Below are 44,165 nucleotides of genomic sequence, written 5' to 3' on the forward strand. Positions count from 1 at the left end.
GAACCAAGTGTGCGGCGGTACGCGTGATTCGCAGACGGTGCGAGGCAGGAACATGCGGGGAAAGTCGCAGGATGCGGACTTCCCTATTGACGGAGACGGCTAATGGGTGACTTCCAATGGCAGGTCCCCTGTAGCGGCGGACCGAGATCGCGTTGAACGGCAGGTTCGGCATGACGCGAACTGGCGTTCGGGGCCCAATGCGGGCCTTGGCAATCAACAGGAGCTGACGTTCGTGAAGGAGCACTAAGGCACGCGTGCTTCCCTTCGCGTTACCACCATTTTGTGAAGCACTCTCCGCAGGGCTCACAATGCATCAAGAAGGTAATGAATGACAGTGCTGCTTACGAGCGAAGACGTTGAACGGTTAGCCAGGGCTCATGGGGCGGCGCAGGCTTGTGGTGACTGCAATGCCTTCGCGTCCAAGGGTTGGGAAGCTTTTCCATCGACCGTTTCCGACAAGGCTCTCGTCCTGCTCGGCTCGACCTGGGACCCGGAACACGCGGAGCCGACGGTTGAAGAGTTTCATGAAGCCGGCTCTTCCCTGTGGTCTCCTAATGCGCCGATCGCATTGCAGTTTCACCCTTACAACCGATGCGAGCTTTGGCAATGCCGAAGCTGCAAGAAACCGTACCTACGGTACACCGAGTACGGTGGGTACTACGTGGAAAAGCGCATTCGCGAGTTGCGCCCCGAGCTGATCACGCACGTGCAACCGTAGGCACTGGACTTCGACACGGCCTGGCGGCCTCCGTGGTCCGCTCAGGCGAAGTCAGAAGCACCGCACCACCTCAGTCCGCCTGCCGGCGCGCCTTCGCATACTCGCTTCTGTGCTGCATGAATCGATGGTAGGACATGCGTAGATGCAACTGCATCACCTGACGTGCGAGCTCCCCGTCCTTGGCCGCTACAGCCAACGTCAGGTCTCGGTGGTGGTGAAGGCTCTGCTCCAGTTCAGCGGACGTGTAGAGGTAAAACGATCTCACGACGATTGGCATGTCGATGATGGTGTCGAGCATGGAACGCAACCGTGAAGAGCCTGCTGCATCAAGCAGCGCTCGATGGAACTTGCGATTCGCCTCCTGCACACCTTCTGTTCCCGCGTTGCCTCCCATGTGAATGGCGGCTTCCATCTCAAGATTGCTGGCCTGGAGGCGCGCCAGCAGGTCCGCGCCGCCTCGCGTTGCTGCGAGGTAGGAAGCGTAGGGCTCCAAGAGCATGCGGAGCTGAAACGTTTCTTCGACATCCCATTCAGTCCACTTGGCCACGTGGATGCCTTGACCGACTGCATCCGTTGCAAGGCCTTCCTCCACCAGTCGCCTGAGCGCAGTTCGGACGGGCGTGCGGCTCAAGCCTAGTTCGCGCGCAATGGGCTCCTCTTTCAGCTGGGCGCCTGGGTTGTAGTGGCCGCCAATCAGGCGTTCCCTGAGCACTTCATAGGCGTTATCGCTTCCGTTACGCATCAAATCTTCCGCCTTCGTTGGTTGCCGAGATTGTATTCACATGCATTTTGAGCTCGACCGCTACGTACAAAATTAAAGCATTTATGTCCTTCATTCTCGCCTCGGCTTCGCGAGATACAAGGCAAACACGGTGTTTACCCTTGTCTATGTTGCTTGTTTTGTATTTAGTTTGTATTCTCGCGGCATGGAGCCTCATTCATGAACACGCGTATCGCCGTCATCGGGCTGGGAGAAGTGGGGCGTTGCTACGCTCCGCCTTTGCACGCAGCGGCGTTCACGCTCAGCGCTTGCGAGATACGCATGACGCCTGCCGCCACGACCCTGGCAAAGAACCTTCATGTGGTGGTGCACGAGAAGCCTGGCACCTGGCTCGCCGATGCAGATTGGGTGTTGTCGTGCGTCACAGGCGATGTCGCACTTGCGGTGGTGCAGGACCTGGTGCCGTTCATGAAAAAGGGGGCTCGATATGCCGACCTGACGACGGCCAGCCCGGAGAGCAAACGCAACGCCGAGAGGACGGCCCACGCGCGCGGCGTTTCCTATGTCGACACCGCCATCATGGGCGGGATCTCGCTCACCGGCGTGCGGACGACCTTGCTCGCCGCCGGCAAAGACGCCAGCGAACTGAAGGAGATCATCGAGCGCGCAGGTGGGCGATTGCAAGTCATCCCCGACGGGGTGGTCGGGGACGCCATCTCGCTCAAGTTCCTGCGCAGTGTTCTTACCAAGGGCATGGAAGCGTTGAGCGTCGAACTGCTCATGAGCGCCGAAAAGCAGGGCGTGCGCGAGAAGCTGTACGCCCAGCTAAGCGACATCGACCAGATCCCCTTGCGGTCCTTCATCGACTCGATGGTCCGCACGCATGTGATCCATGCGAAGCGGCGCGTGCACGAGGTGCAAGACGCGCAAAGGGAACTGACGTCGCTGGGGCTGCGCTCCACCGTCTTGCCCGGTGTCGAAGAGCGCTTCCACAAGACCGCTGAATCGCTCGCAACCCATCCGCTCCCAGTAGCCGAGCCCAGCGTCGAGCAGGCCCTCGACTGGCTGCTGTCCACCCACACCAACTCACCCCCTCTTGCGGCCTGAAGCCGCTTTCTTACTACCTCAGGAGACACACATGCGCACTCTGATGCGAATTTCGACCGCCGCCCTGCTCTGCATCGGTGCTGCCAATGCCGTCGCGCAAAGCTATCCGGAACGGCCCATCCGGATGGTCGTCCCATTCCCAGCTGGCGGGGGCACGGATAGCCTTTCACGCCTGCTGGCGACGGCACTGACAAGCAAGCTGAACTGGGTCATCACCGTCGACAACAAGCCTGGCGCCGGCGGCAACCTGGCTCTGGACACGGTGGCCAAGGCGAAGCCGGACGGCTACACACTCGTCATGGCCCAGACAGATAACGTCGTGCTGAACCCGCTTCTGTACAGCAAGATGACGTACGACCCGGTCAAGGACCTGGAGGCGGTGTCCTCCGTCGCCAGCGGTGCGGTGGTGCTCGTCGTGCGGGCCGACTCTCCCTACAAGACACTCGCCGACGTCGTGGCTGCGGCCAAGGCGAAGCCCGGTAGTTTGACGGTGGCGACACCCGGCACCGGGACCATCGCGCACTTGGTCACCCAACTGTGGCAGAACGCTTCCGGCGTCAAGTTCACCCATGTGCCCTACCGCGGTATGTCCCAGGCCCTGCCCGACCTCATTGGTGGCCAGGTCGACATCTACATGGGTTCCATTCCGACGCTCCTGAGCCAGATCGAGGGCGGCAAGGTCCGTCCCATCGCCGTGACCGCCGCTAAACGCTCGCCCGTGCTTCCCAATGTGCCGACGTTCACCGAAACCGGAATTCGAGGCGTGGAGCTCGCGAGCGTCTGGGGCGTGATGGCGCCGGCCGGTACCCCCAAGCCGATCATCGACAAGTGGAACGTCGCAATCAACGAACTGCTGAAGCAGCCCGACGTGCGCCAGAAGATTCTTGCGACGGGTGCGGAACTGCACGGCGGCACACCCCAATCCATGACCGACCTCTACAAGGCCGATCGCGAACGCTTAGCCCCCGTGGTCAAGGCGGCAGAAATCAAACTCGATTGAACATCGACGTAATCGGACGCTCATCATGAACAACGGACTTCGTATCCTTCAAAGACGCCGTGCCGTCGACCTCGACCTGGCTCGCCAATTCCTCGACGTGCCCGTCGCCAATGTCAGTGACTGCATGTCGCGAATGACCGCGGGCGGAGCTCGCCTGCGTCCGATGCACGCAGGGGGCCGCATGGCCGGTCCAGCGCTGACGATCAAGACCCGGCCAGGTGACAACCTGATGATTCACAAGGCGCTCCAGCTCGCCAAACCAGGCGACGTCATCGTCGTTGATGCGGGCGGCGATCTGACGAACGCCCTGGTGGGTGAAATCATGGTGGGCGACGCCATCAAGCAAGGTCTGGGCGGGTTCGTGATGAACGGCGCGATTCGGGACGCCGGTGCGCTGCGCGCCGGCTCCTTCCCCGTGTTCGCCGCCGGCGTGACGCATCGCGGACCCTACAAGGATGGCCCCGGCGAAATCAACGTTCCGATCGCCATCGATGGCATGGTCATCGAGCCGGGCGACCTTGTGATAGGCGACGAGGATGGACTGCTGTGCGTTCCATTTGATGACGTCGAGCGGCTACTGGCCGCGGCGCGGCAGAAGCAGGTGGTTGAAGACAAGATGGTGGCAGACATCGAGGCGGGTTGCTTCGACCGGGCGTGGGTAGACGAGACCCTGGCTCGACTGAACTGCTTCATCGAAAAGTGATTCGCGGCTCGTTTCCCGGGCGCACCCCGGGGTACGTGCAAGAGAACCGGCCTCTCCCGGTTCCAGTGGCCGCTTGACACAGCGGACGGACCGGAGGCAAGCGCCCCGACGATTTAACAAAGGAATTCGATATGTCTACCAAAGTGAAATCCAAGCGCGTGGTGCGCTTGAACCAGTGGCTCAATCCCGTCTTCGATGAACGGCTCTCGCAAGAAGACGATGTTCAACTTACTGTCGCCCCGATGCGAGGGGATGATGCGTCGACCTGGGCGGCGTTGACGCAAGCTCACGTCTACCAGATCTCCGCTGCCAAAGACGAGTTGCCCAAGCAGTTCTGGGCCAAGGAAGAGTTGCTGTCACGGTGCCCCGACCTGCTGTGCGTCTCGGCAGGTGGCGCGGGTTACGACACCGTCGATGTTGACGCCTGTACGCGCGCTGGCGTGGCGGTCGTCTGCCAGATCGGCGGGAATTCAGCCGCGGTCGCTGAGATGGCCATCGGCCTCATGCTGGCCGTATCGCGCCGCATTGTGGAGTCGGACCGCTTACTGCGTTCGGCCACTCGGGGCTTTTCGCGCGAGTCGGTGATGGGCCACGACCTGGGGGGGAAGACGCTGGGGATTGTGGGCCTGGGATACGCTGGAACCAAGACGGCTGCGCTGGCCAAGGCATTCGGTATGCGAGTCCTCGCGTATGACCCGCTGCTTGTAGAGGCCGACTTCGAGGCCAGAGGGGCGGAGTGTGTCGAACTCGATACGCTGGTTCGCGAGGCGGACATCGTGTCCTTGCACTGCCCGCGTGACGCGTCTACCTTGAAGATGTTCAACGCCGATCGCTTCGCGGCAATGAAAAAAGGCGCGCTCTTCGTCAGCACCGCCCGCGGCGGCGTGCACGACGAGGGCGCACTGCATCGGGCCCTGCAATCCGGCCACCTCGCCGGCGCGGGACTTGATGTCTGGGAGCAGGAGCCGCCCTCCAAGGACAATCCACTGCTCGCTTTGGACAATGTGGTCGCGACCTTTCACACGGCAGGCGTTTCCCACGAAGGCCGCGCCAACATCGCGGCCATGAGCGCGGAGCAGATCATTCAAGTGCTTGCTGGACACAGGGCACCGCGCCTGGTCAATCCGGAAGTATGGGAGCGCTTCGAGAAGCGGCGTGACGCGGTTCTTGCAAGAGCGAACGAGCGGAGCATCGCATGAGCTTCATCGCGAAGCTCTCGGACATCGTCGGAACGAGCAATGTGTTGACTGGCGCCGAGGCGGCGCCATTCCTGACCGACTGGCGCAACCGATTCACAGGCCAAGCCATCGCGGTGGTGCGGCCGGGCACCACCCAACAGGTGGCCGATGTAGTCCGGGCGTGTGCCGATCATGGAGTTCCCCTGGTTCCGCAAGGTGGCAACACCGGTCTGTGCGGCGGAGCCACACCCGACGACTCGGGACGGGCAGTGGTATTGCTGACGTCCAGGCTTAACCGTGTCCGAGCCGTCGACACGGTCAACGACACGATGACCGTGGAGGCAGGCTGCATTCTTCAGGCAGTCCAGGAACGCGCCGCCGCCGAAGGTCGCTTCTTTCCGCTCTCTCTCGGCGCGGAGGGAAGTTGCACCATCGGGGGCAACCTCGCGACCAATGCCGGCGGCACCGGCGTGCTCCGGTACGGCAACATGCGCGATCTGACACTGGGCCTGGAAGTGGTGGACGCAGATGGGGAAATCTGGGACGGGCTGCGCGGACTACGGAAAGACAACACCGGTTACGACCTGCGCGACCTGTATGTCGGTAGCGAGGGCACCCTTGGCATCATCACCGCCGCAACCATCAAACTGTTCCCCCAACCTGCAGCGCGTTGCACGGCCTTGCTTGCGCTCTCCAGCCCAGATCAGGCCGTCGCGCTGCTCGCCAGGGCCCGTTCCGGCTTCGCCGCGTCGTTGACGGGGTTCGAACTGATGGCAGGGGTTTGTCTTCAAATGGTGACGCGCACCTATCCCGCCCAACGCCTGCCTTTTGAAGGCCCGTCGGCCGCCGCGCCTTGGTATGCGTTACTCGAAATCTCGGACGCCGAGAGCGAAGCGCACGCACGTGAGCGCTTCGAAGTCGTGCTCGGAGAAGCCATCGAAGCTGGCGAAGCCGACGATGCAGTGGTGGCCGAGAACATCGCGCAAAGCAAGGCGCTTTGGCACCTGCGAGAAAGCATCACCTTGGCTCAGGCAGAAGCCGGCAAGAGCATCAAGCACGATGTGTCGCTGCCGATCTCCCAGATACCGCATTTCGTCCAGGAGACCGATGCGCTACTACAGCTGCGCTTCCCGGGTCTGATCAACATGACGTTCGGCCATCTGGGCGACGGCAATCTTCACTACAACGTTGGCACCTCGCCAACGTTCGGGGATACAGAAATGCTGGCGAACCAAGACGCGATCTACGCACTGGTGCACGATCGCGTGCACGCCCTCGGGGGCTCCATCAGCGCGGAGCATGGCGTCGGTCAACTGAAGGTCGAAGAGTTGGCACGCTACAAGAGCTCTCAGGAACTCAAGATCATGTCGCTGCTCAAGCGTTCCCTGGATCCCCAGTGCATCTTGAATCCGGGCAAGGTTTTGCCCAGTTACTGGGGTTCACCGAACGCCTAACGCGCGCTCGGCAAGCCGAGAGGCAATGATCTCTGGATAGCCTGCAGAAATAGCGAAGTTGTGCACGGATGACTGCTTTCGGCATGCACCGCCGAAGACCGCTCCTGGCCGAGACTGCCTGTCCGCCAAACTCGCTGATAGCAGCCCTTGGCCAAGCGCGATCATGTTAAGGTCAGCTACCAAGCGCTGCCGCGAACTGGTACTCGCGGCCAGTACGGGTCATTCGCTCCTCGATCAGCAATGTCCGTTCAGGCCAAAAGCGGTCGTGCAGCGTGGGTACTCCGCTCCCCCTCAAGCCAGCATCAGAACGAGTGCCGCATACCGAAGTCATAGCCCGTCGAACTGCTCGGCGCGTAGCCCGACACGCCGTTTCCGGTGGACACGTACGTGGCCGATCCGGCGACGGTGGCTCCCATGATGGCGGGGTTGCTCTGTCCGTCCTTCACGCGGATGTACGCCGCGGTCGCGTAGAGCGCTGTGCGTTTCGACAGGTTGTACTCGTATCCAATGGCGACCTTTTGCGTCGTGCCATCCTGATTCGCCGCCGGTGACGTGCCCGCCCCGGGTTCGTTGTCAAACTTCATCCAGGCATAGGACGCCTTGATCTGGCCAGCACCGACCGGGATGGCCACACCGACGAGTGCACCCTTGTACGTGTCCTTCTCGCGAATGCTCACGCCGCTCGCCAGCACCGTCGAGTTCGACTCGTCCCGCAACTGGGTCAACTCTCCAAAAAGCTTCACCACATTGAAGTTGTAAGAGGCGCCGAGGCTCAGCGTCTTGATCTTTTCTTCAAGCCGGACGCCGGTGGGAGCGCCTGCCGCATTGGTAACGATTCCGTCGGCTGCGACGCTCTCGCCATAGGCCAACGCGACATCGAGCGGGCCGGCCGCGTAGCCCAAACGACCGCCGGCAAAGCGGCCCTTCGTCGAGGGGCTGCCAGGCACGTCGCTCTGGTCCACGTTCTCATGGAGCGCATATTGAAGCTGTCCGTAGATGCCGCCCAGGTTGGGGGGCAGGATGTAGCCAATGCTATTGCTCGTGCGCATGTAGTTGTCCGTCGGCGAAACCGAGGAGCCGGGGCCTTTCACGACTTGCAGGTTGCTGCCAACCGTTGACAGCAAATTGGTGCCGACACCCAAGGTGCCGAAGGGGCTGAAGATGAGGTCATTCCAGTAGGTGGGCGTGAAATCCCGGCCCAAGCGTACCTCGCCGAAGTTCCCCGACAAGCTCACGGTGGACCTGCGGTTGAACATGAAGATCCCGCCCGGCCCCGCTCCGGTGCCCGTGTCGTTATTGATCCCGGCCTCAAGCCAAAAGCCCGCCGACAGGCCACCGCCGAGGTCTTCGGTGCCGCGAAAACCAAGCCGGCTGGGCGTGGTGGCGCTGTTGGACAGCACCGTCTGGCTGCGCGTGACGGTCGGCAGCGTTGCGACCGGATTGCTGGTGTTGTTGTAGAAGGCGCTCTTGCTGCTGTAGTAGCTGACGCCGGCGTCCAGCGCGCCGAACAGCGTGACGGATGACTGTGCCGAAGCAACGCCGGCACAACCGAGGACGGAGGCCGCAAGGATGGTTCTTTTCATGGAAATTTCCGAGGATGTTGTTGTTCGTTATTCGGGCTTGAACCCGGCCCCCTTGAGAAGATCGGCACTCTGGGCGACATAGCTCGCGATGTATTGCCTGAACTGCTCAGGGTCTTGTGCCACGGGCTCGATGCCAAGGTTCACCAAGGCACCTGATTTCGCGAGCTCAGCCACAGCCGAGTTGATGGTGGTATTGAGGAACTTCACGCGATCGGGTGGCGTGTCCTTCGGCGCCCAAACGCCATACCACGACGCATATGTGAGCCCGGGGAACCCGCTCTCCTGCGCCGTAGGCACATCCGGCGCGAGCGGGCTGCGCTTGGAGGCAGTGATGGCGATCGGTCTCACCCTGCCCGACTTGGCCAGCGGGTGGACGGAGATGATCGAATCGAGCAGCAGTTGCACATGCCCGCCGGCCACGTCCACCAGGGCAGGCTGCGTGCCCTTGTAGGCGACGTAGGTGAGCTTGACGTTGCCCTGCTTGGCCAGCAGCAAGGTCGCCAGGTGGCTTGGTGCACCAGACGCGGGAATTGCGGCGGACCACTTGTCGGGCTGCTCTTTTGCCGCCTTCAGCACGTCGCCCAATTTGCGCGGCTCCAATTGCGGCGAGATGACGAGCATCAAAGGGGCTTCGCCCACTCGGGCCACTGGTGCGAAATCGGTCTGCGGGTCGTAGGACGCATTGCTCATCACCTGCTTGGCCAGCACGTGCGTTGCGGCCGAGAAAAGCAGTGTGTAGCCATCTGCTGGCGAAGTCTGCACAGCCTTGCCGCCGAGCATGCCGTTGGCACCGGCCCGGTTCTCGACGATCACTGCCACGCCGAACTGCGTCGTCAGCTGGTTGGCCAACAGCCGCGCCATGCTGTCCACGCCCCCTCCGGCGGCGAAGGGCACCACGATTCGTATCAGGCGGTCCGGGAATTTGCCCTTGGCTGCCTGTGCCCAGGCCGGCGCACTGGCAAGCGCGGCCAGGGCCGTGGCCGCAACGATGATTCTTCTTCGTGATTTCATGATGTCTCCTGTCTATGGAAGTGAACGGTCAGGGCGAGCTCCGCCAATGACGCCCATGCCCCGGCGCCTGCAATGGGGTGCGGTTTTTCAGGGCGAGATGTCTTCCAGCGCCCGGTTGGTGGTCTCGACCATGCGCATCGACGCAATGAGCCCGACGACATTGGCGGCCGCGAACATCAGGAACACCGTCGCGATGCCCTTCGTGGACAGCACCACGCCGACCAGCGCAGGCGCAACCGCAGATGCCAGCCGAAGCCAGGACGTGGCCAGCCCGGTGCCGATGGCGCGCATGCGGGTCGGGTAGATCTCGGGCGTATAGAGATACAGCAGTACCGTGGTGGTACCCATCACCGCATAGGCCGAGGACGCGAGGATCACGACCGACCAGGCACTGTTGGCGCCCAGCAGGGCCAGTACACCCAGGAGCGTGCCGCTGACGAGGAAGCTGGCCGTCGCCCAACGGCGGCGTCCGACGCGGTCCACCAACAGCGCGCAGGCAAGCACCGCGCAGGTGCTGAGCACATTGGTCAGCGAGGCCATCCTTAGCGCCTCTTGGAGTGGCATGTTGTAGACGGTCTTGTACAAGGTGGGTAGCCAGTTATTGATGCCGTTGGCGACGAAGTACGACGAGGCCCATAGCACCCACACGACCAGCGTGCGCGGCCGGTACAGCGGCGAGAACAGTTCTTTCCAGGAGCTCTTCTTGCGATCCACGAGGCCGGCGGTGAGTGCAGTGACCCGCGACTCCACTTCGAGCTTTTCCCTCTCGACATCGAGGCTGCGCTTGGTCGTGCTCGATTCGAGCCCCTTGATCACGCGATCGGCCGCCTGGAACCGGCCCTTCGATGTCAACCATCGCGGCGACTCCGGCAGGCGCGCCATGAAGAACAGGATCAGCAGGCCCGGGATGCCGCCGACCAGAAACATGTATTCCCAGCCAAAGCGCGGCACCACGAAGGCCCCCACCTGGGCGGCGCCGAGCAGGCCAAGAGGGAAGATCAGTTCGTAGAGCAGGAAGAAACGACCGCGCCCCTTGGCTTGGGAAAGCTCGTTGATGTAGGCCGCCGCGATGGGCACCTCGCCGCCGACGCCGATGCCCTGCAAGAAGCGAAGGGCGAACAGCATATGGAAGTTTCCTGCGAAGGCGCAGGCGATACTCATCACCGACATCACCCCGACGGTGGCGGTGACGCTGGGCACGCGCCCAAAGCGCTCGGCCGCCCAGCCAAATACCAGGGCTCCGATGACCTGGCCCACGTAGCCGGCGGCGATGAGCATGCCAACCTGCAGCGGGTCGAGATGCCAAAGGCTGATCAGCACCGGCAGCACGAAGGCTAAGGCCAGCGCGTCGAAGGCATCGAAGAAGGTCGCGCTGCCCATGATGATGCGCGCCTTGGTGTGCCAGCGGCTGAACGGCACGTTTTCGATACGGAACAGCAGTTGCGCCGCCTGCCTTGCGATGCCTTGGTCAGGCACCAATGCGAATGAATCGACTTTCATGATGTCTCCGGATTTCTCGGTGTTGTTGTCACGGATGTTCAGGGTTGACTGGATGTCGCGGCTGGCGGGGCTCGCCGCATGTGCCTACGCACCAGAACGTCCAGGGTCTCGTCCATCGCTTGCGCATCGACGCCACGGGTGATGAAGACGATGCGCGTGCGCCGGTCCGGCCCTGGCCACGCCTGCAGGAACTCGGGCGGATGGAACAGGTGCTGCACGCCATGGATCACCATCGGGCGGTCCGGCTCGTCGGCCAAGTGCACAAGACCCTTGACACGCAGCAGGTCCTCGCCGCGCATCGCGATCACCATGTCCAGCCATGCGAAGAACGCATCCCGGGGCAGCGGCACGTCGCGCTCCACGACGAACGACGAGATGCCGTCGCGGTGGACCGGCGCAGCATCTTTCCGCGCGTCGGCGGCAGCCTGAGATGGCCGGTAGTACGCCGCGCTTGCGGGCACATCGTTGTTGTCCTTCGACGACTGCACCAGTCCGCGCAGCACCTGTGCCTGTCCGTCGCGCTCCAAGTGCATTCGTGCGACCGCATTAATCTCGCGAAGACGCGCCAGCAACGCGGGCGATGGCGTGCCGTCTTCCAGCAGATCGGTCTTCGTCAGAAAGAGATGGTCGGCTACCGCCGCCTGCTGCACGGACTCGGCGTGGCGGTCCAGCGTGCCCATGCCCAACACCGAGTCCACCGTGCACGCAACGCCGGTCAGCGCAAAGCGACCGCGAATTGCCGGCTCGCCCATCAGCGTTCGCAAGATCGGACCCGGGTCGGCCAGGCCGCTCGTCTCGATAAGCACATGCCGCAGCGGCGGATCACTGCGCTCGCCAAGGCGATTCATCGCAGCGACCAGATCGCCGCGCACGGAGCAGCACATGCAGCCGTTGGCCAGCAGGATGGTGTCGTCGCTGGTCTGCGTGATCAGGTCGTGGTCGATTCCCACTTCACCGAACTCGTTGACGATCACCGCCATGCCATGCAGATCGGGCTGCTGCAGCAGGCGATTGAGAAGCGTCGTCTTTCCGCTGCCCAGAAACCCGGTGAGCACCGTCACCGGCACCCGATCGCGGGCCTGCGTGTCCGCCGTCAGGAGGGAGGAGAAATGGCCGGCCATGGTCAGCCTCGCTCCGCAGGCCCGTGCAGTTCGGCGAAGGAACGCAGGGTCCGCTCCACCTTCGGCATCAGCCATTCGCCGACCACTTCCGGCACGCGGCCTTCCATGGTGTCCTCCAGCAGGCTGCGCAGCGGCTGCGCCTGCGGACCGGCCTGCTGCAGCGCATTGAAGAAGTCAACGACCTCTTCCACACCGGAACGCTGGCCCGCATCCTCCAGATAGCCGGCGATGTCGAGCTCGAAGTCGTCGAGCCGTAAGCTGACGCCGCCAGTGCCGCAGGCGCAGGCCGAGCCCAGCGCGACGTGGCGCATCGACAGCGAGCTCCACAGACTCAACATCTCGTCGGCTCGCCGGGCGATGTCGTCGGCCATGACGGCGTCGGGGCTCATTGCCCGTCCCAGGCGACCGTGTCGGGCGTGCCGTTGCCGGCGGCCCGCGGGGAGCTGCGCAGCTGTCGCGTGGCTTCCTGCTCGACCTGCCCGTTCGCATTCAGCGCGACGCGATACACCTCGCGCGCCACGCCGACACTGACGTAACCTTCGCGCACGTCCTCGGCAACCAATTCTGCATCGCGCTCGATCGGATCGCCGAAGCCGCCGCCGCCGCCCGAGAGCATCTTGTAGGCATCGCCACGCTCGAGCCGCACGTTGAAGATCTTGGCGTTCAGGTGGTCGGTCTTCCACTCGCCCTTGTGACGCACGGCGATGCCGTTGCCCATGGCGTCGGTGCCGCCTTCGAGGCCCCACGGCTTGCAATGGACGCGGTCGATGCGGGTCGTCACGGTGAAGGGCGAGAGCGCTTGCACCACCATCTCCGCACCCAGCCCGCCACGCTGGCGACCGGCACCGGCGCTGTCCTGCCGGATTTCGTACTTCTCCACGAGCACCGGGTACTTCGCTTCAAGCTGCTCGGTCGGGCTGTTGTGCGTGTCACCGTCGTTGATGCATACCGTGACCGACACGCCGTCTTCGCCCGACTTCGCGCCCCAGCCTCCCCCCAAGGGGCCGATGCCCACGATGAACAGGCGACCATCTTCCGGCGAGATGCCGTGGATGTTCGGGAACACAAGGTCGGCATGGTGGCCGGCAATGGAGCGGTGCGGAATCGCGGGCGCCAGTGCCTTGAAGATCGTGTCGATCACCGTCATCGGGAAGGTCATCCACACGCGCATCGGGTACGGGCGCTCGGCGCTGATCACGGTGCCCATCGGCATGATGACTTTCAGCGGCCGAAAGCTGCCGTCGTTCACCGGGTAGTCGGTCGGCGTGGTCAGGCACTTGTAGGCCACCTGCGCACAGGCGATGCCGGTGGTGAAGCCGGAGTTGTAGAAGCCGCGCACCTGCTTGCTCACGTCCGACAGGTCCACCGTCATCTCATCGCCGGTGACGGTGACTTTCACGCGGATCGGGATGCGCTTGCCGATGTCCAGTCCGTCGTCATCCATGAAGGACTCGGCCTCGTACACGCCGTCGGGGATCGACAAGGTGTTCTTGCGCGCCACCGCTTCGCTGGAGTCCATGATCTGGCGGATGGAGCCATTCACTGCATCAATGCCGTATCGCTGCAGCAACTCGGAATAGCGACGCTCGCCGGTGGTGATGGCGGTGATCTGCGCGCGCAGATCGCCCAGCGCACGTTCAGCCAGCCGCACGTTCATTGCGATGATGTCGATCAGGTCCTGGTTGATCACGCCTTCACGCTGGTACTTCATGATGGGGATCTGGATCCCCTCGCTGAAGATGTCGGTCGTCACATTGCCCAGCGTGCCGCCCACGTCCAGCCAGTGCGCCATACAGCAGGTGAAGCCTTCGAGCTTGCCCTCGTGGAACACGGGCATCGTGAACGTGAAGTGGTTCAGGTGGCTGCCGGTGGTGTAGGCGTCGTTGGTGACAAGGATGTCGCCCGGCAGGATGTTCTCGTAGCCGAAGTGGCGGATCTTGGCCTTCACCGTCTCGGACATGCCGCGGATGAACATCGGCAGGCCCAAGCCAATGGAGACGGTGTCGCCTTCCTTGGTGAACAGACCCACCGTGAAGTCCAGCGCTTCGTAGATGATGAGGTTGTAAGCGGTACGTGTGAGGTTGGTCTTCATCTCCTCCGTCACGGCGTACAGGCCGTTGCGGATGATTTCGACGGTGATCGGATCGATAGCCGGGTTGGTTTCTTGGGTCGTGTTCATGATCTGTCGCTCCCGATGGCGATTTGAAGGTTGCCGAGTTCGTCTACGCGCAGCGAGTCTCCGGGCTGCACAACGGTGGTGGATGCGTGCTCCTCGATCAGTGCCGGCCCTGTGATCTCGTTGCCCGCCAGCAGAAGGTCGCGGATGTAGACCGGCGTGTCGGCCCAGCCGCCCGAGCGGAAATACACAAGCTTCGTGGTCCGTACAGCCACCGTGTCCGGCGTTGCCTTGCCCTTTTCCACGCTGTGCTTCGGTGGCTTCTTCATGGTGCCCAGCACGGTCACGCGCAGGCTCACCAGGTCGGCCGGCTCCTTCGGCGCAGACGTGCCGTATCGCACCTTGTGAAGTTCATCGAATTGCTGCTTGATGGCTGAGCGGTCGCGGCCCTCGAAATACGTCAACGGCAGGTCCACCGTGACGGCGTGCTCCTGGCCCACGTAGCGCATGTCGGCCGCACGCTCGATCACCACGCCGTCAGCCTGAATGCCGGACTGCGCCAGCGCGGCACGACCCTCGTCTTCCATCTTCTTGTAGGCCGCCTCGATCTCCTCGAAAGACACGTCGTTGAGCTTGCGGAACACCGAGCGCACGTAGTCGTAGCGCAGGTCGGAGAACAACATGCCGTAGGCCGAGAAGTAGCCCGGCGCATAGGGGATCAGCACCTTGCGGATGCCGATCTCGCGGGCAATGGCCGAGGCGTGTAGCGGGCCAGCGCCGCCGTACACCACCATCGTGAAGCTGCCGGCGTCCAGGCCGCGCTCGGTGGTCACGGCCTTCACGGCGTGCGACATCTGTGTCACCGCAATGCGCAGGATGCCATCGGCCGCCTCGGTTGGCTCCAGGCCCAAGGGGCCGGCCACGCGCTCCGCCATCTGGCGCTTGCACCCTTCCATGTCGAGCTTGAGTTCGCCGCCCAGGAAGTGCTCAGCGTCCAGTCGGCCCAACAGCAAGTTGGCGTCCGTCACGGTCGGCTCCTTGCCGCCGCGGCCATAAGCCACCGGACCAGGAATGGAGCCAGCGCTCTGCGGCCCCACGCGCAGCGCGTTGCCGGTTTCCACGCGGGCGATAGAGCCACCGCCAGTGCCGACTTCGTGGATGTCCATCATCGGGATCTGAATCGGCAGTGCTCGCTCGTACCCGCCGATCAACGCCGAGCCGGTCGTGAGTGGGCGGCCTTCGCTGATCACGCCGGCCTTGGCCGTCGTGCCGCCCATGTCGAAGGCGATCGCGTCGCCCATGCCGAGCTGCGCACAGATGGCTTGCGCCCCGATCACGCCGGCCGCGGGGCCGGACTCCAGCATGCGAACGCAGCCCACCTTGGCGTGCTCCACCGGGAACAGACCGCCGGTCGATTGCACGATATAGAAATCGCCATCGAAGCCCTTGCCAGACAGGTGGGTCTCCAACTGGCCGAGGTACTCGGACACACGCGGACCCACGTAGGCGTTGGCCACCGCAGTGGAGACGCGCTCGAATTCGCGGTACTCCTGACTCAGTTCATGCGATGCGCACACGAAGGCGCCCGGAATTTCTTCCTGCAGGATCTGCTTGACGCGCTGTTCGTGCGCCGGGTTGCGGTAGGAATGCAGCAGCAGCACGGCCACCGCCTCCACGTTCTGGCCCTTCAGATCGCGTGCCAGCTCACGCACAGCGGCTTCGTCGAGGGCCTTGTGCGTGCTGCCGTCGGCGCGCAGGCGTTCGGCCACCTCAAAGCGCAGCGATCGCTTGACCAGCGGCTGGTGTTTGTTGAAGAAGAGGTTGTAGGCGTCGGGGCGGTTCACCCGGCCGATCTCGTAGATGTCGCGGAAGCCCTCGGTAATCAACAGCGCCGTGTTGGCGCCAGTGCGCTCCAGCAGCGTGTTGATCGCGATGGTGGAGCCGTGCAGGAACAGGTGGCCGTCGCGCCAGTCGATCTTCGCGCTGTCGATGGTGGCCTGGATGCCGTTGACGAGTGCGCCATGCGTGGACAGTGCCTTGCCGAACAGCAGTTTGCCGCTGGCCTCGTCGAAGGCGGCCATGTCGGTGAATGTGCCGCCGATGTCAACGGCGATTCGCAGTTTGGGTTTGTTAGCCATGGGGGATCTCCTTGGGGGTCAGGCTTCGACGCCGATGCGGTTGCGCAGTACGCCAAGGCCGGTTATTTCGACCTCGACGACATCGCCGTCCTTCATGTACAGCGGCGGTTCGCGCCGATCGCCGACGCCACCGGGCGTGCCGGTGGCGATCACGTCGCCCGGCGAAAAGGGTGTAAAGCGCGAGATGTATTCGACGAGCACGGGGATGTCGAAGATGAGGTCGCTGAGGCTCGCCTTCTGCATCACGTTGCCGTTGACACGTGTCTCCAGCGCCAATTGCGTCACGTCGGGCACTTCGTCACGGGTGAGCAGGTAAGGGCCGAAGGGGCCGGTGCCGGGAAAGTTCTTGCCCGGAGTGAACTGGTGCGTGTGGCGCTGCCAGTCACGCACGCTGATGTCGTTGAAGCAGGCGTAGCCGGCGATGTGCTCGAAAGCCTTTGCCTTGGGGATGTGACGCCCACCCTTGCCGATCACGAAGGCCAGTTCGCCTTCCCAATCGAAGCGCTCGGAGAACGAGGGGCGCAGCACCACGTCCCCATTGGCGGCCAGCGTATCGTTGAAGCGCAGGAAGAGCGAGGGGTACTCGCTGTCACCGCGCTTGGTCTCCGCGACGTGGGTCTTGTAGTTCAGGCCCACGCAGATGAGTTTGCCGGGGTTGGGGATCACCGGCAGGGCCTGCGTGGCTGACGGCTGAACTGCCGTGCCGTTTGCTGCGGCCTTTTCCAGTTCGGCCAGCGCATCGGCACGAAGCACGGCGGCGAGGTCGGGAAAGCGGCTGAGGAAATCGGCCGGCGGTTGCAGGTAGTGGTCGCCCTGGACCACTCCGTAGGTGGCCTTCCCGGCGTGGTGGAAGCTGACGAGTTTCAAGGTGTCTCCTCGGATACATCGCTGCGTTTCGGCTCGGGGTGAGTCGTGTCTGCCCAGCGCGTAGAGCAAATGTAAAAATCAGCGAGCTCTTCGCATAGATAGAATTCAGAGGATTCAGACTTGCCTCATTTGGCATGGCTTGGAGGGGTATTCCCTATGAACATCTCGAACGTGCGGCTCTTCCTCGAAGTCGTGGAGGCCGGCAGCCTCAGCAAGGTCGCGGCGCGACGGCAGACGGTGCAATCGCACGTCAGCCGGCAGATCAGCGATTTCGAGTCAGGCTTTGGTGGTCCGCTGTTTCGGCGCACCGGCCGGGGCGTAGCGCTGACCGAACTTGGCGCTCGCGCGCAGGTGCGGCTGCGCGCGTGGTTGCAAGAGACCGAGCGGCTGGAAGAGGAACTGCGCGCAGAGTCTGGCAAGTTGCTCGGGGAAGTACGCCTTGGCATCATTCCCTCGGCCGCGCATCCGCTGATGACGCGCCTGTTCGAGCGCTTGCAGGTGGAGCATCCCGGCATCCGGCTCAACATCGCAGAGTCGCAAGGCACGGAACTCGACACGATGCTCGACAGTGGTGCCGTGGACTTGGCGATCCTTTTTCGCTTCAATCGTCCGAACACGCGCGACGAGAAATTGTTGAGCGTCGCGCACACCTACCTCGTGTCTGCGCCGGGAGACGAGATCACGCAAGGGCCGACGGTCAATTTCGCGCGCCTGTCGGGTCTGCGTTTGGTGCTGCCCAGACGCCCCAGTCATTGGCGCAATGCGCTCGACGAAGCCGCGCGCAGCCAGGGGTTCAAGCTCGAATCAGTCGCGCAGGCGGATTCGTTGCTGGTGCAAAAGGAACTGGTGGCCCATACGCCGGGACTCTACACGGTGCTGGGTCCGTACTCAATCACGGACGAACTGAAGAAGGGCACGTTGCAAGCCAGCAAGCTGGTCAAACCGGACCTCACTCGTCACGTGACGCTTGCCTTCCCCAAGCAAGGCAAGCTTTCGCCTGCGTGCCGCGTGGTGTCGGAGGTCATCCAGCAATTGGCACAGTCGTGGGGCCACCAACTGACGGAGCCTGCGCCCCCGCTGCGAACTGGGCAGTGAACGTGTTGGCAGACCGTGGGTGAAGGAGCGCTGACATGCGCAAACCTGTCGTAGGGCGATCAGTTGCGACGGACAGCAACGGGCCCTGACCTCCAGTTGGGCGGGCAAGCAAGCAGTCGTTCGACTCTACGACAGAGAGTTGGCCGTAGGGATGCAGCGGGCCTACGACTGCAATACCTTGGAACCGGTCCTCAATACCCAAGCCTTTTTGGCCTTGCAACGACAGGAAGCGGCATCACAGCATGAGTTCGTTGAGCGACCCGCAAAGACAGCTGACGCTGCGAAGCGGTTGCTGACTTGCTGGTCCGCCCAAGGGTGGTCCCCGTCGACCGGAGTTGAGCGCGCCCGCGGCATTGACTTCGACCTCGGGCCGCCGTGCCGCGCGAGTCAATACCGAAGCCACACGCCTTTCAACTTGGCTTGCCCCACGCCGGGCTTCGAGAAGTCGCAGACGCCTTGCGGAAAGACGCTTTGCAGCCGCAGCTTCTCCGCGCCCGTGAAGACCACCGGCGCATAGTCCGCATCGTCAATCGGCTTCAACTGGCACTTCAGCACGTCGTCGCTCACCGGTCCGCCAGCCACCATCCGCGGCGCGGGCGTCTTCGGGTACAGGGTGTTGCACACACTGCTGTCGTTCAGCGTTGCCACTTCCTTGTGGCGGGTGCTGTCCCGCACGTCCCAGCATGAGTCCACCGCGTCGCCCGGCTTGTACTGCACCACCTTGTCGGCCGTGAGCGGCGCAGGGTCGGCAGTGATGCCGTCGAGCCAGCTCGTCATGAGCGCCATGCGTGCCAGCAGCAGGTCGCGCATCAGCACCGACAGCGGTGCGACCTGCGCCGGGATGCCGATGACTTGCGCCAGCTGCGGGTTCGGGAACAGCCAGATCACCTGGTTGTCGGCACGGCCGTTGGCCTTCTTCAACTGCTCGCGGATCTTGATGTCGTTGTAGATCGTGTGGATGTCGCCTGCGGGCTCCGCATAAGGGTGCACGCTCAGGATCGGCACGGTGGCAAGGCCGCCGCTGCCCGAGCCGATGCGGCCCATTTCGTAGCTGCGCGCCAGCGCCTCGGCGTCCGCCACGGTGCGCTGCGGCCTCAAGATGTTGCCGTCGTCGTCGAAGCCGCCGACGTTCTCGTTCACGTCCAGGAACTGCGTCGTGGTGATGGTGCCCTTCTTCAGCCCGTCGAGGCCGTACTGCACGCCCACGTTGTCAAGTGGACGGCGCACGATGCCCTTGGCCGGATCGCGCCCCAGCGTGTTGGCGTTGATGTCATACACCGTGCAGCGCGCACCCGTCGGATTCGTCACCGGGTTGTAGACCTTGCTCGCATCGACCAACCCGCACGCCGGTGAAACGGAGCCGCTGGTGGCCAGCACGGCGTCGCCATTGCCGGCGTCCCAGTTGGCGCATGTCGTGCCCAAGGCCGTGTTCATGTGGCCTTCGAAGGCCTTGCGAACGGCCGATGAGACCGGGTTGGCCTGGAAGTAGCGATTGAGCAGGCGGCAGTCGGACACCGCCATGGCCGTGCCGAACACGTCCGGAAAGGCCGCGTCCGGCATGATCCCGTCGAGGATGCCGGGGTAGTTCTGCGCGATCATCATCTGCTGGATCGCGCCGCCCGAGCCGCCCATGCCGACGACCCAGCGCGGCACGCCGTAGGCCTTGGCAATGTGCTCGCGGATCATCGTGGCGGTCTCTGCGGCCACCACGTCGTTCACGTTCACCTTGTTGATGTTGAGCGTCGAGACGACGTAGGCAAAGCCGCGTTCGAGCGCCTTGATGCTCTGCTGGTCGATGGCGTCGGACTTGAACGCATCGTTCAGCGTGTTGGAGCCCTGGTTGTATTGCGCCGCGGTCGATTCGCCGAAGCGGAACACAACGCGCTGATTCCAGCCTGCGCCATTCCATTGGCCAGCAACAGACGGGTCATCCAGCACCGCGATGCGATAGATCGAACGGTTGATGGTGCCGGACTCCACCCGCACGATGAAAGGCACCGCCTTGCCGTCGATCGTCGTGGCCGTCCCGACGTCGGCAGGGCGCGAGCCGAGCGGATCGGTCAAGGCCTTGCGCACGCCCGCCTGCGTGAAATAGAACCAGTCGTAGCGCGTGGCCACCGAGCAGTTGGCGTCGAGCGGCGCGCCCAGGCCGGACTCGACCGTGCGACATTCGAAAGGCGTGAGTTGCGGGCCGGAGAACATCGGCCCGGTGATCGGATGGTTCGTCACCACGATGTCGCCGTAGGCCTTGTCGGTGCCGATCTTCGCGACCAGCTTGTTCTCGCCGAGGGCCAGGCCCGACACCAGGCCGCGCAGGCTGCGCCCGTCGCCGGAGGGCTTGAGGCTTGCGGTGACGTCATCGCCGTTGCGGGAGACCTTGACGTCCCTTGCGTCGAGTTCAGCAGGCACGCTCACCTCGACGAGTGCGTCACCGCCGCTGACCAGGTCGGCACTGCTGGACAGCGTGGCCATCTTGAGCGCGACAGGTGCAGGTGTTTGCGGATTGCCGGGGTTGTTCGGCGCGCCTGCGGAGCCGCCGTTGTTGCTGCCGCCGCCGCAGGACGCGAGGCCGCCGATCAGCACGCAGCCCAGCAAGGCCGCCAGCGCGCTCTTGCGCACGCCGTGGCCGGTTCGTTCATTCATTGCTAATTTCTCCAGTGTTGTTGTCTTGGGAATCAAAGGCCCGCAGGCCGGCCCATGTCGGCCTTTGAATAGTCGCAAACGCCATCCGGGAAGATGCGGGCGAGCCAGCTCTTTTCCGCGGCAGTGAAGGGGTCGGCCGCGCCGCCTGCGCCGCCTGCGCCGCCTGCGCTGGGTGCGTAGGTGCCATCGGCCAGCGCGGTGGCGATGGGCTTGGGGGCGCACTTGAACATGTCGCCGCGGTACGAATCACCAGCCACCATGCGCGGGCTGGTGTTGACCTTGAAGCGCTGCGTGCACGCGCCGGGGCTGCCGCCATCGAGGATGCCGTTCCACACCTGCGCACCAGATGCGATGGGCTGGCCGGTGGCGTCGAAGCACTGGTCTTCGAAACGCGCCGGCTTCGTGCCTGCAAGCATGTAGGCGTCGAGCACCGCCAGCGCATCGGTGGCCCGCGTGGCAACCCCACTCGTGCTTGTCTCGTTGGTGAACCAGATCACCTGATTGTCAACGTTGCCGCCGCCAGCCTGCAGCCGTGCACGCGCCGAGAACGATTGGCGCGAGTTGTGCATGTCGAGCACGTCTTCCTTCCAGGGCCGCAGGTCGATGAGCGGGATGCCGAGCTTCTTGCCCGTGAACACCTGCCCTGAGGTGTAGGCCGCGTTCATCGCCTTCACGTTGCCGCTGCGACGCGGCGCCGGCGTGCCCGCGTCAGTACGGCAACTCGCGCTGCGCTGCATGTTGCGGCTGTCGAAGGGGTCGGTGGGCGGCAGCAGCCAGTTCAGGAACTGGTCCTGCTCCTTCCAGCTGCCGGCGCAGGCGTTGATGCGAAGGAACTCCTGCGTGCTGATGGCGCCGTCCTTCAGCGCCTTCAGGCCGTACTGCACGCCGACGTTGTCGATGGGGATGGGCGCGAAGCCCTGCGCGTCGATGCCGTAGATGTTGGCGAGGTCGTTGAAGTGCGTCCACTTCACGTCCGCGAAGGCGGTAGGCCAGCCCAGTGCCTTGGCCGTTTGCGGATACGCCGGGTCGGTGAACACGGGGTTGAACACGACCGGGCCTGCCTTGCCCCAGCCTTCGATGCATTCCGACGAGCCGGTGCCGCCCAGGAAACTGTTACTTCGCGTGTTGCTGGTGGCGAGCCCTTCGATGAGTGTGCGGTTGGTCCACGTGGCCCACATGGAGGTCGGGTCCAGCGCCACTTCGTCCTTGAAGTACTGCTCCAGCAGCGGGCAGTCGGACACATAGGGCACCTGCGTGATCATGTCCGGATAGGACTGGATCGGTACGCCCGCATCGAACAAGCCCTGCGGCCGGTTCTGCCCATACACGTACTGCTGCACCGCGCCGCCGGAGATGCCCATGGCCACGGTGTACTTCGGCTTGCCGTAGGTCTGCACGAAGTGCTCCTTGACCATCACCGCCGTCTCTTCGCCCAGCGTGAGGTTGTAGTGCACGCCGGTCTCGTTGCCCGATGACGAGACGACCGCGTAGCCCTGCTCCAGCAGGCGCGGCATCACCGGCTTTTCTTCACTCCACAGCCCGCCGAACCACATGGCCTTGCCCTGCTGGTGGCCCACGCCGACGCCGCCGCGCATCCAGTAGACGAGCTTCTGGTTCCATGCCGTGTTGTTGAGGTCCTGCGCCTGCGCGGCGGTCTCCGCAAAGGGCGCGAGCATGGCCACGCTGTAGGCAAAGCGGTTGATGGTGCCGGCCTCGACGCGCACGACGAAGGGCACATCCGCGCCATTGACCTTTACCGTCTTCAGGTTGGCAGGCGGCGTGGCGAACTGCGTCGCCGGATCGAAGGGCGCGAAGTCAGTGCCCGTGAAGTAAAAGTAGCGCAGCTGCGTCTTCACGCCGCAGCGCCTGCTGTAGCCCAGCAGCGGGCTGCTCGTGTTGCCCGGTGTCTGGTAGACCGGCTGGCCCACGCCGTCCTGGTTGTCCACCTCGGGCGCGCCGAGGTTCGACAACTGCGTGAGGCACAGGAAGGCGGGCTGCTGGGGTCCGCTGAACTCCGTCTCGCCGGACGGCCCCATGTCGCCGACCCAGAACTTCAAGTTGGCCAGCGAGACCTCGGGGCGCTTCGTACCGGGATCCGGGACATCGCCGCCGCTCACCGGTGGCGGCGCGTTGTTGTTGCCCGATGGCGCTGGAGAACCACCACTACTGCCACCACCGCAACCCACCATCAAGGCCGCGGCCAAGGCCACACCCGTCCACGCGGCCGCGCTACGCGCCCGCTTCCAGCACTCATTCATCGCGTTGTCTCCATGTGGGTACCGCCACCGGTAGCCCGTTTGTTTTCACATGCTTGCCTTGCCAGCGCGCAGTGCTGCACGGGCATCCGATGCTAGGGATCGCGCCGGCATGCGACCAGTCAGATCAACGGGAACTTCCTGTCAGAAAAACGGGTGCGCGGCTCAGGGCAATTACCAAGCGATCTGCGGTTTGTGCTGACGCCGCGCCCGGGTGGAGTCGGTACCATCAGGTAACACCAGTTAACAATTCGGAGACTGCGATGGGGTGCGCCCCATCGACGGCGCGCGAGCAAGAACAATGACGCATGAGACCCCTGATGCCCACGGCATCGATTCCGTCCCGTTTCGCGGGATCGTCGAACAGTCCGTTGCCGGCATCTACATCCTGCAGGACGAGCACTTCCACTACGCCAACGCCACCTTCGGCGCGATGGCCGGCTATTCGGTCGAAGAGATGGCCGGCCGCCCCTTGCGCGAATGCGTGCCGCCCAACTACGAGGCGGAGGTGATGGACCGCTACAACAAGCGCATCTCCGGCGAAGTCAAGAGCATGCGATTCATCACGCAAGGCTTGCATCGCGACGGGCACGTGGTGTACATCGAGGTGCATGGCGAGGCGATGGAATACCGCGGCCGGCCGGCGATCGTCGGAGTCGGCGTCAACATCAGCGCGCAGGTGCAGCGCGATGCCGAACTGCGGCAATCGCGCCAGGAATACCGTGAACTGGCATCGCACCTCAACACCATCCGCGAGCAGCAACGGGCCGAATACGCGCGCGAAGTGCACGACGTGCTCGGCGGCTTGCTGACCTCGATGAAGCTCGACGTGGGGCGCATCTCGCGCCGTTCGCGTTCGCGGGCCATCCGGGGAATTGCGTCGGACCTCAACGCGCTGCTGGTCGAGGCGATCGACAACGTGCGCGAGTTGTCCGAATCGATGCGGCCACAGTTGCTGGACCATCTGGGACTGCACGCGGCGATGGCCAGTCACCTCAAGCGCTTCTGCGAACGATCCGGCCTGCGCATGAGCATGCATCCGGTGGAGTTCGACGACCTCGACCTGTGCCGCTGGCGCTCCATCGCCGTCTACCGCATCTTTCAGGAAGCCCTGACCAACGTGGCGCGCCACGCCAATGCCACGGCCGTCGCGGTGCGCCTGCGCCGGTCGGACGACGCGTTCTGGCTCGAGATCGAGGACAACGGCTGCGGCATGCCGCTCGCCATGGCGATGCGCGACCCTTCGCGCTTTTCCCTGGGCCTGATCTCGATGCGCGAACGCGCCCACGAGATCGGCGGCACCCTCACGATCGACTCGGCCCCGGGCGCAGGCACCAAGGTGACACTGCACGCGCCGATCACCGACAACCCCCTGCTCTACTCATGATCAACATCCTCACCATCGACGACCACGCCATGTTCCGCTCGGGGCTGCGCAAGGTGCTGCAGGATGCTCCGGACATCGAGCGCGTCGAGGAAAGCGGCGAGTGGCGCGAAGGCCTGCAGATGCTCGAGCGCGGCGACACGCATGTGCTGTTGCTGGACATCAACCTGCCCGACCGCAGCGGCCTCGATGTGCTGGACATGGTGCATGCGCGCTTTCCTGCGGTCCACGTGATCATGCTGAGCATGTACGCCGAACCGCAATACGCCATCCGCGCCTTGCGCAACGGCGCCAAGGGCTACGTGGCGAAGGACATGGAGGCCTCGGACCTGATTGCCGCCATCCGCAACGTGAACCGCGGCAAGAAATTCGTGACGCCGGCCGTGGCGCAGGCCCTGCTCGATTCACTGCACGGCTCGGCCACCAGCCCGAGGCCGCACGAGCACCTGTCGGCGCGCGAGGCGCAGATCCTGCGGATGATCGTGACCGGCGACGCCTTGACGGCCATCGCAGAACGCCTGTCGATCAACGTGAAGACGGTCAGCACCTACCGCCGCCGGATCCTCGAGAAGCTGGGCGTTGCGTCCAACGCGCAACTGGTGCAGTACGCGGTGCACAACAGGCTGGTGGACTGAAGCCGGATTGCTGCGAAGATGGGCAACCCATCCACCAGGAAACCGCCGTGCTCATCATCCATCACCTCGGCAAGTCGCAATCGGAGCGCATCGTGTGGCTGTGCGAAGAGCTCGGCTTGCCTTACGAACTCAGGCACTACGTCCGCGATCCCGCGACGGCGCTGGCGCCGCCGGAACTCGTCGCGCTGCACCCGCTGGGCACGGCACCGGTGATCACCGACGGCGAACTCGTGCTCGCCGAGTCGGGTGCCATCGTGGAATACATCATCGCGAAGTACGCCGGCGGCCGGTTGACCCTCGGGCCGGACCACCCCGACTACCCCCACTACATTTTCTGGTGGCACTACGCCAACGGAAATTTCCAGCCCAACATGGGCCGCAACATGTTCGTGCGGCGGCTCAAGGTACCTGCCGACAACCCGATTGCCGCGCGGCTGCACAACCGGCTTGTCGGGGCTTATGCACTGATCGAGAAGCGGCTTGGCGAAGCGCCTTTTCTCGCTGGCGAGGACTTCACCGCTGCGGACATCATGCTGTTCTTCTCACTGACGACGATGCGCTACTTCATGCCCTTCGACCTCTCTCCCTATCGCAACATCCTTGCGTACCTGCAGCGGATTGCAGGGCGCGAGGCCTATCAGCGTGCGATGCACAAGGGCGATCCCGGCATGGCCCTCCTCCTCACCTGAATCGCGCCGGAGCATGAAAAAAGCCACCGCATGCGGTGGCTTTTTCAGTTTCAGGCGACCCGCTTACGGCATGCCCTGCCCGGGCTTGCTGTAGTCGCACACGCCTTCAGGAAAGACGGCGTTGAGCTTCTGCACGTCCGACGCGGTGGGCGTCCACGAACCGTAGGTGCCATCGGTAAGCGCCGTGTCCAGCGGTTTCAGCGCGCACTTGAAAATGCCGCCTTCGATCGGCGCGCCCGCAATGATGCGCGAGGTGCTGTACATCTGGAACGCCTGGGTGCAAGTGCCCTTGGGCTTGCTGTCGAGCACGCCATCCCAGACGTCGCCGCCCTTGGCCATCAGCGCACCGGTGTTGTCGAAGCAACTGTCGGCGGCGCGTTCCGGCCGGTTCTGGGCCACGCTGCGGCCCGGGTTGGCGCGGATCTTGTTGATCCACTCGTCGATCACCTCGAAGGCCATGGGAGACTGGTCGAAAGGCGTGGTGGTGCCGCGCGTCTCGGTGAACCAGATGACCTGGTTGTCCGAGTTGCCCATCTTGTTGCGGATGCGCTTGCGCACCGCAAAGGACTGGTGCACGTTGTGCATGTCCAGCTTGTGCTCCAGGTACGGGCGCCAGTCGATGGTCGGGATCTCCGATTGACCGGTGAAGATCAGGCCCGAGCGCAGGGTCGCCTTGATGCCCTCCATGTCGCCATGCGTGCGCGGTGCCGGCACGTTGGGCGTCGCCGGGTTCCACTGGTTCATGTTGCGCGCGCCCCAAGGGTCGAAGTAGCCCGGGACCGTGGCGGCCTTCTGCTGCTCGGGCGCGCTGGTTCCGTTGTACGGGAAGCCCTCCGCCACCATCTCGCTGGCACGCTTCCAGCCTCCGACCTTGAAATTGAGGTCCAGGAACTCCGCGGGCGTGATCTTGCCTTCCTTCATCGACTGCAGGCCGTACTGCACGCCGACGTTGTCCCAGTTGGAACGGGCATAACCATCGGCGCCGATGCCGTAGACGTTGCGCACGTCGTCGTAGTGGCTGAAGTGGATCGGGCCGAAGGCCGCGAGGTTCATGCGCGTGCCGGCCCGCCCCACGATGTTGTCCGCGTCGAAGGTCGGGTTCATTGCGCCAGCGGTCAGGCCCATCCACGCCTTGCGGCACTCGGTGGAGCCCGTGGCCATCTTGACGTTGGGCAGGTACGGTTGCAGCGCGAAGAACGGGTTGGCCACCGTCTCTTCGGCGTTCAGGCCCACCAGCCAGCTGCGGTTCTTGATGGATGTCGTCCACTTCGTGTTGGCGCGGTCGGTCACGTCCATGTAGTACTCGAGCAGCTCGCAGTCACCCACGTGCGGGATTTGCCCCACCATGTCGGGATACGGCTGCTGCGGAATGGCCGCGTCGATCAGGCCCGGATGGTTCTGCGGGTAGAGGTACTGCTGGATGCCGCCGCCCGAGCCGCCGATGCCCACGGTGTAACTGGGCACGCCGTAGCGCTTGATGAAGCCTTCCTTGGTCATCAGCGCCGTCTCGCCGCCGAGGATCATGTCGTAGTGCTCGCCGGTGCGCGTGCCGGTGGAATGGATCGCGGCATAGCCTTTGCCGACCTGCTCGATCGCACCCACGCGCGTGTCGGGGCCGCCTTGGTAGTGGCCGAAGCCCACGCCACCCTGGAACACATAGACGAGCCGCTTGTTCCACAGGCTTGTGTCGGGCTTGGTGGGGTCTTCGCCGAAGGGCGCGAGCATCACGTACTGGTAGATGAAGCGGTTGATCGTGCCGCGTTCCCAGCGCACGATGAAGTCAACTTGACGCCCGTCGGTCAGCGTCGTCTTGGCGATGTTCGATGGACGCGAGCCATCGGTCGGCATGGGCAAATAGTTCTTGTGGCTGGTGCCGCCGACCGGCAGGTAGTAGTACTGCACATAGGAGTCGATCGAGCAGTTGCGGCTGTAGCCCACGGTGGCGCCGCCGCTGTCCTTGACCGCGAAGTACTTGGTGTCGGTGGTGTCGGGCAATGGTTCCTTGCCGAGTTCGCTGACCACCGAGCACACGAAGGGTTCCTGTTGCGGACCGGCAAAGATCGGGCCCGTGATCGCATGGTTGTTGAGCTTGAGCGTGTCCAGCTTGCCCCGCGTCTTGTGGCGCACTTCCAGCGTGTTGTCGCCGAGCGCAAGGCCCGCGACCAAACCTTCAAGCCGGTCGGCGCTCGAAGCGAGCTTGGGGTCGATCTTCTCTCCGTTGAGCCACAACTCGATCTGGGCGTGCTCCTCTTTGGGCGCCAGCACAGCCACGCGTGCGTCGCCGCCGGACACATGCTCCGGCTTGCTCGACAACACCTGCAAGGAAACCTTGGCAGGCGTGCTGGGTGGAGGGTTTGTAGTGGGCGGGGGGCTGTTGTTGTCGCTACCGCCGCCGCAGGCGGCGATCATGACGGCGCCGGCCATGCTGGCGGCCATCAACTTCCATGAACTCATGCAGGTGTCTCCTCGTATTGGTCTTGAAGGCCCGGGGCAGACTGCGCAGCCAACCACGCAAGGCCTGCTTGATGCTAGGGTCGTGCCCATGTCATCACAAGTCAGCGATACGGGCTTTGCATGTCAGAAATCGATGATGGGGGAAACGCTCAGTCCCTCCCCTGCAGACACTCGTTGATGCGCGCTGTAGCAATGGCAAGGCCGACTGCCGATCCCGATACGTGGCCCATGACACATGATGGCCAACCACGCTGCCGAGTACCTCCCTCGATGCCGGCACGTCAAAGTGACGTGACTCGCGCCTTTCCAGGCATCACGACAATGTCGCTTCAAGACTGGCTGCTGACTTTCGAAATTCGCTGCCGAATGATGGCAGTCGCAGCAAGCTGACATTCAGCATTCTTCTGCCCGAGCGACTGATCTAACTTCGGTACTTGACCTTCGCCGACTACATCGAGGAATCTGGGTCGGGGGAGAACGGTGATCGGGTGGCTGACGCCAAAGGAGAACCACACGAAGACGCCGTCGCACGGGAAGGGCGCTGCAGCGATGCGACCTTCTACATATGGCGCGCCTAGTACGGCGGCATGGACGTGCCCGCGCGAACAACCGAGCCGAAAACACCCATCAGCCCACTCGTGAGCGCGAGCGGCGCATGCGAGGCTTTCGCCTGCCTGGACGCGCGCAAGCTTTTCTCCCAAGCTTTGGCCCCATCCGTCAGCACTTTGCAATCAAGCGCCATTTGTTGTGCGCATCGCTCTGCCGCAAGCAACTGGCCGCCCGCTTCGAAGCAAGGCGCCATTTCACCGGCATCGCCGAAAATCCGTCCGTCGCATTTTGAGCAGCGATCCCCAGACCGTTTTCGCGCTTCGCATTTACCAACGTGACAAAGCCCACCATGAAGAACGACGAGTATCGACTTGGTGCGACCTTCACCGTCGGCGACGCATTCGAGTGGCCGGCGGCAGAATGAAGGCGGCTCACGTAGAAGGCCAGCACGGGATCGAGACCTTCACGGGCAAGCAGCACACGCATCAGGTGCGGCACCTCGGACGAAACATCGAGTACCGAGCGCACCCGCCCCAAGCTGTGGCCAACGCGCAAGCCTTCAAGAAGGTGCTCGCGCGCAGCGTCCGGTTCGCCCATCCCGAAGCAGGCCAAGGCCCATTGGATCTGCATTTCGACCGGCGTTGCGTTCACGGCATGGCTGTCCGATGAAGCTTGCGCGTGCAACAGCCTGGCAGCCGTCGCGAAGTCGCGGCCATGAAGCGCCATGTCAACCGGGCGCGGTCCAGGCAACTGCCAATGCGGGTCGCGACGGAGCCATCGCCCGCATGCTCGCGCATGAGCATCTCGATGCGGTGCACGCATCCCATGGCCTCTTGCATCTCGTCGCGCAAAAGATGGCGGCGCAGCCGCAGGCCCAGCGCGTGCGCGAGAATGCGGTCGAACCGGTAGCGCAGCGCATAGGCTTCGAGCCGGTTGACGCAAGCAAGTGCCTGATCCTCGTGGCCGGCGAGCCAGTTGCAGTTGGCCAGCGTTGCGAGGGATTGCAGAACGAAGCCAGGCGGGGTGAGCTGCTCGATGGCGGCAACGCGCGGCGCCAGGAGTTCCCGCGCTCCCTCGACTTCGTCGGCCTCGTAGAGGATTTCGGCGAGCGCCGTCGCCGCCATGCATGCCACGCCACCAAAGACCGCGCCACGCTGCTGCGCCACGCGCAGCACCTCACGCGCGAGTTGCCCGGCCTCGCTGAGCTTTCCCTGGCGCGCCACGCTGATCGCGATCATGCATCGGCCCAGAAGCGTACTGAGCTGCGCGCCGCTGCGAGACTGCGCATCGTCGAAGGCCTGCCTTGCCTGCTCGTACGCGCCCTCGTGGATGTGTGCCCATGCAAGGAGGTTGGCACGGCTGGTCCAGGCCAGGTCCTTCGCCTCCGGCGGGATGTCGCGCAGGGCCGCGAGGCGCGAGATCACCACATCCATCCGGTCCTGCTGCGCGGCGAGCCCGCACCGCAACAAGAGAAGGTCGTAGCGCTGGCGAGGATCGAGCGTTTCAAGCCGCGCTTCCATCTGCAGCAGGCTGGCGTTGCACGCCCCGAAATCGCGGGCATACATGGCCAGATACGCTTGGGCCAAGTGCAGGTCGAAGTGCAAGGCAATCGCTTCGGGCGGCAAGTGACGCATCAACAGCGCCAGCTTTGACAGTTCGCCCCCGGACAGCAGGTCATGCGCGCTGGCCTCGACCAAAGCCACCGCATGCGGCATGTCGCCGGCCTGCACGGCGTGATGCACCGCCTCATCCACGTCGCCGCGGACACCAAACCATTGGCAGGCAGCAACGTGAAGGGCGCAGCGTTCCTCGGCGGGCCAGGTCTGCACCCGCGCAAGCAGGGTCTCGCGCAGCAGCGGGTGCAGCCGGTACCAGGGCTCGGGCTCGGCGCTTCCGATCTGGACGATGAAGAAGTTGCCCTCTTCCAGCCTCCCGAGCCTTGCACGCACGCGCGGCAATGGCTGCGCCGCGGCCAGCAGCGAAGCGCAGCGGCACGCAAAAGCGCCTGGAGACCGAGGCCCGCGTCAGCATGTCCAGGTCTTCAGCTGCCAAGCGAACGAGCACTTCCCGCTCGAAGTAGCTGGCGAAGGCCTGCGCATCGCGCACGCGCACCGGGGCATAGCGCGACCGGCTGCTGCTGCCTTCTTTCGTGCGCAGGTCCAGCGCGAAAAGCTGCAGGCCCGCCACCCAGCCTTCAGAGAGATCGTGCAGGGCCAGCGCGTCGCTTCGGTCAATGCTGCCAAGTTGCTCGCGCAGATAGCGCTCCGACTCGTCAGGGCTGAAACGCAGATCGCGCATGTCCAGCTCGGTGACGAGTGACTTCGAGCGCATGCTCTCGAAGGAAAGCGGCAGCGCGCTGCGCGAGCTCAAAGCCAGGTGCAAACGCCCCGGCGCGTAATCCAGCAGCCACTGAACAGCCTGGAAGATTCGGGGGTCCTGGATGTGTTGCAGGACATCGAGCATCACGACCAGGTCGCGCTGGCGCGGCGCAATGGCCTGAACCAGCACGATGATCCAGCGCTCGGTCTCGGCGTCGGAGCCGACGCCTTCGGTCAGCAGCCCCGCCTCTGCCGCGATCGCAGGATCGACGCTGGCGATGCTGGCCAGCAGGTCACGCATGAAGCGCTGCAGTTGGTCGTGTTCGGGCACCAGCGACAGCCAGGCCACGTCGAAGTCGAGCGACATGAGCTCGCGCCGCCAGGCCAGCAAGGTGCTGGTCTTGCCGCTGCCTGCCTGACCCAGAACGGCGACGCAGCGCTGGCGCCTCGCGTCGACGAGGCGGGCCCGTGATGTGGACGGGCTTCACCGAAAACCTTCACCACACGGCCCAATGCCGCTTCGGTGCCTGCGCGCATGTCCATCGGTTCGACCGCCAACCAGACGGCGTCGATGCGGATCACCGCAGCAACTCACGCAGCCAGGCCCCGCACTCGGTAGCAAGTGCCGCCGGCCAGGTCACCACGACAGTCGTGGAGCCGCGCCGGACTTCCATGCAAATGTCGCTCGCCGGCGCGACTGGTGCGGGCAGTTGCACGGGCACGAAGGACGACGACAAAGGCTCCGGCTTGGCACTGGGCAAGGCTTTGCAAGGCGAGCCCACCACGATCTTGCTGGGCGGCACCTCCGCGTCACGCACCCAGCGGCGAAGAAGGTTCGCGTTGATGCCCAGCGACATCGCCACCGCTGCCATTGAAACGCCAGGCTGCGCCGCCGAAGCGATCGCATTGGCCTTGAACTCGTCGCTGTGCAGCCGGCGCCGCCGACGATCGCCGGAAGCTTGAGAAGAGATAGTGTGCACGTGTCCACCATGAGTTAGTGGATACGAGCATCCTTTGCTCCTATCGCGAATTCAAGATGCGATCGCCGGACGCTTACGGCGGGCCATCAAAGCCTCGCGTTTCATCAACCGGCGCGAAGCGCGCGGTCGTGTCGACCTCTCAGTGCTCGCCATGACTTCTGTCGTCCTCGGAAAAGTCGCGGCAGCTTCGCCTACCGCACTGCAGGCATCCCAGCAACCGCCCGCAGGTCTGCGGAGTTGTCGTTCATGTTTTTCGGGCTGGTTCGTTGAATGCTGTCCAGCTTAGGAGCGAGGGGGCTGCAATCGACCCCTTCTTTTTGGGGTGGGTGGACCCGAATCCGGGGATCCGGGCGGGCGCGCCGACGTGGTGCCGGCCGGCATGGAGCACAAGATGGCCAGCGCGGCCTGGTCAGTGGCCTGCTCAACTTCGCCGATGGAAAGTTCCAGGCCCTCCGCGAACGGAACCATCGGCAAGCCCGGCAAAGCCCCAGCCTACATGTTCCACATGATGAACAAGGCGCGCATCGGAGTCGGCCTGACCGCCACTGCCCTCGCCTGCGGCCTACCTGCACGCGCTGGACGATGCGACGCGCGCCCAGCGCCGCACGCGCAACCAAGGCGATCCCGCGTCGCCGCCGGTGCCCATCATTGAACACGCCGACGTGCGCCGCATGCTCCTGGCCCAAAGGCCTATGTCTCCGCCGCGGTGGCGCTGTGCCTGTATTCGGCGCAGCTCACGGCGTGCGCTCGCTGGAAGTTGAAGCGGTGCGCGACAACGCGCACCGTGACTCGAACTGCTGACACCGATCGCCAAAAGCTGGACGGCGCAGGATACGGTGAACGTCAGGGACCTGGCCAACGCGCCCATCCACGCGAATGCCACGGCAATGTGCTTCAATTCCCGGCTTGACGAGACCCACTTCAATGCCAATGAAAGAGGAAATCGCCCAATGAAGCACAAAGGAATGGTTGCCGCGCTTGCTGCCGGAGCGCTGCTTGCAGCGAACGCAGGTCCGGCAGTTGCACAGGCCGCCCCTGTGAGCGACCAGGACATCAGCGATGCCTACATCTACCTCTTGAGCCGCCTGCTGGTGTTGGAGCAGCAGCAGCGCGATTTCAAGGAAGGCTTCAAGTGGAACGAGCTCGTGCATCGCAAGCCGGGGCAGGTGGTGTGGCCCAACCCGAATCTGGACGTCGCCTATTCGGAGGCTTGGGTGGCGGTGGACGAGAAAAGTTGCCTCGCCGTGAGCGTGCCGAAGATCACCGACCGCTACTACACGGTGCACTTTCTCAATGGCTGGGGCGAGACGGTGGCCAACATCAACGAGCGCGTCTTTCCCGACCGGCCTGGCGGCAACTTCGCCGTTTGCCTGAAAGGCGCAGATGTCAAACTGCCGGCAACGACGCAGCGCATCGATGTGCCGGTGAAGTACATGCGCGTGCTGGCCCGGGTGGAACTGGGCGCCGACTGGAACAAGGCAGTGGCCCTGCAGCACCAGTTCAAGTTCAGGCCCACCGGCAAGCCGGCCCTGCCCAAAAGCATTCCGAGGACCGTGTTGTTCGAGCCCACTGCCTTGCCGGGCGTGGAAGCTTTTGAATCGGCCGAACTGGCGCTCGACAGCGAGGCGGACATCAATCCCGGCATGGAAAATCTCCAGACCAACACGCGCGCCATCGCGAAGGCAGTGAAGGACCCCGCAGAACGCAAGCGCATCGACGAGGTGGTCCGGAAGAAGGGCATGCCCGATTTCGAAGCCGGGCTGCCCAACGTCGGGCACGGCACGCGAAAGGATGGGTGGGCCTTACCTTCGACATCGGGTGCGTATGGCAACGACTGGCTGACGCGCACCTACGTGAACTACGGCGGGATCTGGGCCAACACGCCGCAGGAAGTCATCTACTACAAGGGCGCCGCCGACAGAGACAACGCGCAGCTGCGGTCTGACAACGTCTATACGCTGACCTTCCCGAAAGACAGCCTGCCGGCGAAGTACGCCACGTATTTCTGGTCGGTGATCGCGGTGGATTCAGTCAACAGGCGGGTCTTGCCCAATCCGAAGAAGCGCTACCTGCTCAACAACCAGTCCGGGTTGAAGTCCGCGCAGGACGGATCCCTCACGCTTTACTTTGCACCCGAGAAGCCCAAGGATGCACCGGAACCCAACTGGCTGCCCACGCCCAAGGGGCAAAACTACAACCTGACTCTGCGCTTCTACAGGCCGACTGGCGAAGTGGCCGCCCGCACGTACTATCCGCCGTCATTGAATAAACGATGACGTGTGCTGGCGGCAAGCATCACGGACTGTCATCTGCCCGCCATGCAAACCCGCGAGGTTGGCTTCTGTTCAAATCGTGCCACCTTGCTGGTGGCCGCCGAGCAGGGCCGTCGCGGTCTATTGAACTTGCACTGACCGCATCGCGCGCCCTTACCGCTCAGGGCGCCGACGAACTTGAACCCGCGATGGTCGCGGCTTCAGCGGTACATGCCGTCGCTGGCGGGGTGCGGACGGCACTGGCCTTGGTGATCTCCTCACGTGCGGCGGCCATTTGCGCGTTGAACACCGGGTTGGCGTGCAGGCGTGCCACAGTGGCGGAGCCAACCAAGCGGCCGGCCTCAATATCGCTTTGCCAGTGGACGCCGCAGATGCCGCGGCTTTGCGAGAATGCCCGGCCGCGTCCCAGCAGCGCGTTCGCACGATCGGGCGCCAGTTCGGTCAACACCAGTGCCCAGCCCCAGCCGATGGCCGAGTGGCCAGACGGATACGAGCCGTCCCTGGCCAGAGAGGCTTCTTCCTTCGGCGTACAGGTTCCTGTCTTGAACATGACGAAGGGACGGGTGCGCACGTACCTGTCCTTGGCCTTGTAGGTGGCCAGGGCGGTGTCGGTCAACGTGCGCCGTAGCAGCATGTTCAGGTTGGGCGTCGCCTGCTCGGAAATCTGCACGCCCAAGGCGCACGAGAAAACCGTAGCGGCTTCAGGGAAACGCAGGTTCGCATCCGACACGGCCATGGCACCGCGCGCCGTGCCTTGAAGGTTCGTCAGGTTTTGGAAGGCGGCAGTGTCCGCCGCCAGCGCAGGCGAGCCATCAGCCGGTGGCGGTGGCAACAGGACGAGGCTGTCCGGAAGTTCGGCGGGCGCGAGGTAGCCCTTCAGGATTCCAGTGCCAGCGCGCAATTCGCCCACTTCATTGGGCGTAGCGGGTGCGACAACGCGCGGTGCGATGGTGCACGCGCTGGCGACAAGCGCGACGCTCAGCGCCGGGGCGAGCAACTTGATCTGCAGGACTGTCTTGTCCCGTACAGGAGGTGCCGCTTTGGGCACAGGCGGACATGCAATCGCTCTTGTGTACAAACAGCGCGAGGCGATCGCGACGGCCAGGGAGGCGAGCCGCAGGTCCATCATGAAGTTGTGCTTTCTTTTTCGACGCGGACCGTCAAGGCTTCGGCCACGGACTTCGTCACCTTGGATTTCATTGGCGAGGAAGGCTTGGAACTCCTTGCGCTCCCAGGGGAAGCAAGTGGCGATTTGCCCAGCAGCGCACGCACGGCTTCCACTGACGCGTGGCCGCGCTCTTCCATCTCTCGCACCGCAAATGTCAGCAGCGCCTGTTCGTGCCTGGTGATGTGGCGCAGCAACTGCCGTTCCCTGCCGCCAGGGGGAGTGAGTTTTTCGGCCGCATTGAACTCGGCCACGAAATTTTGCAAGGCTGGCCGGAGCACCTTCAAGAGCTCCAGCCAGGGCATCAGGGAGAGTTGCTCTGCAAGCTGCTGACCACGCTCGATGCACCTGCGTGGCTCGGCCGGCTCCAAACCAAGCTCTTTCAACGCTGCGCGGATGTGTTCCTTGGTTTCAGTTTCCAATTGCGCCAGCAATTCCCACTTGTATTTCCGGTTCGTGTCCTCGGCGCGTTCCGACAAGGCCCGAAAGAACGACTCGCCCTCGACCTCTCCTTCGAAACGTTCGATCAGGTATTCTTGATATTCGGTGCTCACGCGTGTTCCTCGCTCTCCTGTAGCTCGTCGACACCTCTGCCAGATTTCCGTGAACCCAGGATCGGCTTAGATGGCCGCCGCAATTTCATGGCGGCTTTCCGCGGCCTTGGAGAAGCAGTGGCAGGAGCTTGGTTCAGCGACATTGCAACAATTGATTTGAGGGGGACAAACACGCTTCTTGCCGCTTCGGCTCGCGTCCGTGCATCATGACAGTCGCGATGAGCGGGCACACTCCCCCTTAAAAGGGGGGCGGGCTCGGATCGCGCGGGGACAAGCGATCGCCGTCGCGCTCAGCGCCGAAGTCGCCGTAGACGCAACGTTGTCAACCAGGACCGCCAGTGAGCTTCAGCCCGACGGCCGTGACAAACCCGGGATGCTCCTTGCACTTGCAATGCCGCCAAGCGACGCAGGAGCAAGACGTGCGGGAGGCACCTCGCTGCTCGCCACCACACAATCCGCGCGGTAGCGCGGATGCTGCTGGAGCGAAGTGGCGCAGAGCTCCCGTTCGTGGCAGACGGCTTCCAGCCCACTTCTGTTTTGACGCCCACACCTGAACACGTGCTTCAGACTGAGTGCTGCTGTTCGAGTTTTCAATGTGAACGGCAGCAGCGGCTGAAAGATGCTGACTTCGACACTCTTGCCGAGGTACGACCGGGGTACCTCCGAACTTGCCCTCCGACGGCAGGCCCCATGTAGCGGCCAGTGAAGTTGTGTCGAACGGTCCGTGCTGGGCCCCACCCGGTCATGCGGCCATACACGAGCCGTGGTTTGCGCCGAGGCACACGTCCGGCGCCAGGCCAGGCGCTCCATCACGCCGGGGCGCATGCCTTTGATGAGGGCATCGCAGCTTGCGACCAGGTCGAGGACCGTCTGCATGCCCTCGGCCGTCTTCAGGTCGATTGCAATCGATCGCTTGCCGCGGTTGCTGATGCTTTGGGCACCGAGGTCCATGTGCCGGCGCACAGGACCAGTGCCGCGGCGCTCAGGGCGTGTCGGCGAATCTCGGGGGGTTTCATTTTCTTGAAGTCATTCATGTTGGAAAAATCTCCTCAGCTCACATGTTCTCGAATTCCCTGATGTCTCGGTCGGGCGCAAAGTCAGGGCGGGCGGGGCCGGGCTCAGCCCCCATTTCTTGAGAGACGGGATAACCCACCCGCGGCATACCCCTGACCCTCCAAAGAGGGGGGGACGCGCAGGGCGAGCGCACAACTACGCTGGCCTGACGGCCGCGCGCGAAGGTGGATGCAACGCGGCAAAACCGAAAGACAGGAGACGCAGTGCAAGGACTACTCAGGAACAACCCCCGCGGCGCCGTGGGACGGCTGGCGCGCAGGCTGCTCGCGCTGGCGGCAATCGGCGGCGCGGCCGTCGGCGCATGCGCTGCAACACCGGCAGCGCCCACGCAGCCCCCCACGCCCGCCGAGGCCCGCACCATCGCGAAGGAGGCCTACATCTACGGCTATCCGCTGGTCGACAACTACCGCATCCAGCACGCCTACTTCGTCGACCGCGACAACGCCGAATACAAGGCGCCGTGGAACACGATCCAGAACAGCGCCAGGGTCTACACGCCCGGTGACAAGGCGATCCAGACGCCCAACTCGGACACGCCCTACTCCTATGTCGGCGCCGACCTGCGCGCAGAGCCCCTGGTGCTGACCATGCCTGCCGTCGGGAACAAGCGCTACTACGGCGCGCAGTTCATCGATGCCTACACGCACAACTTCGCCTATGTCGGCACGCGCGCCACCGGCAACGAAGCGGGCAGCTACCTGCTGGCCGGCCCGGACTGGAAAGGCAAGAAGCCCGCCGGCATCCGCGAGGTGATCCGCTCCGAAACGCAATTCGCCTTCGTGTTCTACCGGACGCAGCTCTCGGGTCCGGCCGACATCGAGAGCGTCAGGAAGGTGCAGGCGGGCTACAAGGTCCAGCCTCTGTCGGCCTGGCTGGGACGGCCCACGCCGGCGCCGACACCCGCGGTTGATTTCATCAAGCCGCTGACCATCGAGCAGGAGCGCAACTCGCTCCAGTTCTTCGAGGTGCTGAACTTCGTGCTGCGCTTTTGCCCGATCCACCCTTCCGAGCGTGAGTTGATGCAGCGCTTCGCGAAGCTCGGCATCGGCGCGGGGCGCAGCTTCGATGCGCAGGCCCTGTCGCCCGAGCTTCGCAAGGCGATCCAGGACGGCATGGCCGATGGATGGGCTGCGCAGGCGCAGCTGGAGAAGCAGGCGTCCGCCGGTCAGCTCGGCAGCGGCGAACTGCTGGGCAGCCGCGAGCAACTCAAGAACAACTACCTCTACCGCATGCGCGGCACCGTGGCGGGCATCTACGGCAACTCGAAGGCAGAAGCCATCTATCAGGGCTACTACCTCGACGCGACCGGCCAGCGGCTCGACGGCGCGAACCGCTATGTGCTGCGCTTCAAGGCCGACCAGTTGCCTCCCGTGAACGCCTTCTGGTCGCTCACGATGTACCGCCTGCCCTCGCGCCTGCTGGTGGCCAATCCGATCGACCGCTACCTCATCAACTCGCCGATGCTGCCCGACCTGAAGCGCGATGCCGACGGTGGCGTGACGCTCTACATCCAGCGCGAGTCACCTGGCAAGGACAAGGAAGCGAACTGGCTGCCGGCACCGGAGGGCCCCTTCCTGATGGCATTGCGCCTGTTCTGGCCCAAGCCGGAGATCGCGAGCGGGCAATGGAAGAAGCCGGAACCGGAGCGCCTGCAGCCCGTGGCCGCCGCGGACGTGCCGGTCACGATGGAGAACTTCACGCGTGCCGAGTCGCATTGGTTCTTCGGCAACGTCGCGCGCAACGGCGGCTTCGGGCAGTTCCGCCACAACCGCACGCTGGCGTCGGTCGACCGCCAGCTGGTCGTGCGAACGAACCGCGACACGCTCTATTCCAGCGCAGTGTTCGACCTCGACGCCGGCCCGGTGACGGTGACGCTGCCCGACGCAGGCAAGCGCTTCATCTCCATGCAGTCTTACAACGAAGACCACTACACGCCCGGCGTGGTCTATCGCCCCGGCGAGTACCGCTTCACGCGCGAATCGGTGGGCACGCGCTATGTGCTGATCGGCATCCGCACGCTGGTTGATCCTTCAGACCCGCAGGACATGGCGCAGGCGAATGCCGTGCAAGACGCAATCCGTTCGAGCCAGGCTTCGGTGGGCCGCTATGAAACGCCGAACTGGGATGTGGCCAGCCAGAAGAAAGTGCGGGACGCACTGCTCGCACTCGGCGAAACGGTGCCCGACCTCCAGCGCAGCTTCGGGACGCGGGAACAGGTCGACCCGGTGCGCCATCTCGTGGCCACCGCGACGGCCTGGGGCGGCAGCCCGGAGAAGGACGTGATCTACCTGGCCGTCACGCCGGATCGCAACGACGGCAAGACGGTCTACCAGCTCACGGTGAAGGACGTGCCGGTGGACGCGTTCTGGTCGGTCACCGTGTACAACGCACAGGGCTACATCCAGCCGAACCCGCAAGGGGCCTACACGGTCAGCAGCGTGACCGCCCGCAAGGGTGCGGATGGCAGCGCCCTGCTCCAGTTCGGCGGCTGCGAGAGCGCGACACCGAACTGCCAGCCGCTCACCCCGGGCTGGAACTACCTTGTGCGGCTTTACCGGCCGCGTGCACAGATCCTCGAAGGACGGTGGGTCTTTCCGCAGGCGCAGGCGGTGGACTGATCGCACGGCATGGCATCGGTCGGTGCATCGATGCATTGCGCGCTTCTGCCCTAAAGTGCCCGAAGCGCAGCGTGGCAACAGTCGCCAGATCCTCCCTGCAGGCAACGACACCGCGTTTCTTCTTCATCCCTTGCAGATCGAACGATTCCCGAAAGGTAAATGCGCAATGAACAGCAAACGAATGATCGGCTTGGTGGCCGGCTCCGTATTGGCCGCCACTGTCGGTCCGGCCGCCGCCCAGAGCGCAACGCTCAGCGACCAGGAAGTCAGCGACGCGTACATCTAATCGTAAGCGATCAATGATCCGCGCTCTGGCTCTGCCGCCATACCTTCGGTAGCAGCAGCGCAGCGGTGCCGTACGACAATACGGGTCATCGTCCACTTTTAGGAGCCGGCTGTGTCGCGTATCGATGCACTTCAAGTCACATCTACCTCGGCTGGCCCGGCGCTGACGCCATCGCAGAAGCGGTTCAATAGGCTGATCCGGCAGATCGAGCAGGCGCGGCAGACCCTGGTGGCGTGGAACGAGAACACTGCGGCGTATCGTCAGGCGCATGTCGAGGTGCTGAAGCCATTGCAAGCGCAACTACTGGCCGGCCACAGGCAGTGGGTATTGGCGCTGGACGCAGCGCTTGAGCAACGCAACTGGACCCACGTCGAGCGCGGCACGCTGCGCGAATTGCTGTGCGAGGCGGCTGGTGAACTGCTTGACGCACGCGGCGACGACTCGGAACTCAAGGCGCTGTTCGACAAGCATGCCGAGGTGGACTTCGATATCGAGCAGCGCGAGAGGATGCTGGCGATGAAGGGCCTGGCCGAGGCGATGACCGGCCTCGACCTGGGCGACGACGAAGGCATCGACTCAGATGCGGAACTGTTCGAGCGCCTGCATCAAGGCTTGCAGGAACAGGTGGCGTCGCAGGAAGCTCAGCGCGGCGCGAAGGCCGGCCGTCGACGCAAGAGCGTGGCTCAGCAGCGGCGCGAGGCCGAGGCGCGACAGGCCACGCAATCGGTGCGCGAGGTCTATCGCAAGCTGGCCAGCGCCTTGCACCCGGACCGCGAACCCGACGAGCGGCAACGCGAGGCGAAGACGGCGTTGATGCAGCGCGTCAACCAGGCCTATGAGTCCAACGATCTGCTCGCGCTGCTGGAGTTGCAACTGCAGATCGAACAGATCGACGCGAGCCATATCGCCAATGCGGGCGAGCAGCGCCTGAAGCACTACAACAAGGTTCTGGGCGAGCAGTTGGCCGAACTCAAGGCCGAACTCGAACACGTCGAGATGGAGTTCTGCATGGAGTTTGGTCTGGAGCCTGGTCGGGGTTTCGATCCGCGCAAGCTGGGTCTCGTGCTCGAGCAGACGAGTCGCCAATGGCGCGCTGAACTCGACCAGCAGCAACGCGAACTGCACATGCTATGCGACGCGGCGGCGACCAAGCGCTGGCTCAAGCGCCAGCAGCGCCGCGAAGCGCAGGCCGCGTTCGCCTTCGCGCCGTTCTGAAGCGCACGCTCATATCAGGCGTCGGCCAGCGCGATGTTCCAGGGCAGTGGCACCTCGTAGTCATCGGCCGTCTGCGCCAGCGGGAGCTTCTTGAACAGGGCGAAAAGGTAGCGATACGGCTCGACGTTGTTGGCCTTTGCCGTTGATGCCGCCTGCGGAACGATGCCGAGTGGTCTCGCCTTTCCCAGGATCCTCCGTAGTCGGTATGTGATCGGTTCGGCATGGTTCATCGTGTGCTCCGTGATCAAAAACGGAGAACAAGATGATCAATGCGGAAGAGTACTTGAACAGGAGCCCGCTGTTCCGGCGCCTCCAGAACGGCGCCCATGGACATCTCATCGAGCTTTACGCGGCGCACCTCATCGAGGTTGGGCTCGCTGGCCACGGCACTTGGCGCTGCCTCAACGTGGTCGGCGATCTATTGGCCTGGATGGCAAGCCGCCGGACCGAGCTGATCAACCTCGATGAACGCCTGGTGGAGCGCTACCTGCAGCACCGAGGAGGTAAGCAGACCATCCAGGCGGGCGACCGGGCTGCGCTGAAGCGATGGCTGTCGATTCTGCGCACCACCAGCACGATCGCGCCTCTGGCGCTGCAAGCGGACACCCCTCAAGAGCAGATCTTTGCCGAGTTCAGCGACTATCTGTGAAGCGAGCGCGCTTTGGCAGCAAGGTCGATCGTGCGCCATCTGCCTGCGATCCGCCGGTTCCTGTGCGAGGTTTGCCCCGCCGGCGCCACCGACCCCGGCCAGATCGGTCAGAAGGGAGGTGATCCACTATGTCGAGCGTCACGCCAAGGATTGAAGTCCGAGCTCCGGTAAGGCAATGTGCTGGTCCCTGCGTGCTTTTTTTCGGTATCTCCATCACATGGATCTGAACCCGTTCGCGCTGGCCGGCTGCGTGCCTGCGATCAGGAAATGGAAGTTCGTGAGTCTTCCGACCTCCCTCTCTGCGGCGCAGGTTCAGAAGGCATTCGATTGTTGCGACCGAGCAACCGCGATGGGGCGGCGCGACTATGCCATTTTGACGATGCTGGCCAAGCTCGGGCTGCGGGCAGACGAGGTCGCCACCCTCACCTTGGATGATGTCGATTGAAGAGCCGGCGAGATGCTTGTTCACGCCAAGGGACGGCAACGAGCGAGGATGCCAATCGCACCAGACGTCGGCGCGGCCGTGTCGCCTACCTGTGTGGGCCGACCCAAGTCATCGTGTCGTCGACTTTTCCTCCGCAGCCTTGCTCCCCCCATCGGCTTTGCTTCCGGATGCGCGATCACCATGTGCGAGCTGTTCGCCAGATAGCTGGCGACCGTGCTCGACGATACCTACCATCGACCAGGTGCTGCTTGAACGCATCAACATGAGGCGAGATTGGTCCGACGGTCAGCTTGCTGGCGTCGTCGACGCGACTAAGGAAAACGATACCCATGGCTGTCTCCTGAAGTGGGACAACCAGTGCATCCGAGCGTCGGAACCATGTCCAGTTCGACCTCAATCCTCAGGCCAGATACCGCGCCGAGCAACGGCTACGCCATCCAGAATTCCGACACCTGCGCATGGTTGAGATCTGCGCATAGGCAGCGTTTGCCGTCTTTGAGGGTCGCTCGACGAACTGACGCTGTGAGGCCGATTCCTGTCGTCCGGGGCGAAGAAGACCTCGGCATCAACGGCCGGTCTGAAGGTATTGCAGTCGTAGCCAGGCTACATCTTGACGGCGACCCTGCCATCGCAGATTTGAACGACCGCCTTCTTCGCCGCTCAAATGGAGGTCAGGGCCCCTTCCGGCCCTTCGGATTCGCTCTGCCAACTTCCGCAGCATGCCAAAGCAGTCGTCACCAATCCAATCCGCCTTGCGCATGGCTTAGCTCACTTTCGTTTGATCCCGGTGTCGTTGCCTTGGCTGATCTTCATTTCTCCTGCTCTCACTTCCGCTCAAAAGCATTTGATGGAACAGGCGGGCGGCTGGCATCAGTTCGCGCCCGCGTCGGCTGATCAGCCCGATCACCCTGGTGATTGCTGGATCATCCAGCGGGATGCTGATCAGTCCCGATGAATGCCCTTTCGGCGGCATTGCGAGGCGCGGGACGACGCCTAAACCCAATCCTGCTTCGACCAGACTGACGAGCGCTGGTACGTGGCGCACCTCGCAAATCCACTGCGGCTTTGCTTCAACTTGGCTGATTGCCTGATCGATCAAAAATCGATTCCCGCTTCCTTGAGCAAGCGTCAGGTACGCGTGTTGCGTCAAGTCCGCCCAGGTCAGGCGCTTCCTCTTTGCCAGAGCGTGGTCCGTAGGGCACGCGACGACAAACCGCTCCTCCAGCAGTGGTTCGAAATTGATGTCGGCTTCTTGCGTGCCGATGTACGTCAACCCGAAGTCCGCGTCTCCTCTTGCGACTGCTACGAGGATCTCCGAGGAATATTCGTCGATGAGACGAATGCGAACCTTCGGGTATGAGGCGTGAAAGCGCTTGATTGCAGCCGGCAGAAAGTAGCCCACAGCAGACGGGACGCAAGCAATCGTCACCAGCCCTGAGATTCGCTCCGTCGCGTCCTTTATCCCCACGAGCGCGTCGTCGAGCTCGCGCATGACGTTTTGAGCCTTGGGCACAAATGCTCAGCCGACCGTCGTCAGCTCCACCTTCCGTGTCGTGCGGCTGAACAGCTTGATGCCAAGCGCCGACTCGAGCTTGTCGATGCGACGAGACAGGGCTGACTGCGACAGGTGCAAGTTCTCGGAAGCACTCCGAAAAGTGCCGAAGTCT

At 63.7% G+C, this 44,165-nt stretch carries 32 protein-coding genes and 4 pseudogenes; 16 read left to right on the forward strand and 20 right to left on the reverse strand.

The genetic code is table 11. The annotated features are described in order from the left end of the window. The first annotated feature begins 328 nt into the window (after positions 1-328). Positions 329-718 carry a hypothetical protein gene (locus tag QTI66_RS36425; protein ID WP_286565248.1) on the forward strand — a complete coding sequence of 130 codons (390 nt, stop codon included), beginning with the start codon at positions 329-331 and terminating at the stop codon, positions 716-718. Positions 719-788: 70 nt separating this feature from the next. On the opposite strand, the gene QTI66_RS36430 is transcribed toward QTI66_RS36425, so the two are convergent. Then, positions 789-1,460 (reverse strand): GntR family transcriptional regulator, encoded by a 672-nt coding sequence (locus QTI66_RS36430; protein ID WP_286565249.1) that lies wholly within the window; start codon positions 1,458-1,460, stop codon positions 789-791. 198 nt (positions 1,461-1,658) lie between these two features. Between QTI66_RS36430 and QTI66_RS36435 the strand changes: the two genes are divergently transcribed. From QTI66_RS36435 to QTI66_RS36455, 5 genes are all read left to right on the forward strand, one after another. Then, on the forward strand, positions 1,659-2,546 hold the full coding sequence (locus QTI66_RS36435) for an NAD(P)-dependent oxidoreductase (protein ID WP_286565250.1): 888 nt from the start codon (positions 1,659-1,661) through the stop codon (positions 2,544-2,546). A 31-nt stretch (positions 2,547-2,577) separates the two neighbouring features. After that, positions 2,578-3,546: a Bug family tripartite tricarboxylate transporter substrate binding protein gene (locus QTI66_RS36440; RefSeq protein WP_286565251.1), complete on the forward strand. Its 969-nt coding sequence runs from the start codon at positions 2,578-2,580 to the stop codon at positions 3,544-3,546. 25 nt (positions 3,547-3,571) lie between these two features. Further along, positions 3,572-4,249: an RraA family protein gene (locus QTI66_RS36445; protein WP_286565252.1), complete on the forward strand. Its 678-nt coding sequence runs from the start codon at positions 3,572-3,574 to the stop codon at positions 4,247-4,249. A gap of 131 nt (positions 4,250-4,380) precedes the next feature. After that, positions 4,381-5,448: a hydroxyacid dehydrogenase gene (locus QTI66_RS36450; RefSeq protein ID WP_286565253.1), complete on the forward strand. Its 1,068-nt coding sequence runs from the start codon at positions 4,381-4,383 to the stop codon at positions 5,446-5,448. Further along, positions 5,445-6,881: an FAD-binding oxidoreductase gene (locus QTI66_RS36455; RefSeq protein ID WP_286565254.1), complete on the forward strand. Its 1,437-nt coding sequence runs from the start codon at positions 5,445-5,447 to the stop codon at positions 6,879-6,881. The genes QTI66_RS36450 and QTI66_RS36455 overlap by 4 nt, the downstream gene beginning before the upstream one ends. A 302-nt stretch (positions 6,882-7,183) precedes the next feature. On the opposite strand, the gene QTI66_RS36460 is transcribed toward QTI66_RS36455, so the two are convergent. From QTI66_RS36460 to QTI66_RS36495, 8 genes are all read right to left on the reverse strand, one after another. Then, the gene (locus tag QTI66_RS36460) at positions 7,184-8,464 is read right to left on the reverse strand and encodes a porin (RefSeq protein ID WP_286565255.1); all 1,281 of its coding nucleotides are present in this window, start codon (positions 8,462-8,464) and stop codon (positions 7,184-7,186) included. A 27-nt stretch (positions 8,465-8,491) separates the two neighbouring features. Then, positions 8,492-9,475: a Bug family tripartite tricarboxylate transporter substrate binding protein gene (locus QTI66_RS36465; protein WP_286565256.1), complete on the reverse strand. Its 984-nt coding sequence runs from the start codon at positions 9,473-9,475 to the stop codon at positions 8,492-8,494. An 87-nt stretch (positions 9,476-9,562) separates the two neighbouring features. Next, positions 9,563-10,975, reverse strand: a complete 1,413-nt coding sequence (locus tag QTI66_RS36470) for an MFS transporter (RefSeq protein WP_286565257.1) — start codon at positions 10,973-10,975, stop codon at positions 9,563-9,565. A gap of 38 nt (positions 10,976-11,013) precedes the next feature. Then, positions 11,014-12,096 (reverse strand): CobW family GTP-binding protein, encoded by a 1,083-nt coding sequence (locus tag QTI66_RS36475; protein ID WP_286565258.1) that lies wholly within the window; start codon positions 12,094-12,096, stop codon positions 11,014-11,016. A gap of 2 nt (positions 12,097-12,098) precedes the next feature. Beyond that, a complete protein-coding gene (locus QTI66_RS36480; RefSeq protein ID WP_286565259.1) occupies positions 12,099-12,467 on the reverse strand; it encodes a hypothetical protein in 369 nt (122 codons plus the stop codon). 14 nt (positions 12,468-12,481) lie between these two features. Continuing rightward, a complete protein-coding gene (locus QTI66_RS36485) occupies positions 12,482-14,275 on the reverse strand; it encodes a hydantoinase B/oxoprolinase family protein (RefSeq protein WP_286565260.1) in 1,794 nt (597 codons plus the stop codon). Then, positions 14,272-16,350 (reverse strand): hydantoinase/oxoprolinase family protein, encoded by a 2,079-nt coding sequence (locus QTI66_RS36490; protein WP_286565261.1) that lies wholly within the window; start codon positions 16,348-16,350, stop codon positions 14,272-14,274. Before QTI66_RS36490 ends, QTI66_RS36485 begins: the two co-directional genes overlap by 4 nt. 18 nt (positions 16,351-16,368) lie before the next feature. Continuing rightward, positions 16,369-17,217: a fumarylacetoacetate hydrolase family protein gene (locus tag QTI66_RS36495; RefSeq protein ID WP_286565262.1), complete on the reverse strand. Its 849-nt coding sequence runs from the start codon at positions 17,215-17,217 to the stop codon at positions 16,369-16,371. Positions 17,218-17,373: 156 nt separating this feature from the next. Between QTI66_RS36495 and QTI66_RS36500 the strand changes: the two genes are divergently transcribed. Beyond that, entirely contained in the window at positions 17,374-18,312 is a 939-nt protein-coding gene (locus QTI66_RS36500; RefSeq protein ID WP_286565263.1) for a LysR family transcriptional regulator, read from the forward strand. Between the two features lie 387 nt (positions 18,313-18,699). Here QTI66_RS36500 and QTI66_RS36505 read toward each other — a convergent pair whose 3' ends face one another. Next, on the reverse strand, positions 18,700-20,955 hold the full coding sequence (locus QTI66_RS36505) for a DUF6351 family protein (RefSeq protein WP_286565264.1): 2,256 nt from the start codon (positions 20,953-20,955) through the stop codon (positions 18,700-18,702). Positions 20,956-20,987: 32 nt separating this feature from the next. Further along, a complete protein-coding gene (locus QTI66_RS36510; RefSeq protein ID WP_286565265.1) occupies positions 20,988-23,213 on the reverse strand; it encodes a DUF6351 family protein in 2,226 nt (741 codons plus the stop codon). A 298-nt stretch (positions 23,214-23,511) separates the two neighbouring features. On the opposite strand from QTI66_RS36510, the gene QTI66_RS36515 reads away from it, so the two are divergent. From QTI66_RS36515 to QTI66_RS36525, 3 genes are read left to right on the forward strand one after another with little or no spacing between them, the layout of a single operon-like run. Then, entirely contained in the window at positions 23,512-24,597 is a 1,086-nt protein-coding gene (locus QTI66_RS36515) for a PAS domain-containing sensor histidine kinase (RefSeq protein WP_286565266.1), read from the forward strand. After that, positions 24,594-25,229 carry a response regulator gene (locus QTI66_RS36520; RefSeq protein ID WP_286565267.1) on the forward strand — a complete coding sequence of 212 codons (636 nt, stop codon included), beginning with the start codon at positions 24,594-24,596 and terminating at the stop codon, positions 25,227-25,229. The genes QTI66_RS36515 and QTI66_RS36520 overlap by 4 nt, the downstream gene beginning before the upstream one ends. Before the next feature lie 47 nt (positions 25,230-25,276). Next, positions 25,277-25,918, forward strand: coding sequence for a glutathione S-transferase family protein (locus QTI66_RS36525; protein ID WP_286565268.1), 642 nt, complete (start codon positions 25,277-25,279; stop codon positions 25,916-25,918). 63 nt (positions 25,919-25,981) lie between these two features. Here QTI66_RS36525 and QTI66_RS36530 read toward each other — a convergent pair whose 3' ends face one another. Then, the gene (locus QTI66_RS36530) at positions 25,982-28,372 is read right to left on the reverse strand and encodes a DUF6351 family protein (RefSeq protein ID WP_286565269.1); all 2,391 of its coding nucleotides are present in this window, start codon (positions 28,370-28,372) and stop codon (positions 25,982-25,984) included. A 595-nt stretch (positions 28,373-28,967) separates the two neighbouring features. Between QTI66_RS36530 and QTI66_RS40035 the strand changes: the two are divergent. Next, positions 28,968-29,213: pseudogene (locus tag QTI66_RS40035) on the forward strand (IS6 family transposase); the annotation flags it as partial. 355 nt (positions 29,214-29,568) lie between these two features. Here QTI66_RS40035 and QTI66_RS39765 read toward each other — a convergent pair. Together QTI66_RS39765 and QTI66_RS36555 are read right to left on the reverse strand one after the other, a co-directional pair. Continuing rightward, positions 29,569-30,870 carry a winged helix-turn-helix domain-containing protein gene (locus QTI66_RS39765; RefSeq protein ID WP_353506272.1) on the reverse strand — a complete coding sequence of 434 codons (1,302 nt, stop codon included), beginning with the start codon at positions 30,868-30,870 and terminating at the stop codon, positions 29,569-29,571. A 947-nt stretch (positions 30,871-31,817) separates the two neighbouring features. Continuing rightward, positions 31,818-32,219: a transposase gene (locus tag QTI66_RS36555; RefSeq protein ID WP_286565271.1), complete on the reverse strand. Its 402-nt coding sequence runs from the start codon at positions 32,217-32,219 to the stop codon at positions 31,818-31,820. Between the two features lie 950 nt (positions 32,220-33,169). Between QTI66_RS36555 and QTI66_RS36560 the strand changes: the two genes are divergently transcribed. After that, complete coding sequence (locus QTI66_RS36560) at positions 33,170-34,495, forward strand: DUF1214 domain-containing protein (RefSeq protein WP_286565272.1); 1,326 nt, start codon at positions 33,170-33,172, stop codon at positions 34,493-34,495. A gap of 157 nt (positions 34,496-34,652) precedes the next feature. Here QTI66_RS36560 and QTI66_RS36565 read toward each other — a convergent pair whose 3' ends face one another. The 4 genes and pseudogenes from QTI66_RS36565 to QTI66_RS36580 all read right to left on the reverse strand — a co-directional run bounded on the left by QTI66_RS36565 (position 34,653) and on the right by QTI66_RS36580 (position 37,245). Next, entirely contained in the window at positions 34,653-35,489 is an 837-nt protein-coding gene (locus tag QTI66_RS36565; RefSeq protein WP_286565273.1) for an acid phosphatase, read from the reverse strand. A gap of 128 nt (positions 35,490-35,617) precedes the next feature. Next, positions 35,618-36,211: a hypothetical protein gene (locus QTI66_RS36570; RefSeq protein ID WP_286565274.1), complete on the reverse strand. Its 594-nt coding sequence runs from the start codon at positions 36,209-36,211 to the stop codon at positions 35,618-35,620. Between the two features lie 710 nt (positions 36,212-36,921). Continuing rightward, a pseudogene (locus QTI66_RS36575) lies at positions 36,922-37,162 on the reverse strand (CoA transferase); the annotation flags it as partial. Further along, entirely contained in the window at positions 37,102-37,245 is a 144-nt protein-coding gene (locus QTI66_RS36580) for a hypothetical protein (RefSeq protein ID WP_286565281.1), read from the reverse strand. The pseudogene QTI66_RS36575 and the gene QTI66_RS36580, both read right to left, overlap by 61 nt. Before the next feature lie 243 nt (positions 37,246-37,488). Here QTI66_RS36580 and QTI66_RS36585 point away from each other — a divergent pair, with 243 nt between their 5' ends. Next, positions 37,489-39,903, forward strand: a complete 2,415-nt coding sequence (locus tag QTI66_RS36585; RefSeq protein WP_286565275.1) for a DUF1254 domain-containing protein — start codon at positions 37,489-37,491, stop codon at positions 39,901-39,903. 397 nt (positions 39,904-40,300) lie between these two features. Then, positions 40,301-41,404, forward strand: coding sequence for a J domain-containing protein (locus QTI66_RS36590; RefSeq protein WP_286565276.1), 1,104 nt, complete (start codon positions 40,301-40,303; stop codon positions 41,402-41,404). 14 nt (positions 41,405-41,418) lie between these two features. On the opposite strand, the pseudogene QTI66_RS36595 reads toward QTI66_RS36590, so the two are convergent. Continuing rightward, positions 41,419-41,547: pseudogene (locus QTI66_RS36595) on the reverse strand (transposase domain-containing protein); the annotation flags it as partial. Between the two features lie 119 nt (positions 41,548-41,666). Between QTI66_RS36595 and QTI66_RS36600 the strand changes: the two are divergent. After that, a complete protein-coding gene (locus QTI66_RS36600) occupies positions 41,667-42,053 on the forward strand; it encodes a hypothetical protein (protein WP_286565277.1) in 387 nt (128 codons plus the stop codon). A 217-nt stretch (positions 42,054-42,270) separates the two neighbouring features. Beyond that, positions 42,271-42,498 carry a site-specific integrase gene (locus QTI66_RS36605; RefSeq protein ID WP_286565278.1) on the forward strand — a complete coding sequence of 76 codons (228 nt, stop codon included), beginning with the start codon at positions 42,271-42,273 and terminating at the stop codon, positions 42,496-42,498. A 763-nt stretch (positions 42,499-43,261) separates the two neighbouring features. Here the strand turns inward: QTI66_RS36605 and QTI66_RS36610 are convergent. Continuing rightward, positions 43,262-44,165, reverse strand: a pseudogene (locus QTI66_RS36610) (LysR family transcriptional regulator); the annotation flags it as partial.

It is taken from the genome of Variovorax brevis (assembly GCF_030317105.1).
Classification (GTDB): Bacteria; Pseudomonadota; Gammaproteobacteria; order Burkholderiales; family Burkholderiaceae_C; genus Variovorax; species Variovorax brevis.

Coding starts and splice junctions, on each gene's coding strand:
- QTI66_RS36520 (WP_286565267.1), top strand. CDS start 24,594: ATGATCAACATCCTCACCATCGACGACCACGCCATGTTCCGCTCGGGG.
- QTI66_RS36465 (WP_286565256.1), bottom strand. CDS start 9,475: ATGAAATCACGAAGAAGAATCATCGTTGCGGCCACGGCCCTGGCCGCG.
- QTI66_RS36580 (WP_286565281.1), bottom strand. CDS start 37,245: ATGAATGACTTCAAGAAAATGAAACCCCCCGAGATTCGCCGACACGCC.
- QTI66_RS36440 (WP_286565251.1), top strand. CDS start 2,578: ATGCGCACTCTGATGCGAATTTCGACCGCCGCCCTGCTCTGCATCGGT.
- QTI66_RS36530 (WP_286565269.1), bottom strand. CDS start 28,372: ATGAGTTCATGGAAGTTGATGGCCGCCAGCATGGCCGGCGCCGTCATG.
- QTI66_RS36475 (WP_286565258.1), bottom strand. CDS start 12,096: ATGGCCGGCCATTTCTCCTCCCTCCTGACGGCGGACACGCAGGCCCGC.
- QTI66_RS36605 (WP_286565278.1), top strand. CDS start 42,271: ATGGATCTGAACCCGTTCGCGCTGGCCGGCTGCGTGCCTGCGATCAGG.
- QTI66_RS36500 (WP_286565263.1), top strand. CDS start 17,374: ATGAACATCTCGAACGTGCGGCTCTTCCTCGAAGTCGTGGAGGCCGGC.
- QTI66_RS36600 (WP_286565277.1), top strand. CDS start 41,667: ATGATCAATGCGGAAGAGTACTTGAACAGGAGCCCGCTGTTCCGGCGC.
- QTI66_RS36490 (WP_286565261.1), bottom strand. CDS start 16,350: ATGGCTAACAAACCCAAACTGCGAATCGCCGTTGACATCGGCGGCACA.
- QTI66_RS36485 (WP_286565260.1), bottom strand. CDS start 14,275: ATGAACACGACCCAAGAAACCAACCCGGCTATCGATCCGATCACCGTC.
- QTI66_RS36455 (WP_286565254.1), top strand. CDS start 5,445: ATGAGCTTCATCGCGAAGCTCTCGGACATCGTCGGAACGAGCAATGTG.
- QTI66_RS36560 (WP_286565272.1), top strand. CDS start 33,170: ATGAAGCACAAAGGAATGGTTGCCGCGCTTGCTGCCGGAGCGCTGCTT.
- QTI66_RS36460 (WP_286565255.1), bottom strand. CDS start 8,464: ATGAAAAGAACCATCCTTGCGGCCTCCGTCCTCGGTTGTGCCGGCGTT.
- QTI66_RS36450 (WP_286565253.1), top strand. CDS start 4,381: ATGTCTACCAAAGTGAAATCCAAGCGCGTGGTGCGCTTGAACCAGTGG.
- QTI66_RS36480 (WP_286565259.1), bottom strand. CDS start 12,467: ATGGCCGACGACATCGCCCGGCGAGCCGACGAGATGTTGAGTCTGTGG.
- QTI66_RS36425 (WP_286565248.1), top strand. CDS start 329: ATGACAGTGCTGCTTACGAGCGAAGACGTTGAACGGTTAGCCAGGGCT.
- QTI66_RS36515 (WP_286565266.1), top strand. CDS start 23,512: ATGACGCATGAGACCCCTGATGCCCACGGCATCGATTCCGTCCCGTTT.
- QTI66_RS36470 (WP_286565257.1), bottom strand. CDS start 10,975: ATGAAAGTCGATTCATTCGCATTGGTGCCTGACCAAGGCATCGCAAGG.
- QTI66_RS36445 (WP_286565252.1), top strand. CDS start 3,572: ATGAACAACGGACTTCGTATCCTTCAAAGACGCCGTGCCGTCGACCTC.
- QTI66_RS36435 (WP_286565250.1), top strand. CDS start 1,659: ATGAACACGCGTATCGCCGTCATCGGGCTGGGAGAAGTGGGGCGTTGC.
- QTI66_RS36505 (WP_286565264.1), bottom strand. CDS start 20,955: ATGAATGAACGAACCGGCCACGGCGTGCGCAAGAGCGCGCTGGCGGCC.
- QTI66_RS36510 (WP_286565265.1), bottom strand. CDS start 23,213: ATGAATGAGTGCTGGAAGCGGGCGCGTAGCGCGGCCGCGTGGACGGGT.
- QTI66_RS36430 (WP_286565249.1), bottom strand. CDS start 1,460: ATGCGTAACGGAAGCGATAACGCCTATGAAGTGCTCAGGGAACGCCTG.